The 57671-nt window shown below is 73.0% G+C and carries 47 protein-coding genes (1 of these 47 running past the window's edge); 22 read left to right on the top strand and 25 right to left on the bottom strand.

The genetic code is table 11. The features are described from left to right. From AAW13_RS04750 to AAW13_RS04770, 5 genes are all read right to left on the bottom strand, one after another. The coding region (locus AAW13_RS04750) for a serine/threonine-protein kinase (RefSeq protein WP_143144979.1) at positions 1-1070 on the bottom strand (1070 nt) is incomplete at its 3' end. A 109-nt stretch (positions 1071-1179) separates the two neighbouring features. Further along, positions 1180-2025: an oxygenase MpaB family protein gene (locus AAW13_RS04755; RefSeq protein ID WP_046733061.1), complete on the bottom strand. Its 846-nt coding sequence runs from the start codon at positions 2023-2025 to the stop codon at positions 1180-1182. Between the two features lie 9 nt (positions 2026-2034). Then, complete coding sequence (locus AAW13_RS04760) at positions 2035-3213, bottom strand: acyl-CoA dehydrogenase family protein (RefSeq protein WP_046733062.1); 1179 nt, start codon at positions 3211-3213, stop codon at positions 2035-2037. A 147-nt stretch (positions 3214-3360) separates the two neighbouring features. Further along, positions 3361-3885, bottom strand: a complete 525-nt coding sequence (locus AAW13_RS04765) for a cupin domain-containing protein (RefSeq protein ID WP_052768712.1) — start codon at positions 3883-3885, stop codon at positions 3361-3363. A gap of 119 nt (positions 3886-4004) precedes the next feature. Continuing rightward, a complete protein-coding gene (locus AAW13_RS04770) occupies positions 4005-4379 on the bottom strand; it encodes a four-helix bundle copper-binding protein (RefSeq protein WP_046733095.1) in 375 nt (124 codons plus the stop codon). A 172-nt stretch (positions 4380-4551) separates the two neighbouring features. On the opposite strand from AAW13_RS04770, the gene AAW13_RS04775 reads away from it, so the two are divergent. Further along, positions 4552-4920: a DUF6479 family protein gene (locus tag AAW13_RS04775; protein WP_046733063.1), complete on the top strand. Its 369-nt coding sequence runs from the start codon at positions 4552-4554 to the stop codon at positions 4918-4920. A 9-nt stretch (positions 4921-4929) separates the two neighbouring features. On the opposite strand, the gene AAW13_RS04780 is transcribed toward AAW13_RS04775, so the two are convergent. Together AAW13_RS04780 and AAW13_RS04785 are read right to left on the bottom strand one after the other, a co-directional pair. Continuing rightward, positions 4930-5385 (bottom strand): RpiB/LacA/LacB family sugar-phosphate isomerase, encoded by a 456-nt coding sequence (locus tag AAW13_RS04780; RefSeq protein WP_046733064.1) that lies wholly within the window; start codon positions 5383-5385, stop codon positions 4930-4932. Between the two features lie 9 nt (positions 5386-5394). After that, positions 5395-6303: an NAD(P)-dependent oxidoreductase gene (locus AAW13_RS04785; protein WP_046733065.1), complete on the bottom strand. Its 909-nt coding sequence runs from the start codon at positions 6301-6303 to the stop codon at positions 5395-5397. Between the two features lie 283 nt (positions 6304-6586). On the opposite strand from AAW13_RS04785, the gene AAW13_RS04790 reads away from it, so the two are divergent. Further along, a complete protein-coding gene (locus tag AAW13_RS04790) occupies positions 6587-7393 on the top strand; it encodes a class I SAM-dependent methyltransferase (RefSeq protein ID WP_046733096.1) in 807 nt (268 codons plus the stop codon). Positions 7394-7531: 138 nt separating this feature from the next. Here the strand turns inward: AAW13_RS04790 and AAW13_RS04795 are convergent, their stop codons facing one another. The 3 genes from AAW13_RS04795 to AAW13_RS04805 form a co-directional block, all read right to left on the bottom strand. After that, entirely contained in the window at positions 7532-8212 is a 681-nt protein-coding gene (locus tag AAW13_RS04795) for a response regulator transcription factor (protein WP_046733066.1), read from the bottom strand. Continuing rightward, positions 8209-9414, bottom strand: a complete 1206-nt coding sequence (locus AAW13_RS04800; RefSeq protein WP_046733067.1) for a sensor histidine kinase — start codon at positions 9412-9414, stop codon at positions 8209-8211. Before AAW13_RS04800 ends, AAW13_RS04795 begins: the two co-directional genes overlap by 4 nt. 101 nt (positions 9415-9515) lie before the next feature. Next, positions 9516-11750, bottom strand: coding sequence for an MMPL family transporter (locus AAW13_RS04805; protein ID WP_046733068.1), 2235 nt, complete (start codon positions 11748-11750; stop codon positions 9516-9518). 340 nt (positions 11751-12090) lie between these two features. Here AAW13_RS04805 and AAW13_RS04810 point away from each other — a divergent pair, with 340 nt between their 5' ends. From AAW13_RS04810 to AAW13_RS04835, 6 genes are all read left to right on the top strand, one after another. Next, positions 12091-13158 carry a LacI family DNA-binding transcriptional regulator gene (locus AAW13_RS04810; RefSeq protein WP_046733069.1) on the top strand — a complete coding sequence of 356 codons (1068 nt, stop codon included), beginning with the start codon at positions 12091-12093 and terminating at the stop codon, positions 13156-13158. Between the two features lie 469 nt (positions 13159-13627). Then, positions 13628-15019, top strand: coding sequence for an ABC transporter substrate-binding protein (locus AAW13_RS04815; protein WP_046733070.1), 1392 nt, complete (start codon positions 13628-13630; stop codon positions 15017-15019). Position 15020: 1 nt separating this feature from the next. Continuing rightward, entirely contained in the window at positions 15021-15905 is an 885-nt protein-coding gene (locus tag AAW13_RS04820; protein WP_046733071.1) for a carbohydrate ABC transporter permease, read from the top strand. Further along, positions 15902-16756, top strand: a complete 855-nt coding sequence (locus AAW13_RS04825; protein WP_046733072.1) for a carbohydrate ABC transporter permease — start codon at positions 15902-15904, stop codon at positions 16754-16756. Before AAW13_RS04820 ends, AAW13_RS04825 begins: the two co-directional genes overlap by 4 nt. A 29-nt stretch (positions 16757-16785) precedes the next feature. Further along, the gene (locus tag AAW13_RS04830; protein WP_046733073.1) at positions 16786-18930 is read left to right on the top strand and encodes a beta-galactosidase; all 2145 of its coding nucleotides are present in this window, start codon (positions 16786-16788) and stop codon (positions 18928-18930) included. Positions 18931-19093: 163 nt separating this feature from the next. Next, positions 19094-19912, top strand: a complete 819-nt coding sequence (locus tag AAW13_RS04835) for an SCO2400 family protein (protein ID WP_046733074.1) — start codon at positions 19094-19096, stop codon at positions 19910-19912. A gap of 19 nt (positions 19913-19931) precedes the next feature. Here the strand turns inward: AAW13_RS04835 and AAW13_RS04840 are convergent, their stop codons facing one another. Continuing rightward, on the bottom strand, positions 19932-21902 hold the full coding sequence (locus AAW13_RS04840; RefSeq protein WP_046733075.1) for a carbohydrate-binding protein: 1971 nt from the start codon (positions 21900-21902) through the stop codon (positions 19932-19934). Positions 21903-22170: 268 nt separating this feature from the next. Between AAW13_RS04840 and AAW13_RS04845 the strand changes: the two genes are divergently transcribed. After that, positions 22171-23169, top strand: coding sequence for a LacI family DNA-binding transcriptional regulator (locus AAW13_RS04845; RefSeq protein ID WP_046733076.1), 999 nt, complete (start codon positions 22171-22173; stop codon positions 23167-23169). Between the two features lie 33 nt (positions 23170-23202). Here AAW13_RS04845 and AAW13_RS04850 read toward each other — a convergent pair whose 3' ends face one another. The 4 genes from AAW13_RS04850 to AAW13_RS04865 are packed head-to-tail and all read right to left on the bottom strand — an operon-like array spanning position 23203 to position 27374. Then, positions 23203-24285, bottom strand: a complete 1083-nt coding sequence (locus AAW13_RS04850) for a TFIIB-type zinc ribbon-containing protein (protein WP_046733077.1) — start codon at positions 24283-24285, stop codon at positions 23203-23205. A gap of 46 nt (positions 24286-24331) precedes the next feature. Continuing rightward, positions 24332-25495 (bottom strand): SPFH domain-containing protein, encoded by a 1164-nt coding sequence (locus AAW13_RS04855; RefSeq protein ID WP_240528534.1) that lies wholly within the window; start codon positions 25493-25495, stop codon positions 24332-24334. A 52-nt stretch (positions 25496-25547) separates the two neighbouring features. Beyond that, on the bottom strand, positions 25548-26120 hold the full coding sequence (locus AAW13_RS04860) for a GNAT family N-acetyltransferase (protein WP_079178711.1): 573 nt from the start codon (positions 26118-26120) through the stop codon (positions 25548-25550). A gap of 45 nt (positions 26121-26165) precedes the next feature. Then, complete coding sequence (locus AAW13_RS04865; protein WP_046733079.1) at positions 26166-27374, bottom strand: PucR family transcriptional regulator; 1209 nt, start codon at positions 27372-27374, stop codon at positions 26166-26168. 421 nt (positions 27375-27795) lie between these two features. On the opposite strand from AAW13_RS04865, the gene AAW13_RS04870 reads away from it, so the two are divergent. From AAW13_RS04870 to AAW13_RS04895, 6 genes are all read left to right on the top strand, one after another. Beyond that, a complete protein-coding gene (locus AAW13_RS04870) occupies positions 27796-29301 on the top strand; it encodes an acyl-CoA carboxylase subunit beta (protein WP_046733098.1) in 1506 nt (501 codons plus the stop codon). A 292-nt stretch (positions 29302-29593) separates the two neighbouring features. Continuing rightward, positions 29594-31345, top strand: a complete 1752-nt coding sequence (locus AAW13_RS04875) for a fatty acyl-AMP ligase (RefSeq protein ID WP_046733080.1) — start codon at positions 29594-29596, stop codon at positions 31343-31345. Then, complete coding sequence (locus tag AAW13_RS04880) at positions 31342-35490, top strand: acyltransferase domain-containing protein (protein ID WP_046733081.1); 4149 nt, start codon at positions 31342-31344, stop codon at positions 35488-35490. The genes AAW13_RS04875 and AAW13_RS04880 overlap by 4 nt, the downstream gene beginning before the upstream one ends. Before the next feature lie 22 nt (positions 35491-35512). Beyond that, positions 35513-36457 carry an alpha/beta hydrolase gene (locus tag AAW13_RS04885; protein WP_046733082.1) on the top strand — a complete coding sequence of 315 codons (945 nt, stop codon included), beginning with the start codon at positions 35513-35515 and terminating at the stop codon, positions 36455-36457. A gap of 86 nt (positions 36458-36543) precedes the next feature. Further along, the gene (locus tag AAW13_RS04890) at positions 36544-37794 is read left to right on the top strand and encodes a PucR family transcriptional regulator (protein WP_046733083.1); all 1251 of its coding nucleotides are present in this window, start codon (positions 36544-36546) and stop codon (positions 37792-37794) included. Positions 37795-37889: 95 nt separating this feature from the next. Next, positions 37890-38531 carry a cutinase family protein gene (locus AAW13_RS04895; protein WP_046733084.1) on the top strand — a complete coding sequence of 214 codons (642 nt, stop codon included), beginning with the start codon at positions 37890-37892 and terminating at the stop codon, positions 38529-38531. Between the two features lie 64 nt (positions 38532-38595). On the opposite strand, the gene AAW13_RS04900 is transcribed toward AAW13_RS04895, so the two are convergent. From AAW13_RS04900 to AAW13_RS04910, 3 genes are all read right to left on the bottom strand, one after another. Continuing rightward, positions 38596-40320, bottom strand: a complete 1725-nt coding sequence (locus AAW13_RS04900) for a hypothetical protein (RefSeq protein WP_046733085.1) — start codon at positions 40318-40320, stop codon at positions 38596-38598. A gap of 121 nt (positions 40321-40441) precedes the next feature. Beyond that, positions 40442-41509 (bottom strand): oxidoreductase family protein, encoded by a 1068-nt coding sequence (locus AAW13_RS04905; RefSeq protein WP_143144980.1) that lies wholly within the window; start codon positions 41507-41509, stop codon positions 40442-40444. A gap of 217 nt (positions 41510-41726) precedes the next feature. After that, the gene (locus AAW13_RS04910) at positions 41727-42635 is read right to left on the bottom strand and encodes a LysR family transcriptional regulator (protein ID WP_046733086.1); all 909 of its coding nucleotides are present in this window, start codon (positions 42633-42635) and stop codon (positions 41727-41729) included. 101 nt (positions 42636-42736) lie between these two features. On the opposite strand from AAW13_RS04910, the gene AAW13_RS04915 reads away from it, so the two are divergent. Next, entirely contained in the window at positions 42737-43834 is a 1098-nt protein-coding gene (locus tag AAW13_RS04915; protein ID WP_079178712.1) for an NADP-dependent oxidoreductase, read from the top strand. On the opposite strand, the gene AAW13_RS04920 is transcribed toward AAW13_RS04915, so the two are convergent. The 5 genes from AAW13_RS04920 to AAW13_RS04940 form a co-directional block, all read right to left on the bottom strand. Continuing rightward, a complete protein-coding gene (locus AAW13_RS04920) occupies positions 43821-46298 on the bottom strand; it encodes a carbohydrate binding domain-containing protein (RefSeq protein WP_046733087.1) in 2478 nt (825 codons plus the stop codon). The two genes, AAW13_RS04915 and AAW13_RS04920, sit on opposite strands and share 14 nt — an antisense overlap. 129 nt (positions 46299-46427) lie before the next feature. Next, complete coding sequence (locus AAW13_RS04925; RefSeq protein WP_046733088.1) at positions 46428-47306, bottom strand: glycoside hydrolase family 43 protein; 879 nt, start codon at positions 47304-47306, stop codon at positions 46428-46430. A gap of 106 nt (positions 47307-47412) precedes the next feature. Beyond that, a complete protein-coding gene (locus AAW13_RS04930) occupies positions 47413-48339 on the bottom strand; it encodes a carbohydrate ABC transporter permease (protein WP_240528535.1) in 927 nt (308 codons plus the stop codon). 53 nt (positions 48340-48392) lie between these two features. After that, complete coding sequence (locus AAW13_RS04935; RefSeq protein ID WP_052768714.1) at positions 48393-49265, bottom strand: carbohydrate ABC transporter permease; 873 nt, start codon at positions 49263-49265, stop codon at positions 48393-48395. A 103-nt stretch (positions 49266-49368) separates the two neighbouring features. Continuing rightward, positions 49369-50637 (bottom strand): ABC transporter substrate-binding protein, encoded by a 1269-nt coding sequence (locus tag AAW13_RS04940; protein ID WP_046733089.1) that lies wholly within the window; start codon positions 50635-50637, stop codon positions 49369-49371. Positions 50638-51013: 376 nt separating this feature from the next. Between AAW13_RS04940 and AAW13_RS04945 the strand changes: the two genes are divergently transcribed. The 4 genes from AAW13_RS04945 to AAW13_RS04960 all read left to right on the top strand — a co-directional run bounded on the left by AAW13_RS04945 (position 51014) and on the right by AAW13_RS04960 (position 54263). Further along, complete coding sequence (locus AAW13_RS04945; protein WP_046733090.1) at positions 51014-52036, top strand: LacI family DNA-binding transcriptional regulator; 1023 nt, start codon at positions 51014-51016, stop codon at positions 52034-52036. 186 nt (positions 52037-52222) lie between these two features. Further along, positions 52223-53215 (top strand): dihydroxyacetone kinase subunit DhaK, encoded by a 993-nt coding sequence (gene dhaK / locus AAW13_RS04950; protein WP_046733091.1) that lies wholly within the window; start codon positions 52223-52225, stop codon positions 53213-53215. Between the two features lie 48 nt (positions 53216-53263). Next, positions 53264-53863, top strand: a complete 600-nt coding sequence (dhaL, locus tag AAW13_RS04955) for a dihydroxyacetone kinase subunit DhaL (RefSeq protein ID WP_046733092.1) — start codon at positions 53264-53266, stop codon at positions 53861-53863. After that, entirely contained in the window at positions 53856-54263 is a 408-nt protein-coding gene (locus AAW13_RS04960) for a PTS-dependent dihydroxyacetone kinase phosphotransferase subunit DhaM (RefSeq protein ID WP_046733093.1), read from the top strand. Before dhaL ends, AAW13_RS04960 begins: the two co-directional genes overlap by 8 nt. A gap of 281 nt (positions 54264-54544) precedes the next feature. Here the strand turns inward: AAW13_RS04960 and AAW13_RS04965 are convergent, their stop codons facing one another. Then, complete coding sequence (locus tag AAW13_RS04965; protein ID WP_046727743.1) at positions 54545-55231, bottom strand: glycoside hydrolase family 75 protein; 687 nt, start codon at positions 55229-55231, stop codon at positions 54545-54547. A 404-nt stretch (positions 55232-55635) separates the two neighbouring features. On the opposite strand from AAW13_RS04965, the gene AAW13_RS04970 reads away from it, so the two are divergent. Together AAW13_RS04970 and AAW13_RS04975 are read left to right on the top strand one after the other, a co-directional pair. Continuing rightward, positions 55636-56595, top strand: a complete 960-nt coding sequence (locus AAW13_RS04970; RefSeq protein ID WP_046727744.1) for a fibronectin type III domain-containing protein — start codon at positions 55636-55638, stop codon at positions 56593-56595. Positions 56596-56762: 167 nt separating this feature from the next. Beyond that, positions 56763-57323, top strand: coding sequence for a hypothetical protein (locus tag AAW13_RS04975; RefSeq protein ID WP_046727745.1), 561 nt, complete (start codon positions 56763-56765; stop codon positions 57321-57323). A gap of 6 nt (positions 57324-57329) precedes the next feature. Here AAW13_RS04975 and AAW13_RS04980 read toward each other — a convergent pair whose 3' ends face one another. Further along, positions 57330-57671, bottom strand: partial view of a PadR family transcriptional regulator gene (locus tag AAW13_RS04980; RefSeq protein ID WP_046727746.1) — the 3' portion only. 201 nt of this gene lie beyond the right edge of the window; only the last 342 of its 543 coding nucleotides appear in the window; the start codon falls outside the window, past its right edge — the gene reads right to left on this strand; its stop codon occupies positions 57330-57332.

Genomic DNA, 57671 nt, shown 5'->3' on the forward strand with positions numbered 1-57671 from the left:
GCCTGCGCGGGCTCGGGGGTTTGGAGGGCCGGGCGGGCGGTCCACTCGCCGGTGAGTCCGGCGCCGGGGTCGGGCGGGGTGCTGCTCAGGGTGGTGCCGGCCGCCTTGTGCCCGGTGGTCATTCCACGCGTCCAGGACGGCAGCCGGGCCTCCCGGGACGCCGGTCCGGAGGGCCGGAGCCGGGGCTGCGCGGTGACGACGGTGGGGACGTAGGTGGGGGTGGCACGCCCCGAGGTGATCCGGCGGCCCAGTTCCCGGGCGTCGTACGGCCGTTGCTCCGGGCGTTTGGCGAGCAGGTCGAGGACGACCTGCTCCAACCAGCCGGGCAGTTCGGGGCGGTGGGCGCGCGGCGGGGTGGGCCGGGTGTCGCGGTGGCCGATCAGGATCGCCCAGGCGTCGTCCAGGTCGAACGGCGGTGCCCCGGTGGCGATCTCGTACAGCACACAGCCCAGCGAGTACAGGTCGCTGCGCGGATCGACCTCGGTGCCGCCGATCTGTTCCGGTGACATGTAGTGCGGGGTGCCCATGGCGATGCCGGTGCCGGTCAGCCGGGAGGTGAAGCCGATGTCGTGGCCGAGCCTGGCGATGCCGAAGTCGCAGAGCTTCACCGTGCCGTCGGTCAGCCGCATGATGTTGGCGGGTTTGAGGTCCCGGTGCACGATGCCCTGCTGGTGGGTGTAGGCGAGGGCGGCGGCGACCTGTTCGGCGATGTCCACGACGTCGCCGACGGGCAGCGGATGGTGCTTGTTGTCCTCGAGCAGCCGGCTGAGGTCGCGGCCGTCGAGGAGTTCCATCACCAGGTAGAGGACGCCGTCGGACTCGCCGAAGTCGTGGACGACGGTGACTCCGCGGTGCGAGAGCGCGGCGGCCACTCTCGCCTCGCGGCGGAACCGCTCACGCAGTACGCGGGTGAACGCCTGGTCGTGGTGCGGGCCGAGCGGTTTGAGGCACTTCACTGCGACCAGCCGGCCGAGGGACTCGTCACGGGCCCGCCACACCTCGCCCATCCCGCCCCGCCCGATCAGATCGAGCAGCCGGTACCTTTCCTGGACCAGCCCGCTGTCAGCCATCGCGCGCCGTCGCCCCCCGTCGCCTCCAGCTCCGCCCGTTCCCGGCCGTAACGGTGCGACCGCGCCGAACCGGCCGAATCCGGGCCCCCTGGTCGACCAGTATGGCGGGCTAACACCCGACTTTGTACGGTGCCGGGCGCGCGGCCGGGCCGAGCCTCGCCATGGCCCGCAGAATGTGTTTGGGCGGGAGTTGCCAGCGCAGACGTGCGGGAACACAGCGCAGCGCGGTGCCGGTGGCACGCAGTCGCCGGGTGACGACGGCGGGTTCGGGGGCCGGAGTGCCGTACAACTCGTGGGCGTACGGCGGCAGGGCGGCGTACGCCAGGTGCGCCACGCGCCGCCACAGCGCCTCGCGCGCCGGGATCAGGAGGGGGTGCGTCGGCGGCCGGAGCAGGAAGTCGTACACGTCGCGTGCGTCGGCCCCGGCGGCGAGCCGCGGACGGGTCGTCTCGAAGTAGGCGGCCAGTTCCTCCCCGTCGGCGGGTACGGCGGCGGGGTCCAGGCCCACCAGGCGGGCGCTGACCCGGTGTTCGGCGAGGTAGCGGTCGGCCTGGGCGTCGGTGAGCGGGAAGCCGGAGCGGCGGACGACGTGCAGGTACGAGCCGATCTCCGCGCAGTGCACCCACAGCAGCAGTTCGGGATCGTCCACGCCGTACCGCTCGCCGGTCTCCGGGTCGGTCGCGCCGAGCACGCTGTGGATCTTCCGGACCCGGGCCCCGGCCCGCTCGGCGGCCTCGGTGGTGCCGTACGTCGTCGTGCCGACGAAGTTCGCGGTCCGCATCAGCCGCCCCCAGGCGTCCCGCCGGAAGTCGGAGTTGGCCATGACACCGCGCACCGCGCGCGGGTGCAGTGCCTGGAGGTAGAGCGCGCGGATGCCGGCGACCCACATCATGGGGTCGCCGTGCAGCTGCCAGGTCACGGAGGCCGGGGTGAACAGCCCGGGGTCGGCGCCCATGCGGGCAGGTTACCGCCGTACCCGGGGCATCCCCAGTCCGATCCAGGAGATGATCTCGCGCTGGATCTCGTTGTTGCCGCCGCCGAAGGTGAAGATGACCGCCGAGCGGTAGCCGCGTTCCAGGTCGCCGTGGAGGACCGCGCCGGCCGAGCCCTCCTTGAGGGGGCCCGCCGCCCCGGCGATCTCCATCAGCCAGGCGTAGGCGTCGCGGCGGGCCTCGGAGCCGTAGACCTTCACGGCGGAGGCGTCCTGCGGGGTCAGGGTGCCCGTCTGTACGGCGCTGACCATCCGCCAGTTGAGGAGCTTCATGGCGTCGAGGCGGGTGTGGGTCTGCGCGAGGCGGCGGCGCACCCAGGGCAGGTCGACGACCCGGCGGCCGTCGGCGAGCTTGGTCTCCATGGCCCAGCGCTGCACGTCGCGCAGGGCGCGGATCGCCATGGTGCCGTGGGCGGCGAGGGTGACGCGCTCGTGGTTGAGCTGGTTGGTGATCAGCCGCCAGCCCCGGTTCTCCTCGCCGACCCGGCGCGAGACGGGGACGCGGATGTCCTCGTAGTAGCTGGCGGTGGTGTCGTGGGAGGCGAGGGTGTTGATGAGGGTGCAGGAGTAGCCGGGGTCGGTGGTCGGCACCAGCAGCATGGTGATGCCCTTGTGGGGCGGGGCCCCGGGGTCGGTGCGGGTGGCGAGCCAGACCCAGTCGGCGGTGTCGCCGTTGGTCGTCCAGATCTTCTGTCCGTTGACCACGTACTCGTCGCCGTCGCGTACGGCCCGGGTCTTCAGGGCGGCCAGGTCGGTGCCCGCGTCGGGCTCGCTGTAGCCGATGGCGAAGTCGATCTCGCCGGAGAGGATGCGGGGCAGGAAGTACGACTTCTGCTCGTCGGTGCCGTACTGCATGATCGTCGGGCCGACGGTGTTGAGCGCCATCAGCGGGAGCGGGACGCCCGCCTGGGCGGCCTCGTCGAAGAAGATGAACTGTTCCATCGCGGTCAGGCCGCGTCCGCCGTACTCCTTCGGCCACCCCACGCCGAGCCAGCCGTCCGTGCCGAGCCGCCGCACGGCCTCCCGGTAGAAGCGTTTCTGCGCGGCCGGATCGGCGTAGCGGGCGTAGGCGTTGTCCGGCACCAGGCCGGCGAAGTAGGCGCGCAGTTCGGTGCGCAGCCGCTGCTGCTCGGGCGTGTGGTCGAGGTGCACGGCGCCTCCAGGCTCCCCAAGGGCGGTCCTGACGGCGCACACCGTAGAACGTGTTTCAGAAATAGGGAATGGCGGTGCGGGTGCGCGAGCGGGGCCACGCCCGGCGCGGTGCGCCGGCTCAGGCCTCGCGCCCGGCGCGGTGCCGGCTCAGGCCTCGCCTGCGGCCAGCGGGCTGCCGAGCAGGGAGCCGAGCACCTCGGTGCCGAGGAGCTTCAGCAGCGGCTCCGTGAAGACGCCGTCCACGAGCACGAACGCCATCCGGGCCGCCGCGTCCGTGCGGTTCTCCCAGCGGTGGTCGGTGCCGCGCTGGATCACCACGTCGCCCGCGCGCAGCACCCGCTCGGAGTCGTCGAGGACGAGGACGACCTCGCCGTCCAGGACGATGCCGTAGTCCACGGTCTGGGTGCGGTGCGTCGGGGAGACGCAGCCCGGCGGGAACTCGTTGACGCGGATCTTGGTGCCGCCGGGGGCCGGCGGCACGGTCAGGTCGCGCTCCGTGGGCTCGGGTTCGTCCGCCGCGAGGGGCGCGGGCACGGAGCCGGTGTTCCACATCTCGTAGAAGGCGGCACCGTCGGGGGCGGTACGGACGACCGGCGGCTCGCCGTCGGAGAGGAACACGGAGGTACCCGTCCCGTCGTGACCGGTGACGATCCGGCGCGGCGGCTGGCTCATGGGGGCGCTCCTTCGCTGGGACGCTGGGCGGGGCGGCACCCGTGTCACGCTAGGCAGCCCGGCGGCACGGCGGAAACGCGCGTTCGCGATGCCAGCCATCGGCCGCCGCGCTCCACCGGTCAGCGCAGCGCCACCATGAACTCCGCGCAGGCCGCGGCGCACGCCCGGCAGGCGTCCGCGCTCTTCTCGGCGCCCGGCTGGGTGTCGAAGGCCCGGGCGGACTCGAGGCAGATCGCCCGGCACCATTCCAGCTGGACCCGCAGGCCGGTCTCGTCCCGGTCGGTCTCCTCGGTGAGCGCCCGGCAGGTCGCGTCGCACACCTCGGCGCACATGATGCCCTTGCGGCGCACCTGTTCCACCAGGGCGGTTCCGCCCGGGTCGAGGACACCGGCACGCAGTGCGCACGCCCGGGCGCATTCCGTGCAGGCCTGCGCGCAGGCGAACCTGTCTTCCAGGAACCGGTACAGCTCCTGCTGGGAAGTCTGCTGTCTCACCCGGCTCGGGTAGCCGGGCGCGGGGTCCGGCAAACCCCTTGGCGGGCAGGGCTTCCGGCCACCCGGCGGCGCCCCGGGGTCGGCCCACGGAGTCCGCGACGTCACCGACCGTGCGCGATCGGCCACCGATTGCGGCCGGTTCGTCCGATTCTGACCGGGGTATCCCCTTGCTATGAGTACGGTATCGATGGAGCAGCTGGCCGCTCCCAGCGGCCTGATGAGTCTCGCGCTCTTCCTGGTGGCCGTGGCCGTGCTGGCGATGCTGGCCGGGGGTTTCTGGCTGGGCAACCGGGTCAAGTACCGCGAGTCGGACCGCCCGCGCCCGGAGGAACAGCCCAAGCTGCCACCGGAGGGCGCGGTGCACGAGATCCTGCAAAACCGGGAGTCGGAGGAGATTCCCAAGATGCCCGAGGGCGGTCGTCCGCTCACCCCGTACGAACTCGGCAACCAGCAGACCAGACCGAGCGCGTCCAAGGACCGGCCGCGCTGGAGCAAGGGCTCCAGCGGCTCGTTCGGCGGCGGCGGGCTCGGCGCCCACTGACCCGGCCCGCTAGGCGGTCCCCCGGCCCGCGTCGAGACGTCCGACGTGGGCCACGTTCCCGAGATCCTCGGCGTCCTGGCTCGGCGTGGCCGAGAACCAGGCGTCGAGGATCTCCTTGAGCACCGGCTGCGAGGTCAGCCGCAGGCTCAGGGCGAGGACGTTGGCGTCGTTCCAGCGCCGGGCCCCGTCGGCCGTGACGGCGTCGGCGCACAGGGCCGCGCGCACGCCGGGGACCTTGTTCGCGGCGATCGAGGCACCGGTGCCGGTCCAGCAGCAGACGACGGCCTGGTCCGCGGCCGCCGCGGCGACGTCCCGGGCGGCCGCCTCGGAGCAGACCGCCCATCGCGAATCGGCCCCGGGCTCCAGCGCGCCGTACGTGCGCACGTCGTGGCCACGGCGCCGCAACTCCGCCACGAGGAGGCGGGCGACGGGCTCGTCCATGTCGGAGGAGACGGAGATCCGCATGGCGCGAGCCTAGTCGGTGGCGTCCGTGCGGGCCTCGATGGCGGTGAGGACCGAGGACATGTCGAGGCGGCCGTTGCCCAGCCGTACGCTCTCGCCGTACAGGTCACCGCTCAGGTCGAGCAGCGGTGTGGCGAGGCCGGCCGCGCGGGCGGCGGCGGCGATGAGCCGGGTGCTGGCGTAGGCGTCGGAGGTGGCCGCCTGCACGGTGAAGTCGTGGGCGGCGAGCATCGGCACCTTGACCCGGGTCACCCCGCTGCCCAGCTGGCCGGAGTCGACCACGGCCCGGAAGGTCTCCAGGTCCAGCCCCTGCCGCTGGGCGAAGTGCACGGACTCGGCCAGCGCCGCGATCGTCGTGGTCAGGTACAGGTTGACGGCCAGCTTCATCAGGACCCCGGACCCGGCCGGGCCGCAGTGCACGGTCTCCCGGCACACCGGGGCGAGCAGCGGCCGTACCTCCGCCACCGTGTCGGGGTCGCCGCCGAGCATCGCGACCAGTTCGCCGGCCTCGGCCGGCTTGCGCGAGCCGGACACCGGCGCCTCCACGAACCGGCCGCCCGCGGCCCGGACGTCGGCGGCGAGGCCGCGGGCGTACTCCGGGGACGTCGACCCCGTCGACACGACGACCCGGTCGGCGACCAGTTTCCCGAACCCAGGTCCGCCCCGGCCCAGGACGGCGTCCGTCACCGCCTCGTCGAGGAGCATCACGATCACGACGCGCGCGCGGGCGAAGACCTCCGCGGCGCTCGCCGCGACCTGGGCCCCGGCCGTCCGCAGCGGCTCGGCCCGCTCCGGCGTCCGGTTCCACACGACGAGCGGGGTACCGGCGCGGGCGAGGTTCAGCGCCATGGGCTGCCCCATCACACCGAGTCCGACGAAGCCGTACAGCGGGCCGTCCGGGCCGCCGGAGGTGTGCGTCATCGCCGTAACTCCTGCTCGTCGTGCGGAGGATGAGGACCATCGGCACTGTACGGCGCGGTGCCGTACCCGAAGCTCCCGGGTGTGGTCGGGCGCCGCCCGCGCGACGGGCCGTTGCCCCGATCGGCTCAGGCGCGGCGCGCCTCAGCCGGGTGGGAGGCCGCCGGTGCAGGATCCAGGGGACGGGTCCCGCCCGGCACCGCCCCACCGAGTGAAGAGGTCCGGTCATGAGACGCTTCGACGCCCCGCTCCTCCCCCTCCGGCACGGCGTCGCGCCGGCCGCGGCGTGACCGGCGCACCGGACGGCCGCTACGGCGAGGCCGTCTTCCGGCCCGACCAGGCCGGCGAGGGCGAGCGGATCGACTTCGGCGCGCTCGCCTACGACGACATCACCGTGGCGCGGCTGCGGGCGCTCGGAGCCGGCCCGGGCTGGCACTGCCTCGACGTGGGCGCCGGCACCGGCACGGTCCCCCGTCGGCTGCTGGACGAGGCCGGGGTGGACAGCGTGCTCGCCGTGGACCGAGACGTACGGTTCCTCGCCCGGCGGCCCGGCCTCGACGTGCTGGAGACCGACATCACCGCCCCGCACGCCGTCCGCGGCCGGTTCCGGCTCGTGCACGCGAGGTTCGTGCTGATGCACCTGCCCGCGCACGAACAACTGATCGAGACGCTGGCCGGACTCGTCGAGCCCGGCGGGGTGCTGGTGCTCAGCGACGCCGTCGACCTGACCACCGACCGCACGCCCGGCACGCCGTACGCGGCCGCGATGCGGGCGATGTGGCGGGGGCTGCGGGCGACCATCGGCACCGACGTCTCCTGGGTGCCGGCGTACCCGCGACTGCTGCGCGGGGCCGGGCTGGTGCCGGTCGCCGCCGAACTGCACGTGCCGCCGCTGCTGCCGGGCAGTCCGCTGAGCCGTTTCTGGGCGGACACCTGGGAGCGGAGCCGGGCGGCGATGGTCGCCACCGGCCTGGTCGACGACGCGGCCGTGGACGCGGCGATCGACTACCTGGCCTCCGACGAGTGCGCCGCGCTGTCCGCGGGCATGCTGACCGCCTGGGGCTGGAAACCCCCGGCACAGACCGCGCCCTGACCCGCCCGCGAGTGCGCCGGCCGTCTCGGGACGCGGACCGCGGGGCCCGCTCTCCGGGTCACGGCCCACGCGGCGCAGGTGGCCGGGGGGCGCCTTCGTGGGTTCACCCGTCCCGACCGGCCCGGGACCCTGCCCTCCTCACCCCTGGCGGGGTTCGGGGCGGACCAGGCCGGTCTGGTAGGCGATGACGACGAGTTGGGCGCGGTCGCGGGCGCCGAGTTTGGTCAGGGCGCGCTGGATGTGGCTGCGTACGGTGAGCACGCTCAGCACGAGCTCCTCCGCGATGTCGTCGTTGGACTTGCCGCGCGCGGCCAGTGCGGTGATCTCCCGTTCGCGCGGGGTGAGGTCGTTCAGGCGTTCCGGGGGCGCCAGCAGGACGCCGGGGGCCGGGCCGGAGAGGAAGCGGGTGATCAGGGCGCGGGTGGCGCCGGGTGAGAGCAGCGCCTCGCCTGCGGCGACGGTGCGGATGCCGGCCAGCAGCGTGTCGGTGGTGACGTACTTGCCGAGGAAGCCGCTGGCACCGACGCGCAGGGCCTGGGCGACGTACTCGTCGGTCTCGTACATGGTGAGGACGAGGACCCGGGTGCCGGACAGTCCGGGGTCGGCGCAGATGGCGGCGGTGGCGGCGAGGCCGTCCGTGCCGGGCATGCGGATGTCCATCAGCACGATGTCGGGGCGGTGCACGCGGGCGAGGTCCACCGCCTGCTGCCCGTCGGCGGCCTCGGCGACCACCTCCAGGTCCGCGCAGGAGTCGATCAGCAGCCGGAACGTGCCGCGCAGCAGGGCCTGGTCGTCGGCGAGCAGGACACGGATACTCACGGGGTCTCGAATTCCTCCGGTGCGAGGGAGTGGAGCGGCAGGGCGGTGCTGACCTCGAAGCCGCCGTCCGGGCGCGGTCCGGCCCGCAGGTCGCCGCCGACCGAGTGGGCGCGTTCCCGCATCCCCATCAGGCCGTAGCCCCCGCCCTCGGCGGGTTCCGGGGCGGCGGCGGTGCCGTCGTTGGTCACCGAGATGAGCAGCCGGGACCGGACGTAGGTGAGTCGGACGTCGGCGCCCTGCCCGGTGCCGTGCTTGGTGACGTTGGTGAGGGCTTCCTGGATGATCCGGTACGCCGTGAGGTCCACACCCGGTGACAGCGGGCGGGGTTCGCCCTCGGTGGTGAGGGTGACGTCGAGCCCGGCGCTCGCGTAGGTCGACACGAGCTCGGGCAGCAGGTCCAGGCCGGGGGCGGGCTCCAGGGACCCGGCATCCGGGTCTCCGGAGTGCCGTAGCACCCCGACGGTGGCCCGGAGCTCGATGAGCGCGGAGGACGTGGTCGCCGTCAGTTCGCCGAGCAGTTGCTCCGCCTGGGCGGGCCGGGTGAGTACCAGGTGGCGGGCGGTGCCCGCCTGGGCGTTGGCGACGGCCATGTGGTGGGCGACGACGTCGTGCAGTTCCCGGGCGATCCGCATGCGTTCCTCCGCCACCCGCAGCCGCGCCTCCTCCTCACGGGTGCGCTCGGCGTGCGTCGCGCGGGCGTGCACGGACTCCATGTAGGCCACCCGCAGCCGGGCGTTCGTACCGCCGACCAGGGGCAGCAGCAGCCACAGCACGGGGCCGACCGTGCGCAGGAGCAGCAGGTTGGTGCTCGGGTTGTCGAGCAGGGCGCCGACCACGACCAGGGTCATGGCCGCCAGGCCGATCACCCGGGTGGTGCGCCCGTCGGTGTGGGCGGCCACCCGGTACAGGGCCAGCATGAGCGGCGCCAGCATGAGGGGGGTGGGCAGGTAGCCCTGGGCGAAGGTGGCCACCGAGCAGGCCATCACCACGGCGACGGCGGTGCGCGGACGGGCGCGTGCCTTGAGCAGGGCGAGGCAGGCGACGGTGGCGAGCAGGACGGCCGGCCACTGCTCGTCCGGCTGGCTGATGCCGGGGAAGCGGAGCAGCGCGCCCAGGGTCACACAGCCGAGCAGGGCCATGACCACGGTGGCGCTCATGACGCGGCGGTAGCGCTGTGCGTACCGCTCCAGGTTGGTGGTCATGTGTCTCTCCGGTCGGGTGCCAGGGTCCATGGTGACCGACATGCCGGTGCGGACCGCCCGTGAGCTGTGCCACGGGCGGTCCGCGGGGCGGCCGGGGACGGTCAGACGCGTGCCTCGGCGTTCTCTTCCGGGGCGGGACCGGTGACGCTCGCGGCGGCCGGCGCCGCCCCGGTGAGGGCCTCGCCCTCGATGTCCACCCGGGGCAGCAGGCGGTCCAGCCGTCCCGGCAGCCACCAGGCACGGTCCCCCAGCAGCGCGAGGACCGCGGGCACGAGCGCCATCCGTACCACGAAGGCGTCCAGGAGCACGGCGGTCGCCATGCCGAACCCGATCATCTTGATCATGGATTCGCTCTCCCCGACGAACCCGGCGAAGACCGCGATCATGATGAGGGCGGCGGCCACGACGACCCGGGCGCTGTGCCGGAACCCGGAGACCACCGCCTCCTTCGCGGGCTCGCCGTGGACGTACGACTCCCGCATCCGGGAGACGAGGAACACCTCGTAGTCCATGGCCAGGCCGAAGATGATGCCCACCAGGAAGATCGGCATCAGGCTCATGATCGGCCCGGTCTGCTCCACACCGAACAGGGCGGCGGCGTGGCCCTGCTGGAAGACCAGGACGACCGCGCCGAGGGCCGCGAGGACCGAGAGCAGGAAGCCGAGCGCCGCCTTGAGGGGGACCAGCAGGGACCGGAAGACCACCAGCAGCAGGACGACGGCGAGTCCGACGACGGTGACGAGGTAGGGCACCAGCGCGGACTGCACCTTGCCCGAGATGTCGATGTTCAGCGCGGTGGTGCCGGTGACCTCGTAGGAGGCGCCGGCCGCCGTCTCGACGGCCGGGCGTTCGCCGCGGATCGTCTTGACGAGGGCCTTGGTCCGCTCGTCGGCGGGACCGGTGGCGGGCGTGGCGGTGAACACCGCGGTGTCACCCGCCGTGTCGAAGTGGGCGGGGGTGACGGAGACGATTCCGGCCGTACCGGCGATCCTGTCGCCGACCGCGCCGGCCGCGGCCTTGGCGTCGGCCGCGCCACGGGCGTCCACGACGATGGTCAGCGGGCCGTTGAACCCGGGGCCGAAGCCCTCGGCGAGGTCGTCGTAGGCACGGCGTTCGGTGGTGGCGGTGGACTTGGCCTCGTCGCCCGGCATGCCGAGCTGGAGCTGGGTCATCGGGACCGCGAGGGCGCCGAGGCCCACGACGCCGAGCAGCAGGACGGGCAGCGGGTGGCGCAGTACGAAGCGGGCCCAGCGGGCGCCCCGGTTGTCGCCGCCGGTGGTGCTCCCGGCCTTCCGCGGGCGACGGCCGCCGCGCCCGCGTACGGCGCCCGCCAGCACGGCGTTCGGCCAGAACCCGAGCAGGGCCGGTACGGCGGTCAGCGCGACGCCGACGGCGACGACCACCGCGCCGGCGGCGGTCAGTCCCATCCTGGTCAGCATCGGGATGCCGACGACCGACAGCCCGGCCAGGGCGATGACCACGGTGAGGCCCGCGAAGACCACCGCCGAACCGGCCGTGCCGACCGCGAGTCCGGCCGCCTCCTCGGGGGCCCGGCCCCGGGCTCGCTCCTCCCGGTAGCGGGAGACCACGAACAGCGCGTAGTCGATGCCGACGGCGAGGCCCAGCATCATCGCCAGGGTGCCGGTGCTGCTGGACAGACCGAGGGCGCCGGCCAGCAGGGTCACGGTGAACATGCTGACGCCGACGCCGAGGATCGCGGTCAGCAGCGGGAGTCCGGCGGCGGCCAGCGAACCGAAGGTGACGAGGAGCACCAGGGCCGCGACGGAGATGCCGATGACCTCGGCGGCGCCGCCGGGTCCGCCCCCGCTGTCCATGGCGGAGCCGCCGGTCTCGACGGTGAGGCCCGCGTCCCGGGCCTTGCCGACGGCGTCCGCGAGCGCCGTGCGGGAGGCGTCGGTGATCGCGGAGGATGTGACCTTGTAGGTGACGGTCGCGTACGCCGTGCTGCCGTCCTCGCTGACCGCCTTCGCCGTGAAGGGGTCGGCGACGGAAGCCACCTGGGCGCCGTCACCGAGGGTGCCGACCGTTTCCTCGATCACCTCGCGGTGCGCGGTGGCGGTGACCTTCTGCCCGTGCGGGGCGACGAAGACGACCCGCGCGGTGGCGCCGTCGGCGGCCGCGCCCGGGAAGCGCTCCTGCATCAGGTCGAAGGCCTTCTGGGACTCGATGCCCGGTGCCGAGAACTCCTCGTCGGAGGCTCCCGGCGCCTGGAGCGCGCCCAGTCCCACGGCGGCCAGGACGGCCAGCCACAACAGGGCGACGGATCCACGCCGCCGGAAGGCCAGTCGGCCCAGTCGATAGAGATAAGCAGCCACGTCAGGGGACTCCGCATCGTTTCTGGCTCGGTGCACCAGGCTGTCCCGCCGACGGCCCCCGCGTCGTCGTACCGCTGCTGGCAGTACCGGCTACTGGATCCGCAGGACCGTCTACTGAATCCGCGGTAGGCGTCCGGGCCGCCGGCTCATGCCCCGGTACGACGGGACGGGCGCCGCGGTGCGCGGTACGGCCCGTATCCCGGAAGAACCGATGCCCCGCGGAGTCTTGACGTCCCCGCCATGACTGCGTAGACATGACTACGCAGACATGACAGCGCAGTCAGCAAGCGGCGGCGCATGACATGATTGCCCCTCGACCGAGCGGCCACCGGGAGACGCCATGACGCCAGAGACGGGACGCGGCAGGAGCAGCGCCGCACCCCGCAGTGTCGATGTGGCGCGGCTGGCCGGTGTCTCCCAGAAGACCGTCTCCCGGGTCTTCAACGACGAGCCGTACGTCTCCGAGGACGTGCGCCGCCGGGTGCTCCACGCCGCCGAACAACTCGGCTACCGGCGCAACAACGCCGCCCGGGCGCTGGCCTCCGGACGCACCCGCTCGATCGGCGTGGTGACGCTGGGCACCGCCCTGTACGGACCCGCCTCACTGCTCATGGGCGTGGAGCGGGTCGTGCGGGACACCGGGTACGCGCTGCGTGTGGTCAACACGGTGGAGGGCGATCCGGCGGGTCTCTCCGGTGCCGTGGACTCGCTCCTCGACCAGGGCGTGGACGGCATCGTCATCTCCGAACCCATCGACGAGACGGGGGACGGCGCGGACACCTCGCTGCGCGTCGACGTCCCGGTGCTCGTCATGGGCGCTCCGCCGCCGGTCACCGCGCCGGTCGTGCTGACCGCGGGCGACGGTGCCGACCTGATGGCCCACACCGCCACCGAACACCTGCTGTCCCTGGGGCACGCGACGGTCCACCACCTCGCCGGTCCGCAGCGCTGGTACGCCGCCCGGGACCGGCTGGCGGGCTGGCGGGCCGCCCTGACCGCACAGGGCAGGACGGTCCCCCCGGTCGCCGAGGGCGACTGGTCGGCCGGGTCCGGGTACGCGGCGGGCCGGAGGTTCGCCGCCGACGACACGGTCACCGCCGTCTTCTGCGCCAACGACGACATGGCGATCGGCCTGATCCGGGCCCTGACGGAGGCCGGCCGGCGGGTGCCGGAGGACGTCAGCGTGGTCGGCTTCGACGACATCCCGGTCGCCGCCTACGTGACTCCCCCGCTCACCACGGTGCGTCAGCCCTTCGACGCCGTGGCGCAGGAGGGCCTCAAACGCCTGGTGCACGCCGTCGAGAACCCGACGGCGGACCCCTTGCCGGCCGGCGGGCCCCCGGTCGACCTCATCGTGCGCGCCTCGACCGCGCCACCGCCGGACGGAGGTGCGCCCACCACTGACTGAGCCCTCGTCAGGCCGCCGGGACGACGGCTGACGCCCAGCGCCCGATCTCACCGCGGGCCGTACCGCACCACCGCCCACCGATCTCACCGCCCGGCCGTACCGCACCACCGCCCGACCCCACAGCCCCGCCCCACCGCCCGGTCCGCCGGACGAGGCGCCGTGCGTCGGCGCACCGACGCGGTCGACCGCGCGAGCCCACACCTCGCACGAGCACACGCCTCCCGCACGAGCACACGTCTCGCACGGCGCACCCCTCGCACGGCGCACCCCTCGCACGAGCACGCCTTTCACACGGACGCCGCCTGCGCACCAGCGGCGCCGCGGGGCCGCCCGTCGCCCGTGTCTCCATGGGCCCGAGTCCGGCATCCGCGCCTGTCTCCGCTTTCTCTCCTCATCACCCTCCCCTTTCCCTCCCCCTTTCCCTCCCCCCCCTTTCCTCGCTCTTCTTCGCCACCGGCGGGAGTTCACCATGCCCAGATTCGCCTCAGTACCCGGCCCGTCCCCCATGAGCCGACGGCTGTTCCTCACCGCGACCGGTGCCGTGTCGCTCGGCGCCGCGCTCACCGCCTGCGGCGGCGGGGACTCCGGCGGTTCCTCCGCCGCCGCCAAGCCCGTCAGCCAGGCCGACATCGACAAGGCCATGAAGACACCGACCGAGCTGACGTTCTGGACCTGGGTCCCGAACATCGCCAAGGAGGTCGCCCTCTTCGAGAAGAAGTACCCGGCCGTCAAGGTCAAGATCGTCAACGCCGGTCAGGGAACGCCCCAGTACACCAAGCTGCGTACGGCGCTGAAGGCCGGCAGCGGCGCTCCGGACCTGGTCCAGATCGAGTACCAGGCCATCCCGACCTTCACCATCACCGACAGCCTGCTGGACCTGCGGCCGTACGGCGCGTCGGCGCTGAAGTCCACGTTCGTGGACTGGACCTGGGGCCAGGTCAGCGGCGGCGACGGCGAGATCTGGGCGATACCCCAGGACACCGGCCCCATGGGCATGCTGTACCGGCACGACATCTTCCAGAAGCACGGCATCGAGGTCCCGGGCACCTGGGACGAGTTCGCCGCCGCCGCACGCAGACTGCACAAGGCCGACCCGGACGTCTACCTGACCAACCTCGCGGCCAACCAGGTCGCCGCCTGGCACGGGCTGCTCTGGCAGGCCGGCGCCAAGCCGTACGTCACCTCGGGGAAGAGCGACATCGCCATCAGCGTCGACGACCCTGTCTCGCGCAAGCTCGGAGCGTACTGGGGCGGGCTCGCGAAGGACGGCGTCATCGGCGTCGAGCCCGACTTCACCGACTCCTGGTACGCGGCCCTCGACAAGGGCAGGTACGCGACCTGGATCACCGCCGCCTGGGGGCCGGTGTTCCTGTCCGGCTCGGCGAAGTCCACGGCGGGCAAGTGGCGGGCGGCCCCGCTGCCGCAGTGGGACGCCGCCAAGCCCAGCTCGGGCAACTGGGGCGGGTCCACCACCGCGGTCGTCCGTTCCACCAGCAACCCCGTCGCCGCGGCCGTGTTCGCCCAGTTCCTCAACAGCGACCCGGCCAGCGCACGGATGTTCGCCACCGAGCAGTTCTTCTTCCCCGCCACCAAGGCCCTGCTCACGGACGCCTCGTTCACCGGTGACGCCCCGTCCTTCTACGGCGGCCAGAAAGTCAACCAGGTCTTCGCCGACATCAGCTCCACCGTCAACTCCTCTTTCCAGTGGCCCCCGTTCCTCGACCAGGCGGCGACCGACTGGACGGAGACCGTCGGCAAGTCCCTCGCGGACCACACCGACACCGTGCGTGCGCTCGGCAGCTGGCAGTCCCGGCTGACGACGTACGCGAAGGACCAGGGCTTCACCGTCAAGGGAGGCTGAGATGGCGGGCATCCGCCGGCACCGGGCGGCCGGGCCGCTGTTCGTCGCGCCGTTCCTGACGCTGTTCCTGCTGCTCTTCCTCGCACCCCTCGGCTACGCCGCCTACCTCAGCCTGTTCCAGAGCCGGCTCATCGGCGGCACCGTCTTCGTCGGCATCGACAACTACACGCGGGCCCTGGGCGACCCCCGGCTCCTGCACGGTGTGGGCCGGGTGGCGCTGTTCTTCGTCATCCAGGTCCCGGTGATGCTGCTCCTCGCGCTGCTGTTCGCCCTCGCGCTCGACAGCGGTCTGCTGCGGCTGGCCCGGGTGATCCGGCTCGGCATCTTCGTGCCGTACGCCGTGCCGAGCGTGGTCGCCGCGCTGATGTGGGGGTACCTGTACGGGCCGGACTTCGGCCCGTTCGCCCAGCTGAGCCGGAAACTGGACCTGCCCGCCCCGCACTTCCTCACCGACGGCTGGATGCTGGGCAGCCTGGCGAACATCGTGACCTGGGAGTTCGTCGGCTACAACATGATCATCCTGTACGCGGCCCTGCGCACCATCCCGCAGGAGCTGTACGAGGCGGCCGCGGTGGACGGGGCCGGCGCCTGGCGCGTCGCCCGGTCCGTGAAGCTGCCGGCGCTGCGCCCGGCGCTGCTGCTCACCCTCCTCTTCTCCGTGATCGGCAGCTTCCAGCTGTTCAACGAACCCAACCTGCTGATGAAGATCGCCCCGGACGTCATCAGCAGCTCCTACACCGCCAACCTGTACGCCTACTCCCTGGCCTTCACCGGCCAGCAGGTCAACTACGCGGCCACGGTGTCCTTCCTGCTCGGCCTCGTCATCGTGGTCGCCTCCTACGCCGTCCTGCTCACCGCGAACCGCGGCACCAGGAGGGCCGCATGACGGGCCGCCGCAGTACCCCGCTGACGATCGCCATGCTGGCGGCCCTCGCCTACTTCCTGCTCCCCCTGTGCTGGCTGCTGATCGCCTCCACCAAGAACACCCAGGACCTGTTCAACAGCTTCGGCCTGTGGTTCTCGCACTCCCCGCAGCTGCTCGCGAACATCAGGGCGACCCTCACCCAGGACGACGGCGTCTTCGTGCACTGGCTGCTCAACACGGTCCTGTACGCGGGCGTCAGCGCGGTCGGCGCGGCCCTGCTCGCGGCTGCGGGCGGCTACGGGTTCGCCAAGTTCCGCTTCCGCGGCGACCGGCTGGCCTTCAACCTGGTCCTCGGCGCCGTGATGGTGCCGGCCACCGCGCTGGCGATCCCGACCTACCTGCTGTTCGCCAAGGCCGGCCTGGTCAACACCCCGTGGGCGGTCATCCTGCCGTCCCTGGTCAACCCGTTCGGTCTCTACCTGATGCGCGTCTACGCGGCCGACGCCGTCCCGGACAGCCTGCTGGAGGCCGCCCGCATCGACGGTGCCGGCGAGTCGCGGATCTTCCTCAGGATCGCCCTGCGGCTGCTCGGCCCCGGCCTGGTGACCGTCCTGCTGTTCACCCTCGTGGCGACCTGGAACAACTACTTCCTGCCGCTGATCATGCTCAACGACCCGAACCTGTACCCGATCACGGTCGGTCTCGCCCGATGGGCCGATCAGGCCCAGAACGGCGGGGCGGGAGCGAGCAGCGACATGCTCGCGCTCGTCGTGACCGGCTCGATGATCTCCGTCGTCCCGCTCGTCGTGGCCTTCCTGCTGCTCCAGCGCTACTGGCAGAGCGGCCTGGCGGCCGGCGGCGTCAAGCAGTGACTCCCCACCCTTCCCAGGAGGTTTCCTTCATGGCGGCTCTGCCTGCCCGTGTCCTGTTCGGTGCCGCGTACTACCACGAGTACCAGCCGTACGAGCGTCCCGCCGAGCGTCTCAAGACCGACCTGGACCTGATGGCCGACGCCCGGGTCACCGTGATCCGGGTCGGCGAGTCGGTCTGGTCGACCTGGGAACCGGAGAACGGCCGCTTCGACCTCGACTGGCTGAAGCCGGTGCTCGACGGCGCCCACGAGCGGGGTATCTCGGTCGTCCTCGGGACCCCGACGTATGCCGTCCCGCCGTGGCTGGCCCGGCAGTACCCGGAGATCACCGGTGAGCGGCGCACCGGCGAGCGGATCGGCTGGGGCGCCCGGCAGGAGGTGGACTTCACGCACCCGGCGTTCCGGTTCCACGCCGAGCGGGTGGTGCGCCGTATCGCCGCGCGCCACGCGGGCCACCCGGCGGTCATCGGCTTCCAGGTCGACAACGAGCCCGGCAACGAACTCCTGCACAACCGGGGCGTGTTCGAGCGCTTCGTCGACCACCTGCGGGAGAAGTACGGCGATGTCGAGACCCTGAACCGCGAGTGGGGGCTGGTGTACTGGTCGCACCGGCTGTCCACCTGGGCCGACCTGTGGACCCCGGACGGCAACGCGCAGCCCCAGTACGACGTCGCCTGGCGGGAGTTCCAGGCCCGGCAGGTCACCGAGTTCATCGGCTGGCAGGCGGACATCGTCCGTGAGTACGCGCGTCCCGGGCAGTTCGTGACCACCTGCGTCTCCTACACCCGGCCCGCGGTGGCGGACGACGAGCTGACCGGCCGCCTCGACATCGCGGCCGGCAACCCGTACTACGACATGCAGGACGGCCTCCTGCTGCCCGATCCCACCCCGGACGGCCACGAGCAGCAGTGGAAGACCACCGGCGTGTGGGCGCTGTACCGGACCGCGGACTGGATGTTCTCGTCCCGGCAGGCGCCGTTCCTGGTCACCGAGACCAACGCCGGTTCCATCGGCTTCCCCTGGGACAACCGGCCCGCCTACGACGGCCAGTGGCGGCAGGCCGCCTGGGCGCTCGTCGGGCGCGGGGCCCGCATGATCGAGTACTGGCACTGGCACACGCTGCACTTCGGCGCGGAGACCTACTGGGGCGGGATCCTCCCGCACACCGGCCGGCCGGGCCGCGCGTACGCCGAACTCGCCCGGCTGGGAGCGGAGTTCGAGACCGCCGGAGCCCTGGTCGCCGGGCTGGAGCCGGACGCGGACCTGACGTTGCTGTACTCGACGCCCAGCAAGTGGCTGATGCAGAAGTACCCGCCGCTGGCGGGTCCCGACGGACAGCCCGACCCGGCCGCCTACCACCGCATCCTCGACCCGTTCTACCGGGGCGCGTTCGACGCCGGACGGCAGGTGCGGCTGGTCCACGCCCGGCAGTTGCACGACCCCACCGGGGAACGGGACGGGGTGAGCCCCGAGGAGGGGGTCCGCCGGCACCCCGTCCTCGTCGTACCGGCGCTGTACCTGGCCGCCGACACGACCCTCGACTGGCTCGCCTCCTACGCCCGTGCCGGCGGTCATCTGGTCCTCGGCCCGCGCACCGGCTACGCCGACGAGGAGGCCCGCGCCCGCGCCGAACCGGCGCCCGGCCGTCTCACGGACGCGGCGGGGGTGTCGTACGACGAGTTCAGCAACCTGGTGCGGGAGGTGCCCGTGCGGTCCGACACGCTCGGCCTTCCCGAGGGCGCCACGGCGACCCACTGGGCGGACGGTCTGACGGTCACCGACGCCGAGGTGCTCGTGACGTACGACCATCCGCACTTCGGGCGCTGGCCCGCGGTCACCAGCCGCCGGCACGGCGCGGGCCGGGTCACCTGTGTCGGTACGGTCCCCGGCCGGGACCTCGCCCGGACGCTGGCCGAATGGCTGGCGCCGGTTCCCGTGCACGGCTGGCGGGACCTGCCGGCCACGGTCACCGCGACCACCGGCACCTCGCCCGACGGGCGCCGTGTGCACATCGTCCACAACTGGAGCTGGGAGTCCGCGAGCGTTCCCGTGCCGGTGCACCTCACCGACGTCCTCGACGGCACGACCCGCACCGCCGGCACGGCGCTGGACCTCGGCCCGTGGGACGTACGCGTGCTCGTCGGCGACGGCGACGGCGACGGCGGCCGGGAGTGACCTGTGCGCGAGGTCCGGACGGCATCTGCGCAGAAGCACCACACAGGCTGCACACTGCCCGTCCAAAGGCTCGCTAGCGTTCTGGCCGTTCGATCCCACGTGCGAACGAGACCAGGCCACGGCCCGTCGGGCCGTCGGCGCAGTCGAGTCAGGAAGACCGCGGATGGACTACTGCACCTCGTGCCGTCGGCACCTCAACGGCGCCCTGGTGTGCCCCGGATGCGGCGCCTACGCCCCGGACATCGCTCCCCGCGGTGACGTGGCGGCTCCCGTGACGGCCGGGACGGCGGCCTGGCAGGCACCCGCCGCCGACACCTGGCGCGACGGCCCGGACGCGTACGCCGAGGACAGCACCGAGAGCCCGGACGAGGGCCCGGGTGCCGCTCCGGTCGCGCCGCTCGGCCGGGCGGCGCGGCGCCGGCAGCGCGCCCGCTGGAAGAAGAACCAGCGCCGGGCCGTCGTCGCCACCGCGGTCGCCCTGGTCGGCGGCGGTCTGACCGTCGCCTCCATGGACCGGCACTCCGCGGACCGGGCGCAGGCGGCCGCCGCACCGGACACCGCGCCCATGGGAGCGGTGGACGGACAGGCCACGGAGCCCACCCCGGGCGCGTCGGCGCCGACCGGCCGGCACCGGGCTCCGGACGCCACGCCCGCCGCCCGCCCGGTCACGTCGAACGCCCCGCACGAGCAGAGTGCGGGCGTACCGAAGGCCACGCCGGCACACGGCACGACCGCCGCCACGCCGGAATCCGTGGCGACGGCGGCCGCGCGGGCGCAGTCCGGCACGTCGACCGGCACGACGGCCGGCACATCGACCGGCACGTCGACCGGGTCCGGCGCCTCCGCCGCACCGACGCAGCCGGCCGCCGCACCGACGCCCACCGCGACCGCCACCGGCGGCACACCGGCGTCGACGGCGAGCCCGGAGCCCACCGCGACCTCGCCCGCGCACCTCTGCCTGCTCGTCCTCTGCATCGACTGACGGCGGACCGCGGACCGGGTCAGTCGCCGACCTGGACCACCGCGGTCGCCCCAGCCCGGACCGTCGGCGTGGCGTACGTGTACGTCACGCCGTGGACCTTCTTGGTGCGCGCCCGCTGCCGCACGCCGTCGACGGTGATCCACTCGTGGGCGCCGCGGAACCGGGCCTCCCAACTGTAGGAGCTGTGCCGGGCGTTGTTCGTCAGTGTGGTCCTGGTGGCGCCGTCGTGCCGGACGGTGATCGTGTCCTTGCCGAGGGGGACGTCCGCGACGCGGAGCCACTTCATGCCCGACGGCAGCCGCGACTCGGTGGTCACCTGGTGCGCCGCCGCGTCCGGCGTGATGCCCATCAGGCCCTCGACGGTCTGGCTGACCAGGGTGAACGACACCTCGGGATAGTCGCCGTCGGGGCCCTGGCCGGAGTTGACGTGCTGCTGTTCCCGCTCCCCGTAGATCTTCTTCATCCACCACCAGGCGGTGTCTGCGCGGTTGTTCCTGAAGAACATGTCCGGCAGGTACGTCGTCGCCTCGATGTTGGCAGAGCCCTGCGGCCCCAGCTCCTGTGCCTGGATGTAGTCGAGGTAGGCGTCGTTGCGGGGGCCGGGGTCGATGATCTGCTTCATCGGCATGAAGACGCTGTTCTCCTTGCCCCAGCCGGTGACCGGGGTGCCGGAGGTGGTGTAGGCGCGGACCGTGCCGGCGCCGCTGCCGGTGCCGCTCCACGTGTCGTTGAAGTACTTCCTCAGGTCGGCGGCCTTGCGGTCGTACTTCTTGGCCAGCGCGGTGTCGCCCTTGCCCTGCGCGAGCACGGCCATCGCCAGGTACGCCTGGTACTCCGAGGCGATGGTGTCGCCGGCCTCCGCGAGGTGGTCGCCGTCCTGCTCGTTGTAGCTGGCGGCACCGGAGAAGATGCCGTTGCCCGTGCCCTCGGCGACCTTGACGTCGCCGTTGGGTACGGCGTTGTCGTGCAGGTCGATGAACTGCTCGGTGGCGTGCCGGTAGAAGTTCCACAGCACCGGGTCGTCGACGTAGCGGCGGTCACCGGTCCACAGGTACGCCTGGGCCGCCTTCTCGACGAGTTCGAAGACGGCCGGCACCTCGCGGACGAAGTCGTCCGGGTTCCTGTAGTCGATGCTCAGGTACGTCCTGGCGTCGAAGTTCAGGGACCACACCGGGAAGTACTGCTGCTCGGCGGTGGCCGAGGCCGCGTAGGAGCGCAGCATCGTCTCGTTCTCGGTGTCGAGGCCGATGAGATGGGCGCCCGCCAGTTGGTGCGTCATGTCCCGGGAGTAGTAGGCGCTGCGGTTGGCGTATCCGGCCCAGTAGGTGGGACCGTACGTCGCGGTGCCGGTACCGCTGGTGTGGTGCTCGTCGGCGTCGACCGGGCCGACCGTGCCGGGCAGTTGGACCCAGCTGTTGGCCTTCCGCTTGGCCCAGTCGAACATCTCGACGACCTCGGGGTCGGACGAGGAGATCTGCGGGTCGGCGGGGGCGGCCGGGGAGATCATCAGGTCGTCGGCGTTGACCCAGGCGGTGCCGGAGCCGAAGACGATCTCCAGCCGGTCGCCCGCCTTCAGGGCGACTCGGCTGACGGTGTAGCGGGCGTAGGTGGGGCGTCGGGGCAGCTCGACGGTGCCGACGGTCTCGCCGTTGCGCCGGATCGTGTACGTGCCGCCGGTGCCGGCGCTCGCCACCCAGGCGGAGAAGTCGTACCTGCCGTCGCGGGGCGCGACCAGCAGCTGCCTGGCGGTCTTGCCGGCGCCCGCGTCGAGGTAGAGGAAGCGGGAACCGCTGTGGACGTTCCCTTCGCCGACCCCGGTGCCCGGGTCGAAGCTCCAGCCGGTACCGCCGTTCTCGAATCCCGGGTCGGGCAGCGCGAGTTGGGGCCGGGTGTCGGCGGCGGTGCGGGGCGCCGCGACGGCGGACGTGACGGGGGCGAGCGGGGTCAACAGGGCAACGGCGGTGAGCAGCACGAGCCTTGAGGGCGTCATCGGGTCTCCCGGTCTTCGGTCACGACAGGGCTGGGCGGGGCGGGTCGTGGCGGAAAGCTAACAGGGGCGCAAGAAGCCGTTCAATGGTCTTGCACAGGAAAGATGCAAGGCCTTTGATGTGGATGCGAGAAACCATGTCTGATCCCGCTGAAAGTTTTCACTCATGGATTGCAAGTTGAACTGGGTGAGGCAAACTTGGTAACCGGATCCAGACACGAGGCATTTGAGGGGTCACACCGGTGACACCACGGGGGACGGAGGGAACCGTATGAAGGTCGGCATCACCGAGGTCGCGGTCCGGGCGCAGGTCAGTGAGGCCACCGTCAGCCGGGTCATCAACCGGCGCCAGGGAGTGGCCCGCAAGACCCGCGAGGCGGTCGAACGGGCGATGGCCGATCTGGGCTACGAGCGGCAGACCCAGGGCCAGCTCGTCGCCGTCGTCACCGAACTGGTGTCCAACCCGTTCTTCGCCGACGTCTGCGAACGCATCGAGGCCACCCTCGCCCCGCACGGCCTCAAGACGATCCTGTGCCCGTCCTTCCCGGGCGGCGTACAGGAACTGGACTACGTCACCTCCCTCGCCGACCGGGGCGTGGCCGCGGTCGTCTTCCTCTCCGCCAGCAACACGATCGAGGGCGCGGATCCGCAGGCGTACGAACTGCTGCGCTCACGCCGGATCCCGTTCGTCGGCGTCAACGGCCAGTTCGAGGGCGGCTGCGACGCCCCGGTCTTCTCCACCGACGACCTGCTCGCCGCCGAACTGGCCGTCGACCACCTGTACCGGTTGGGCCACCGCCGCATCGGCATGGCATCCGGCCCGGTCGGCAACCGTCCCGCCGACCGCCGCGTCAGCGGGTTCGTCGCCTCGCTGGCCCGGCGCGGGATCACCGACCCCGAGCAGTGGGTGGTCCGCCAGTCGTACACCGTCGAGGGCGGTCAGTCCGCCGCGCTCGCACTGCTCGGCCGCGGCGCCACGGCCGTCGTCGCCGCCAGCGACTACATGGCCCTGGGCGCGATCCGCGGCGCGCGCAGGCAGGGCCACGACGTCCCCGGCGACGTGTCCGTGGTGGGCTACGACGGCTCCATGATCATGGATTTCGTCGACCCCCCGCTGACCACCGTCCGCCAGCCCGCCGACCGGCTCGCGCCCGAGGTGGCCCGCAGCGTCCTCGCCCTCCTCGCCAACCGGGACGTCCCCGCCGGCGAACTCCTCTTCGACCCCGAACTGGTCGTCCGCGCGAGCACCGCCCCACCGAAGAAGGAGTGAGGCGGCCGTGCCGACGCGGATCCGGTGCGGGCTTCAGTTGCGCTGCGTCAGCACGAGCAGGACCGTCAGGGCGATCAGCAGCGCGCCGCCCACCGACGCCAGGGCGATCTTCACCGCGCTGTACGGCCGCTTGCCGATGACCTCCCCGGTGCGGGCGTTGACCATCACCGGCCAAGCCTTCCCGGCGTGCAGGTAGGTCAGGAACCAGACGGGCAGCAGCACCAGTTTGAAGGTGAGGCCGCTGTACAGGGTGGACATCGAGTGCACCCGCTGCTCGTCGCCGCCGATGTCCCGCTTGCAGTCGGCGCGGATCACCGGCGCCATCCGCGCCTTCGCCGACTCAAGGCCGGCCTCCGGCTCGACGTCGTACCTGACGGTGCGGAAGCCGGCCAGGTACTCCTCCTGGTAGGGAACCGTCTCCTCCAGCGGCCAGGGGGCCAGCTTGTCCAGCTCCTCCTCCGGCACCTGGCCGCTGCCGGGCACCAGTACGTCGTCGAAGAACCTGCCGACCGTTCCGGACGTGTGGTGCCAGCGGGTGTGCCGTACCTGGCGCTTGCGGCCCTCGGAGTCCTCCTCCTCCACCCAGTAGTGCTCGCCGCGTTCGCCGGTGTACCGGGTGGCGGTCTGCGCGTCGTACGTCCAGTGCGGCAGGTAGCTGCCCCGGAAGGTCTCCGCCTCGGTGACCTTCTTCAGTTCGCCGGGCGCGAACCAGCGGGACGCGGCCCACTTCGCGAGCGCGTCACGGGCCTGCTCACGGCCCACCCCGAAGGGCAGCACCGCCTCCGGCACCACCCGCTCGGTGCCGGAGGCGTCGGTGACCAGCGGGGTGGCGCAGAACGGGCACCTGTCGCTGAGCGTGTCGCTCTCGGTGACGGCGTGGCAGCCGGGGCAGGCGAACACCTTCACCCCGCCCGGTGCGGCCGCCCTGGGGGGCAGCTCGGCCAGCTCCTCGATCGGGTGCTCGGTGACCTGCCGCGGTATCGGCGTGATGTCCTGCTCGTGTCGGCAGTACGGGCAGCGCAGCGCGTACGTCCCGGGCGCGTACTCGCTGACCCCGCCGCACGCCTCGCACTGGAACGCCCGGCCGGGTGCCGGTGCCACGTCCTGATCCGTCAACTCAACTCTCCTTGCGACCTGTTGCCGGGAGCTTCCGGGGGCGGACTCAGCCCTGCGGGGGCAGCGGCGGGGGGACGTCGGCGAGCAGCGGTGCCAGTTCCGGGACCTGGTCCGCGGGCTGCCAGGAGGCCTGCCCGCTGCGCCAGACCAGCGTGGTACGGGTGAGGTTGCCGGCCGCCACCTGCCCGGCCAGCGCGCTCTCGTCGTACGGGCCCTGCTGCCGGCCGTCCACGGCGAGGAACCAGCGCGGCGCGGCGGGCAGCGGCGGCGGGACGTCGGCGGCGGCGGGGGCGGGCTGCGCCGGGGCTGCGGGTGTCGGGGCTGCGGGTGTCGGGGCTGCGGGTGCCTGGGGCGCCGGAGCGGGCGCACCGGACGTGCTCTGCACGATCTGCCGGCCCAGCGCCATGCCCACGCCCAGCCCGAGCGCGTCGCCGCCGGTGCCGGGGTTGGCGGCGGCGGTCTGGATCGCGTCGGCCGCCCGGAGCTTGGCGTAGTCGTCCAGGTCGCCGGCGATCGCCATCCGGGAGCGGGTGTCGATCGCCGCCTCCACCTCCGGCGGGACGCTGATGTTCTCGATGTGGAACCGCGGGACGGCGATGCCGGTGGCGGCCAGCTCCAGGGTCAGCGCCTCGGCCAGCTGCCGTCCGATGCCGTCCTGCCGGGCGGCGAGGTCCAGCAGCGGCACACCGGACGCGCCCAGCGCGGAACCCAGCTTGGAGACGATCAGCTGCCGCAGGTGCTCGCCGACCTCCTCGGTGCGGAACTGCGGGTCCGTGCCGACCAGTTCGCGCAGCAGCGCGGCGGCGTCCACCACCTTGGCGGCGAAGGTTCCGAAGGCCCGGACCCGGATCGTGCCGAAGTCGGCGTCCCGCAGGATCACCGGGTTCTGGGTGCCCCACTTGAAGTCGGTGAACTGCCGGGTGGTGACGAAGTAGACCTCGGCCTTGAACGGCGACTCGAAGCCGTGTTTCCAGCCCTTCAGGGTGGACAGGACCGGCATGTTCCGGGTCGAGAGGGTGTACGTGCCCGGCTGGTGGACGTCGGCGAGCCGGCCCTCGTTGACGAAGACGGCCACCTGCGACTCGCGCACCACGAGCCGGGCGCCCATCTTGATCTCGTTGCCGTGGCGCGGGAAGCGCCACACGATGGTGTCCCGGCCGTCGTCGGTCCACTCGACGATGTCGATGAACTCACCGCGGATACGGTCCATCAGCCCCACGACAATCCCCCACTCCCCGCGTCACCGCACGACGGTCAAACGATCAGCCGACAGTATGCCCATGCTGGTCCGCGGGCCGTGCGTCCCGGTCGCCGTTTCCGCCGGCGCGGCCCGAGGGGACCTCGCGCCGCATGCAGACCAGCTGAGGGCGCTCGTCCCACGAGTCGGTGACGGTGAACCCGAGCCGTTCGTACAGGGCGACGGCACCGGTCCGCCAGGTCCACACCGACAGCCGCACGCCGCTCACGCCGCTCCCGGCGGCATGCGTCAGCGCGGCACCGATCAGGCGGGACGCGATGCCCCTGCCCCGGAAGCCGGGGTCCGTCCAGAGCCTCTTGATCTCCGACCAGCCGTCGACGGGCGCGGTCACCACCAGGCATCCCACGGGGGTGTCCCCGCTCAGGGCCGTCAGCACGACGTCGTCGGCGAACGCGGTCCGCGGGTCCGAGATCTCTGCCCGGTAGCGGTCGGGCAGCCCGGCCACGTCGGTGACGGCCGCGCCCTTCTCGGCCTCCGTCCGCAGGTGGTAGGCGGCCAGCAGCCCGGCCAGGCCGTCCTCGGCGGACAGGGTCCGGCCCGGCCGGCGGACGACGCGGACCTCGCGGTGATCAGTCATGCCGTCAGCATCACACGGCGGTGCGGGACGGGGGTCGGCCAGGGGTCAGGGGGAGGCCGGGGCCTGGAGGGCGAGGATGAGTTCCAGTCGCGTGGCGGGGTCGTACAGCCGGTCGCCGAAGAGCCTGTCCAGTTGTCGCAGCCGGTAGCGGACCGTCTGCGCGTGGACGTTCAGCCGGTCGGCGGTGCCGGGGACGCTGCCGCCGCACAGCAGCCAGGCCAGCAGGGTCTCGCGAAGCCGTGCGCGGGGTGTCCGCGCCACCGTCTCCAGCGGAGCGAGAGCGCGTGACCGCAGGTGGGCGAGGAGCGGTTCGTCGCCGTGCAGGAGCAGGGTCGACAGGTGGTCGGCGCACCGCAGCAGCCCCTGCCGGGGCAGGATCCCGCGTTCCATCAGCCGCAGCGCACGAGTCGCCCAGCGCAGCGAGTGCGCCGCCTCGGCCGGTGGCACCGCGGGTCCGATCGCCGCCGGACGCCCGCGCAGCGTCAGGGCGAGCCTTCGGCCTTCGAGGCTCCCGGAGGAGTCGGGGTCGGGAAGCAGCAGCCGCGGTGGCCGCGCGCGCACGTCGGTCAGGGCACCCGCGGGCGACGGTGGCGGCTCCTCGTCGAGATCGCCGGAATCCGCCGCGAAGACCACGACGGCGACCCTCTCGGGTACGGTCCACCGGGCACCCCGCGCGAGTTCCTGAACGGCGTTCGGCGCCGCGGGCCGCTCACCGAGCAGCAGGTCGAGCAGCCGCCGCCTGCGGCGCTCCAGTTCACCCAGGTCGTCGAGGGTCGCCGCCGCGTATCCGGCCGCGGCCGCCTCCGCGACCTCGTGGACCGTGCGGAAGGCGAGTTCGCCCAGGGCCGACACGACCGCCGAGTCGACCCCCAGGTCCTCCGCGGTACGGCCCAGCAGACGCCACGCGTGCATACCGCCGACCCGCAGCGCGGACTGCAAGGCCTCCAGGCTCCGGCCGGCCCGGGCCGTGTCCCCGCCGAGTTGGTGGTAGGTCGCCGTGATCGTGTCGCCGCCGTCCTCGCCCGAACCGGTGACGTGGTCGACGAACAGGGTGAGCGCCTCGACCACGCCGGTGCGCAGTCTGCCGCCGACGGCGCCCTCGGACCGCGCGTACTCGGGAACCTGCTTGCGGACCTCCTCCTCCACCTCGGCGGCGACGGCGGCCAGTCCGTCGCGCAGCCTGCGGGCGAGACCGGCGGGGATCGGGGTCGCCGGACGGTCTCCCGGTCCGTCGTGGGGCGTGGGGACGGTCATCGGGTGCGCCTCTCGTTCGCGTGGGTTCCATGGAGCTCCGGTCACCCCCGCGGGTGCGCGCCGGCCGGGACGGCGCACACCTCCGAGGGTCTTCCGCGTGCCGGCAACCCTCTCGCACGGCCCGGCCCGGGCGACAGACCGCCGCCCCTGGGTGGCCACCGGCGCCGGAGAGGCTGCCGGGCCCGGACCGCGCACACGGCCGCCCCCTTGTCACGTCCGCACCAATCCCACCCCCCTCAGGACTCATGTCCCGCAAAGACGGCGGCGATCCTCTCGAACCCCTCCTCCCCCGCTGCCATATTCGAAAGCCCCTTCGGAGGTGGCAGTGACCCGAGAGGCAACGACACCCGGCGCACAGCAGGCTCCGCCGCGCACGTCCGACCGCACGTCCGACCGTACGTCCGACCGTACGGCCGGACGCATCGCCGACCTGGACGCCCGCCGGGCGCTGGCGACGGCTCCCGGCGGGCCGGGACGACGCGGCCTGTTCGGCGCGCGTGAACGCGTCGAACGGCTTCTGGACCGGGGCTCCTTCACCGAGACCGGCCTGTTCGTCCGCAGCAGGTCCACCGCGGACGACGCCCGCCGGCCCTACGGGGACGGGGTGGTCACCGGACACGGCACGGTCGACGGCCGCCCGGTCTGTGTCTTCGCCCAGGACTCCACGGTCTTCGGCGGCAGCATGGGCGAGGCCTTCGGGGAGAAGACGGTCGCGCTGATGGACCTGGCCCTGAAGACCGGTTGCCCGGTCATCGGGCTCAACGACGGCGGTGGAGCGCGTATCCAGGAGGGCGTCGCCTCGCTCGCCCTCTACGCCGAACTGGTCCGCCGCAACGTACAGGCGTCCGGCGTGATCCCGCAGCTCTCCGTGGTCCTCGGACCCTGCGCGGGCGGGGCCGCCTACTCCCCCGCCATCACCGACTTCACCGTGATGGTGGACGGCGCCTCGCACATGTTCGTCACCGGGCCCGACGTCATCGAGGCGGTGACCGGCGAGCGCACCACCGCCGAGGAACTGGGCGGCGCCCGCGCCAGCAACACCGTCAACGGCAACGCCCACTTCCTCGCCGCCGACGAGGAGGACGCCCTGGAGACGGTCCGCGACCTCCTGTCGTACCTGCCCGCCAACAACCTGGAACGGCCCCCGCGGTACGCCCCGCCGGCGGCCGTTCCCGACGGCGCACGGCTCGACCACGTCGTCCCCGACCGGCTCGGACAGGCCTACGACATGCGTGACATCCTGCGTCTGGTCGTCGACGACGGGGAACTGCTCGAGATCCAGGAGCTGTTCGCGCCGAACATCATCTGCGCGCTGGCCCGCGTCGAGGGCTGCTCCGTGGGTGTCGTCGCCAACCAGCCGCTGTGCGCCGCCGGTGTCCTCGACATCGACGCCTCCGAGAAGGCGGCGCGCTTCGTACGGTTCTGCGACGCCTTCGGCATCCCGCTGCTCACCTTCGCCGACGTCCCCGGCTACCTGTCCGGCGTCCGCCAGGAGCAGGCCGGGATCATCCGGCGCGGCGCGAAGCTGCTGTACGCGTACGCCGAGGCGACCGTCCCGAAGGTCACGGTGGTGGTGCGCAAGGCGTACGGGGGCGGGTACGCCGTGATGGGTTCCAAGCACCTGGGCGCCGACCTCAACCTCGCCTGGCCCACCGCCCGTATCGCCGTCATGGGCGCCGAGGGCGCGGTGGGGGTGCTGCACCGGCGGGAACTCGCGGCCGCCGCCGACCCGGTGGAGCTGCGCGCCCGCCTGGTCCGCGCGTACGAGACCACCCACGGCACCCCCTATCCCGCCGCCGAACGCGGGTACGTGGACGCGGTCATCGCCCCGCGCGACACCCGCGACCACCTCTGCCGTGCCCTGCGCGCGCTGCGCGGCAAGCGCGCCCCGATGCCGGAACGCCGGCACGGCAACATCCCGCTCTGATCCGGGCGGCGCCGGAGAACCCGCACAGCCCGCCCCGGTCCGCACAGCCCGCCCGGCCCGACCGGACCGACCAGACCGACCGGCCCAGTCAGTCGACCGGTCCGACCAGTCCAACCGGCCCAACCAGTCGACCGGTCCGACCAGTCCAACCGGCCCACCCAGTCGATCGGTCCGACCGGCCCAACCGGCCCAACCAGTCGACCGGTCCGACCGGTCCGACCGGGCGCGGACGTCCCGACGGTACGACCGCCCCGCCCGCCAGCCGACTCCGTGACATGAGGAGCCCCGCCCGATGGACAGCCACCGCCGCCCGCCCACGCCCTCGTTCCGCACCCTGCCGGAGTACGTGCGGCACTGGGCCCGGATCGCCCCCGACCACCGGGCGTTCACGTTCGTCGACCATCCGGCGCCGCACTCGCGCGGCGTGCACCGCGGCCTCACCTGGCGGCGTCTGGACCACCGGGTGCGGGCGCTGGCGGCCCGGCTCGCCGAGGAGGCCGGGCCCGGGGAGCGGGTCGCGCTGCTCTGCCCGCAGGGGCTGGAGTACGTCACCGCGTTCCTCGCGGCACCGGCCGCCGGACTGGTCGCCGTACCGCTGTATCCGCCCGGCCTGCCCGGGCACGACGGCCGGCTGTCGGCCGTCCTCGCCGACGCCCGGCCGGCGGTCGTCGTGACGACGGGCGGCGCGCTGCGCGAGGTGCGGGCCCTGTGCGCGGAGAGCTCCGTACGGATCGTCGTCGCGGACGAGGTGCCCGAGGCCGACGGTGACGGGCCGTCCGCCGCCGACGGGACGGAGACCGCCTACCTCCAGTACACCTCCGGTTCCACCCGCACCCCGGCGGGCGTGGAGATCACCCACGCCAACGTCGTCGCCAACGCCCGCCAGGCGCTCGGCGCGTACGGCGCGGACACCACTCCGGTGACCTGCGTCGGCTGGCTGCCGCTCTACCACGACATGGGGCTCGTGCTGAGCGTCGCCGCTCCGGTCGTACGGGGTCTGCACTCGGTGCTCATGGACCCGGTGGCGTTCCTGCAAGCGCCCGTGCGCTGGCTGCGGCTGCTCGCGGCACATCCGCGCGCGCTGAGTGCCGCGCCCAACTTCGCCTACGACTACTGCGCCTCGGCCGTCACCGACGCCGAGAAGGCGGATCTGCGGCTGGACGGCGTCGCCGCCCTGATCAACGGCAGCGAGCCGGTCCGCCCGGCCACAGCCGACCGATTCCACGCGGCCTTCGCCGAGCAGGGGCTCGCCCCGGAGACCCACTGTCCGTCGTACGGGCTCGCGGAGGCCACCGTCTTCGTCAGCGCCGCCCGGCCCGGCGGGCCGTTGCGCCGGTTCGCGCTCGACCGTGACGCCCTCGCGACCGGCAAGGCGCTGCCCGCGCGTCCGGGCGACGCCGGGGCCGTGCCGCTGGCCGGCTGCGGTGCCCCGGCGGGGCAGCGGGTGCGGATCGCCGACCCCGTCTCCCACGGTGTGCTGTCCGAGGGGGAGATCGGTGAGATCTGGGTGCAGGGCCCCAACGTGGGGCGCGGCTACTGGAACCAGGAGGAGCAATCCCGCCGTGTCTTCCGGGCCGGGGCCGCCGACACCGGGGACGCCTCGGGGGGCTGGCTGCGCACGGGGGACCTGGGGACCGTGCTGGAAGGCGAGCTGGTCGTCACCGGCCGGCTGAAGGACCTGATCGTGGTCGACGGCCGCAACCACTATCCGCAGGACGTGGAGGCCACGGCCCAGGACGCGCATCCGGCCGTGCGCCGCGACCGGCTCGCGGCCTTCGGTGTGCCGGGCACGCCGGACGGCTCCGGTGAGCAGGTGGTCGTGGTGGCGGAGCACCGGCGGGCCATGAGCCTGGCCGAGATCGACGTACCGGAGCTCGGGCGGGCCGTGCGCGCGGCCGTCTCCTCCCGGCACGGCCTCGGGCTCGCCGACGTGGTCCTGGTCCCGCCGGGCGCCGTGCCCCGCACCTCCAGTGGCAAGGTGTCGCGGGCCCGGACCCGGGAGCGGTATCTGGCGGGCGGCTACGCGGCGGAGGACGCGCGATGACGGGGGCCGGTGCGGGCGCGCTGCGCCGACTGGTCGCCGAACGGGTGGCCCGGTGGAGCGGCACGGCCGCCGAGGACGCCCCGATGGACCGGCCGCTGGCGGACCTCGGCATGTCCTCGCGGGACGCGGTCGTCCTGGCCGGGGAGCTGTCCCGGGCGCTGGGCCGGGAGCTGCCGGTGACGCTGCTGTGGGAGGCGTCCACCGGTGACGCCCTGGTGGCACGACTCTGCGCGGCGCCTGCCGAGGCGGCCCCGTCCCCGCCGGCGACACCGCCCGAGGCATCGCCCACGGCGGCGGCACAGCCCGAGGCGTCGCCACCGCCGGCGGCACAGCCCGAGCCATCGCCCACGGCGGCGGCACAGCCGGAGACATCGCGGCCGGCCGCGGCACAGCCCGAGGCATCGCGGTCGCCGGACGAGCCCGGCGCGGCGGGACGGTGGCCGGCGGACGAGCCGGTCGCGGTCGTCGGTGTGGGCTGCCGGCTGCCCGGGGGCGTACGCGGACCGGACGACTACTGGCGGCTGCTGAGCGACGGCGTCGACGCCGTCCGGCGGGTGCCCGAGGACCGGTGGCGCGACTTCACCCCCTTCCCGCCCGCCGACGCGCCCCCGTACGGCGGCTACCTCGACGACATCGCCGGGTTCGACGCGGACTTCTTCCACATCACGCCACGGGAGGCCGCGGTCATGGACCCGCAGCAGCGGATGCTGCTGGAGGTCGTCCACGAGGCACTGGACCACGCCGCCGTGCCGGCCGCGTCCCTCGCCGGGACGGCGACCGGCGTCTTCGTCGGTGTCTCCGCGCCCGAGTACGGCCGGCTCACCGGCGCCGACGCGGCCGCCGTCGACCCCTGGGCCCCGGCGGGCGCGGCGCTCGGTGTCACCGCGGGCCGCCTGGCCTACGTGCTGGACACCCGTGGGCCGAGCATGGCCGTCGACACCGCGTGTTCGTCCTCGCTGGTCGCCGTGCACCACGCCTGCGTCAGCCTGCGTACCGGCGAGAGCGACACGGCGATCGCCGCCGGGGTCAACCTGCTGCTCTCCCCCGCCGTCACCGTCGCGTTCCAACGGGCCGGCGCCCTCGCGCCGGACGGCCGGTGCAAGCCGTTCTCGCCGGCCGCGGACGGCATCGGGCGCGGCGAGGGATGCGCGGCCGTACTCCTGAAGCGGCTGTCCGACGCCGAGCGGGACGGCGACCGGATCCTCGCCGTCGTCCGTGCCACGGCCGTCAACTCCGACGGCCGCTCCAACGGCCTCCTGGCGCCCAACCCGGCTGCCCAGCAGGCCCTGTTGGCAGCCGCCTACGCTCGGGCCGGGCTCTCGCCGGCGCTGGTCGACTACGTCGAGGCGCACGGCACCGGCACCCCACTCGGCGACCCGATCGAGGCGGGCGCGCTCGGTGCGGTGCTCGGGCCGGGCCGCGATCCCGACCAGCCGTTGCTCCTCGGCTCGGTGAAAGGCAACCTCGGCCACCTGGAGAGCGCGGCGGGCATCGCGGGTCTGGTGAAGACGGTGCTGGCCCTGCACCGCGACACCGTCCCGCCGTCCCTGCACTGCGCCGGGGGCAGCGCCCTGGAGGACGTACGGCTGCGGGTGGTCACCGAGCCGGAACCGTGGCCGCGCTACAGCGGCACGGCCACGGCGGGGGTCTCCGGCTTCGGTTTCGGCGGCACCAACGCCCATGCGGTGCTGGAGGAACGGCGCCCCCGGTCCCCGTCGTCGCTCCCGGCCGGCGAGCCGGCCGCCCGCCTCCATCTCCTCTCCGACGCCGACGGCGAACGCCTGCGGGACACCGCGGGCCGGCTCGCCGCGTGGCTGCGCACGCCGCAGGGGGGCGCCGCGGACGGTGCCGACGTGGCACGCACCCTCGCCGGCCGGGCCGGCCGTGGGCCCGTGCGCGCCGCCGTCGTCGCCCGCGATCACGGCGAACTCGCCGACGCGCTGGACGCGTTGGCTCAGGGCCTCGACCACGCACGGGTCGTGACCGGCGAGCGCGACCGGGTCGGGCGCGGCCCGGTCTGGGTCTTCTCCGGGTACGGCACCCAGTGGGCCGGGATGGGGCGCCGGCTGCTGGCCGAGGAGCCCGCCTTCGCCGCCGCCGTCGAGAAGGCCGACGCGCACCTGGCCACGGAGTGCGGCTTCTCCCTGTACGACCACCTGGCCTCCGGGGCCGGTCTCGATCGCCTGGAGGTCGCCCAGCCCGTCCTGTTCGGCTTCCAGGTCGCGCTCGCCGAGCTGTGGCGGTCGCACGGTGTCGAACCCGCCGCCGTCATCGGCCACTCGGTGGGCGAGGTGGCCGCCGCGGTGTGCGCGGGCGCCCTGGACCTCTCCGACGCGGCGCGGGTCGTCGCCGTACGGGCCCGGCTGCTCGGTCGGCTGCGCGGCGGCGCCATGGCCGTGGTGGACCTGGCGGAGGACGAACTCGACGCGCTGCGCGAGCAGTTCCCCGGCGTGCAGGTCGCCGTGCACTCGTCGCCCGGACAGCGGGTGGTCACCGGCGAGGAGCGGGAGGTGGCCCGGCTGGTGCGACGGCTCGAAGAGGAGGGCCGGACCGCCCGGGCGATGCGGGTCGTGGGCGCCGGTCACTCCTCCCAGGTCGATCCGCTGCTGCCGGAGCTGACCGAAGCCCTGTCCGATGTGCGGGGCGGGCGGCCGCGGGTGCCCTTCTACTCGACGGTCCTGGACGACCCGCGCGGCGAGGGCGTCTTCGACGCCGCCCACTGGGCCGCGAACCTGCGGCGGCCCGTGCGCCTGGACCGGGCCGTCGCCTCGGCCGCCGCCGACGGGTACACCGCCTTCGTCGAGATCTCGCCGCATCCCGTGCTGTCCCGTGCCGTCACCGACACCGCGCCCGGCGCGCTCGCGCTCGGCACGCTGCGCCGCGACGCCGACGACGCCACCACGTTCCTGACCCAGGTGGGCACCCTCTACGCAGGGGGCCGGCGGATGCCGGTACCGGCCGGTCGCGTCATCGACCTGCCCGCACCGCGCTGGCGGCACCGCCGCCACTGGTGGACGGACCGGCGCGAACCCGCCGTGGCCGCACCGGGGGCGCCCGCGTCCCGGTACGGTACGGCCGGGGCCGCCCCGGCCGGCACCTCGCTCGTGACCCGCCTGTGCCACCACATCGCCACCGTCACCGGCCACCCGCGCGACCGCGTCACCCCTGCCACCGCGATCGCCGGTCTGGGCCTGGACTCGCTGATGGCGGTCCGGGTCCGCACCGCCCTCCAGACCGAGCTGGGCACCGAGGTGGCGCTGCGCGACCTGCTCGGCGCGGCCACCGTGCAGGACGCGGCCGACCGCGTCCGGCAGGCGCTGCCCACGAGCGACGGCTCCGCGCTGCGGCCGCTGCGCGGCACCGGCTCGCTGGCCCCGCTCTTCCTCGTGCACGCGGCCGGCGGTACGACCGACGTCTACCGCGCCCTCGTCGAACGGCTCGGTCACGAACGCCCGGTGTACGGACTCGAACGGCTCGAAGAGGCCCGCACGGTACCGGAGAAGGCGCGCCGCTACGCCGACCTCGTCACCGCCGCCCACCCGGACGGGCCCTGCCTTCTGGGCGGTTGGTCCTTCGGCGGTTTCGTCGCCCAGGAGACGGCCCGTCAACTCGCGGCCGCCGGACGGGAGGTGGAACTGGTGGTGCTCATCGACTCGGTACGGCCCCGGCTGCTGCCCGGTGTCACTCCGGCCGACCGGATCCGCGCCCACCTCACGGGCTTCGCCCGGCACGTCGCCGACACCTACGGCGCCCGGCTGGACCTGCCGTACGACGAACTCGCCGCCCTGGCGGACGACGCCGCGCGCATCGACGTCGTCCTGGGGAGCCTGCGCGCGGCCGCCGGCGTACCGCCGGCCGCGCTGGCCCACCAGCGCTCCTCCTACCTGGACATGCGGACCGGTGAGGCCCACGAGCCGGGCCGCTACGAGGGCCGGGTGGTCCTGTTCCGGGCCACCGAGCCGGCACCGCACACCGTGCCCGACCCGGCGTACGAACGGGACGACGAGGCGCTGGGCTGGGACGAGGTGTGCCCGCGCCTGACGGTCGTCCCGGTCGGCGGCCACCATCTGGCACTGCTCGACCCGCCGCACGTCGACACGATCGCCACCCGGCTGCGGCGGGAGACCGCCGAGCACGACCACTGAACCCGCAGGACGAGGAGCCGCCATGCACCCCCGCACCCCCGCAGTGTCCCGCCGCGCCGTCACCAGGGCCGCGGCGGCCGCGTCGCTGGCCGTCCTGTTCGGCGCCACGGCCGCCACCACCCGGGCCCGGGCGGCGACCTGGCTCGGACCGCGCACCCTGGACGTGTCGGTGGCGTCCGCCGCCCTGGGCCGCAGCGCGCCGGTACGACTGATCCTGCCGTCGTCCTTCGACGACCGGCCCGGTCCGACCTACCCGGTCCTCTACCTGCTGCACGGCGCGCACGACGACTACACCTCCTGGACCCGGGAGACGGACATCGAGGCCTTCACCGCGGACCGGGACCTGATCGTGGCGATGCCGGACGCGGGCCCCACCGGCATCCCGACCGTGTGGCGCGACGGCACCGACTACGAGGCCTTCCAGCTCCAGGAGGTCCCGGCTCTGCTCGCCCGCGACTACCGGGCCTCCGGCGTCCGGGCCGTCGCCGGGGTCTCCACCGGCGGCTACGGCGCCATGGCGCACGCGGCACGCCACCCGGGGGCGTTCACCGCGGCGGCCTCCTACAGCGGCATCCTGGACACCACCGCTCCCGGTGTTCCGCCGGTCTTCGACGCCATCCTGGCCCGCGAGAACCTGGCGTTCCTCTCCGTCTGGGGCAACCCGGTGCTCGACCTCCCCACCTGGCGCGACTTCGACCCGCAGGCCCGCGCCGCCGGGCTGCGCGGCACCGGCCTGTACGTCTCCAACGGCAGCGGGGTGATCGGCGGCAGCGGCGACCTGTACCCGGAGGCGCTGGAGAGCGCCCTGTGGCCCTCGGCGCACAGCTTCACCGCCACCCTGGCCCTGCTCGGCATTCCCGTCACCACCCACTACTACTCCGGCGGAGCACACAGCTGGGACTATTGGCGCCGGGAGTTCACCTCGTCCTGGCCCCTGCTCGCCGGCGCACTGGGACTGCCGGAGTGATGCCGGTGCCGTCGGTGCGCGGAACGGAACGCGGCAGCCGTCCGTCCACCGGGGTGAGCCGGTTCCGGGTGAAAGGAGTGTCCGCGATGGCCGTCCCCACCCCCCACGACGAGCCCACCGGCACGGCGGTCCCCCAGGTCCCCGCCGATCTGGCCGAGTTGCTGCGCGCCCAGCTCGAGGAGATCGCCGACGAGGTGGAGGAGGAGGTCCGCAGTCAGGTCCCGGAGTACGAGGGGCCGGCCGACGGGGTCCATCGCCGCAACCTGAGAGCCGGCGTGGTGACGGCGCTGACCCTGTTCGTCGACCACATCGCCGACGCCCGCGGCGGGGCGGACGCCATCGCGGCGACGTACTACGAACTGGGGCGGGTCGTGGCCCTGGAGGGCCGCAGTCTGGAGGCGCTCCAGTCCGCGGTACGCATCGGCGGACTGCACGCCTGGCGGCTGGTGGGCCGTACGGCGGAGGAACTCGGTCTGGACTCCCCGGTCGTGGCCGCGCTGGGCGAGCTGGCGTTCCGCACCGTGCACGAGGTGGCCGAGGCGGCGGCGGCCGGATACGCGGAGGGGCAGCTGCGCAGCGCGAACGAGCTGGAGCGGCGGCGCGGGCGGCTGCTGGACCTGCTGCTGCGCGACCAGCCGGTCTCCGCGCGGGCCGTGCAGGACCTCGCGCACGGCGCCCGGTGGCCGGTGCCGCGGCGGGTGGCCGTGGTCGCGCTCGCCGCCGCGCCGGACCGGCGGGACGAGGACCGGCTCCTGATGGGCGCCGACGCGCTCGTGGACATGGAGTCACGGCCGCCACGGGTGCTGTTGCCCGACCCGGAGAGCTCCGGGCGCCTCGGCGGACGGGCGTTCGCGGTCGCCCTGCGGGGCCGTCCGGCGGCGATCGGTCCGGTGGTCCCCCTCACCGAGGCCGCGCACTCGCTGCGCTGGGCCGTCCGTGCGCTGGGGCTGATGGGGCGTGGCGTGCTGCCCCGGCAGGGCGTGCTGCGGTGCGCCGACCACCTGTCGACCCTGCTGCTGCACAGCGACGAACCGCTCCTCGCGCAGTTACGGTCACGTGCTCTCGCGCCGCTCGCCGCGGTCCCCGAGGGGCAGCGCGCACGGCTCGCCGAGACCCTGCTCGCCTGGCTGCTCAGCGGCAGCAACGTGCCCGAGGCAGCCGCCCGGCTGCACATCCACCCGCAGACGGTCCGCTACCGCCTGCGCCAGCTGGAGAAGCTCTTCGGGGACGCCCTCCAGGACCCCGGCACCCGTCTCGACCTCACGCTGGCCCTGCGGACGGACGCGCCGCCCGTCATCCCCGACTCACCTCGGCAACAAAACCCGGAGAACTTCTGAATCACCGCCGATAACACCCGGCCGGGAAACGCGAATACGTTCGGGAGCGTCCTTTTCCGCAGGCGCTTCACGCGCCCGAACCGCAAAGGATCCCCATGCGTATCCGATTGGGCCTGGCCGCTCTCTCCCTGGTCGGCGGGTTCGGACTGGCCTCTTTCTCGACCTCCGCGGCAACTGCCGCCACCTGCACGGACATCGACGTCGTCGCCGCCCGCGGCACCTTCGAGCCGGGCACGCTCGGCGCGATCGTCGGCGACCCGGTGTATTCCGCGCTGCAAAAGAAACTGGCGGGCAGAACACTGTCGAGCTACAAGGTGGACTATCCCGCGGACCTTTCTCTCACCTCGGCCGCGCAGGGCAATGCGGACCTGGTGAACCACGTGACGAGCCAGGCGTCGGCGTGTCCGGCCCAGCGGTTCGTCCTCGTCGGTTATTCGCAGGGCGCGAACGTCGTCGACAACTCCATCGGGATCAGCAGTGCCGGCGCGCTCGTGGGCAGCCCCATCGTGGCCACGATTCCGGGCGCGCTGGAACCGAGGGTCGCGGCGGTGCTGCTGTTCGGCAATCCGATCCGGGCCCTCGGCAAGAGCGTCACCGGCACCTACCAGAGCCGCACCGTCGACTTCTGCGCCGACGGCGACCCCGTCTGCCAGAGCGGCGGCGACGACGTCCTGGCGCACCTCGGCTACACCGCCGACGCCGACGCGGCGGCGGTGTTCGCGGCGGGCAGGGTCTGAGTACGGCAGGCCACGCACGAAGGGCCCGGGAGGAGTCCTCCCGGGCCCGTCCGCTGTGCGGCCACTACGACTCGGGCTCGCCGGCGAAGCGCGCGAGGTTGCTGGAGACGGGCTCGGGCCGGCCGTCGTTCTGCACGGGCGCTGCGGTGAGCACGTCGAGGTGCTGGTAGCCGTCGGCGACCACCGGGTGCAGGTCGGCCGGGACACGGCCGGCCAGCAGACCGTCGCCGGCGAGGACCGTGAGCGTGGGGTCGGCGGTCAGTCCGTCGGGGTGCGCGACCAGCTTTCGCACCTGCGGGGAGGTGGCCAGTTCGAGGTCGGTGATCAGCTTGGTGGGGAAGTACTGCTCGGTGAAGTCCAGCGGCTGCTCGGCGAGGCTGCGGGCCAGCTCGTGGATGTCGGTGACCTCCTTGCCCGCGTCGGTGAAGGGCGTACCGTCGGCCGACCGGTAGCCGGGGTCGTCGGCGGCGCCGACCCGGTCGTAGTCGCGCCAGGTGTACAGCGGGCCGTGCGGCTGGGCCGGGATGGCCTTGTACTCGACGCCGAACAGCTCGGGCGTCCGCGAACTCCCGTTGGCGGAGGGGAAGTTCTTGTCGGTGATCGGTCCGCCGTCGAAGAAGCCGACGCTGCTCTGGAGGAACGCCAGCGGTTGGGAGTTGTCGTCCATCAGGGCGCCGAGCACGGCCGCGTTGGTGAGCCGGAAGTCCTTCACCGCGGGCGAGCCGGTGAGGAAGGTGGCGGCGTCCTTGGAGAAGAGGAAGCGGTTGGTGGCCTCGATGTCGGTGTTGGAGGGCAGGTAACCGGGCAGGTCGGCCTCGGCGTCCGGGTTCCGTAGGGCGCCGAGCCCGGCGATGGCCAGCAGGTTCATGGTCTCGGGGTTGAGCAGGACGGGGGCGGACAGCGTGCGCGGGAGCACTCCGCTGTCGAGCCCGGCCTGCACGGCACCGTAACCGAGGCCGACGTCCGGCAGGTCGGTGTCGTCCGGCATGCTGCCGCTCAGGTCGCCGAGCGAGGTGGAGACGGTGGTGTCGAGGGCGAAGTACCCGGCGCACTGGCGGTATCCGGCGTCGGCCGTGGTGGTGGGGTCGCCGTCGAAGTCCGCGGTGGCGAAGTAGCCGGTGATCACCCCGCCGAGCGAGTGCCCGCCGCACAGCACCTTCCGCTCGCGCAGTCCCTGGTCGGGCAACTCGGCGGTGAGCAGGTCGTACTGGTCCCGGACGGTCTGCCCGATGCCGAGTCCCGCCATCCACCCCAGCCGGTCGTTGCCGACGTATCCGGCGAAGGTACGGCCCTCGACCCGCTTGCCCCGGTAGTAGTAGTCGACGGCGGTGTGCTGGTCGCCGGAGGCGATCCCGGTGTGGTCCTCCAGGCAGTTCGAGCGCCGGTCCAGCGCCCAGAACTCGATGTGCCGGCCCTGCTCGGCGGCGCGTGCCACGGTGTCGCGGGCGACGCTGTCGAACGCTCCGGCTCCTTCCAGGATGCCCGGCTGGGCGACGAGGATCCGGTCGGCGTCGGCAGCCGCCGCGGGTCCGTCGGTGGCACGGTAGCGCAGGTAGGACAGCCAGTCGCAGGCCTCGGGCCGGGCTCCGAAGGAGGCCGGCAGCGGCACCTTGACCCGCACCACCGACTCGCTCACCCCGGCGACCGGACCCGACGACGCCACGGCCGTCTCGGTGCGCGTGACCGTCCCCTGGGCCTGCGGCGCGCCCGCGGTGAGCGCCCCGCCGGCCAGCAGCACCGCCGTAGCGGCGCCGTACCACGTTCTTCCTCTGCTGCGGCTCGTGTTCATAGCCGGACCGTAGGTCCGCGAGGGCCGCGCGACCGGGCCGTGCTCACAAGAACGCAGCAACCGGCGGGCCTCTTGTCACCGGTCGCGGAACCACGCCGGGCCGGGTGCCGGTGTGCCCGGTTCACAGCAGCCGGGCGGCGTCCCAGTCGTCGACGGCCGTCAGGCAGCGTTCGAGGATCGGCAGGGCGGCGGGCCACGGCCGGCCCTCGGTGGTGACGGCCATGACGTGCAGCGCCACCGGAGTGGTGAGGTTCCACAGCAGTGCGGCCCGGAGGTCCGCCACACAGGCGTCGAACCCGTACCCCGTCACTCCGTGCGCGGCCAGGCACGCCAGGTACTCCGTCAGGAGCTCCCGCTCGGCCGCCCTGCGCACCTCGGTGGTCAGGCTGGTGGCCAGGAAGCGGCCGACGTCCAGGAGACCGGTCGCGCGCTGCACGAACTGGAAGTCGACGAGCCGGGCCGGGCCGTCGGCGCGCTCCCCGGCGAAGGACACGTTCTGGCTGTGGAAGTCGCCGTGCACGAGGGTGGCGGGCCCCGCGGCCAGCGCGGCGGCGATGTTCTCGTACCGCGCGGCGAGCCGTGGCACGACCGGTTCCAGCAGGTCGGGCCAGTCGCCGTGGTGAGCGTGGATCCAGCCGCGGCAGAACTCGCCCACGAGCGACTCGCCCGGGGGCCGCACCCACTCGGCGGAGCCGGGCAGCTCACGACCCCACCAGCGGGCGTGCAGCGGGGCGACGGCCCGCAGTGCGCGGGACGCCTGGTCGGGGGTGCAGCCGTCGGACTGCCGGACGAACCCCGCGTCGCCCAGGTCTTCCAGCAGCAGGCAGACGGATCCGTCGCCGCGCCCGGCGCAGTAGTAGACCTCCGCGGTCCGCGCGTCGGGGACGAGCAGCGCGCGCTGGAGGTAGAGCCGTGCCTCCAGGGCGCTGAAGGCACGGCTCTCGGCGAACGCCGCGGAGGGCAGCTTCGCCATCACCGACCGGGGGCCCTGGGCCTGCGGGTCGGCGTACTCCACGCGCAGCCTGCTCACGCTGCCGACCAGCCCGGCCTGCCGCCCGCCGACGACGGTGACCGAGGTGACCTGTCCGGTCGCCGCGCGCCCGCCGCGGCGGAGTGCCCGGGTCAGGAAGCCCGGTGTGATGTCCTGCGGTGCGGCGGGGACGTCCAACGGGCCAAGGGGATCCGGCAAGTCGGCACACCTTCGTGTTCGGTCGTGGTTTCCGGAACGTGTTTCCGGAACGTGTTTCCGGAACGTGTGCCCGGAACGTGTTTCCGGGAGCTGTTCCGGAGACCGGTCCCGGGACCCGTTCCCCGGACCTGTTCCCCGGACCTGTTTTCCGGGACCCGTTCCCGGGAGCTGGGAGATTACCGCAGCCGTGCCGGCGACCGGGGGTCGTGCGGAGCGGTCAGCGGGGCGGCAGGCAACCGGCGGGGAGCGTCGCCCGCAGTTCTCTCACCAGGGCACGCACCGCGGCGGATCCGGCCGGCTCGGCGGCGGTGACGTAGCCGACCCGACGGGTCGGACGCCCGGGGCCGAGGTCGACGGTCGCCACCGAGTCCGGTGCTCCGGTCAGCGCGAGCGCGGGCATGATCGCCATTCCGTGGCCCGCGCCCACCAGGGAGAGGACCGCCCCGTCGTCCTCGGCCTCGACGGTCGCCTTGGGTATCCAGTCCTGCGCGGCCCACCATGCGCGGGTGTACGAGCCGCAGTTCTCGGCCCAGTCGACCAGCGGCAGCGTGCCCGGGGCGGTGTGCCCGGCCGCGTGCACCAGGGCGTAGGGCTCCTCGAAGAGGGCGCTCGCGACCAGCCCCGCAGGCAGCGGCGCGGTGCCGCCGAGCGTGGCGACGGCGATGTCCGCCTTGCCGTCGGCGACCTCGCCCGCGGTGCCGCGCCCCACCTCACGGACGATCCGCACCCGCGGGTCGAGCCCCGGGTACCGGTCCCGCAGCCGCTGGAGGACCGGCGGGAGCAGGTGCAGGGCCGCGCTGCGGAAGGCCGCGATCCGCAGTGGTCCCGCCACGCTGCCGGAGCGGGCCGCGGCCCGTGCCTCGGCGCCCAGGACGTCCAGCAGGCGCAGGACACGGCGGGCGTGGGCCACCGCCCGCTCGCCGGCCGGGGTGGGGCGGGCACCGGCGCGACCGCGCCGGAAGAGGACGGCACCGATCTTGCGTTCGCTGCCGCGGACCGAGTGCGACACCGCGGACTGGGTCAGACCGAGGGTGCCGGCCGCGGCCGAGAAGCCGCCTTCGTCCGCGACCGCGACCAGGACGCGCAGTTCGTGCGGAGCGAGGTCGGAGTCGGTCGTACGGGCCACGGGGCGCTCACCTCGACGTATGAGTACGGCTCATGGAACGGGACGTGCCATGAGCCCAACCGGCTGCCCGGCGGGCGCATTCCCGCCCTACGGTCCCGCTCATGAACGAGAGCGCGCTCACCGTCCACCAGACCGCCCGCCCGTACGGGCATCCCACAGCCGGGCACTTCGCCTTCGTCGAGTCCCCGCTTCCCGAACCCGCCGCCGGCGGCGTGCTGGTGGAGAACCTCTACTGGTCCGTCGACCCCTATCACCGCGAGCTGATGGACGACGTACCCGGCGGCTTCGCCCTCGACGCCCCGCTCGAGGGCCGGACCATCGGGCGCGTCGTCGCCTCTCGCACGCCCCGGCTGGCGGAGGGCGAGATCGTGTTCCACCGGCGGGGCTGGCGCACCCACTCGGTGGTCACCCCCGAGGAGATCCGGCGGTTGCCGCGCTTCGACGGCGTCCCCCTGACCGCGTACCTGAGCATTCTCGGCGGCACCGGGCTGACCGCCTACGTGGGCCTGACCCGGATCGCGCGGCTCAGGGAGGGCGAGGACCTGTTCGTGTCGGCCGCGGCGGGCGGGGTCGGCACGGCGACCGGGCGGTTCGCCCGGCTGCTCGGAGTGCGGCGGCTGGTGGGCAGCACGGGCTCGGCGGCGAAGGCCGGCCATCTGACCCGCGAGGTCGGTTACGACGCCGCCTTCGACTACCACGACGGCGACGCCGGCGACCTGCTGCACGAGGCCGCGCCGGGCGGCATCGACGTGTGCGTCGACAACGTCGGCGGCGAGCAACTGGCCGCCGCGGTGCGGGCGCTGCGCCACCACGGACGCATCGTGCGCGTCGGCACGATCAGCCAGTACAACACCCCCGACGCGCCGCCGCCGCGCTTCGACCACGCGGACGTCGTGGAGAAGAGCCTGCGCATCGAGGGCTTCCACATCCGCGATCACCACCGCCTTCAGGAGGAGCTGTACGAGTTCGCCGTGCCGCACCTGCGGAGCGGCCGGCTCACCGCGGACGAGACGGTGGTGGACGGGTTCGAGCACATCGTGGACGCGTTCCTGGGCATGCTGCGCGGCCACAACACCGGCAAGATCATCGTCCGGGACCACACCGTCCGCGCCGGGGCGGAGGCGGGCCGGGGCGACCCGGACCACCTCCGCGATGCGGAACCGCGCTCAGCGGGACCGGTGACCGTCAGGAGAGCTTGATCAGCGCGTAGTCGTCGCAGTACCCGGCCGCCGAACCGGAGTTCTTGTAGCAGTACACGCCGGCCGAGGTGGCGGAGACGCCCGTGGTGAAGAAGACGGGCTGCTGGGTGTAGGTCGTGGTCGAGGTCCGCAGGTATGTCTCCGTACCGCCGAAGCCCTTCACGCCCACCGCGACCTCCTCACCGGCCGTGGCCGCCCTGGCCCAGCCGACCAGCAGATAGGTGCCGCTGGAGGTGAGACCGCTCACGGTCTGGATGGCGCCGCTGGCACTGGCCCCGGTCTGGAGCGCGTAGGTGCCGGAGCGGGCGTTGGCGGCGACCACACTCGACGCCGTACCGGTCGACTGGGCCCACGGGGTCAGCGCGCCGGTCTCGTAGCCGGGGTTGGTGACGGCGTTGCCGGCGGAGGACAGCGGCTCCACCGCGAGGTCGTCGCAGTAACCGGCGCCGCCGCCACCGGCGTTCTTCCAGCAGTAGACCGTCGCCGTGGTGCTCGACGAGCCGGTGGTGAACAGCACCGCCGCCTGGCTGTACGACGTGGTCGCGATGTTGGTGTACGTCTCCGTGCCGCCGAAGTTCTTCACACCGATCGCGAGGGTCTCGCCCGCGGTGGCGACCTTGGCCCAGCCGGTCAGCAGGTAGGTGGTGCCGGGGCTGAGGCCGGTGAGGGCCTGGTTGGCACCGCTGCTGCTCGCCGCGGTGGTCAGGGCGTCGCCGCCGGTACGGGCGTTGGCGGCCGTCACGGACGACGCGCTGCCGCTCGCCTGTGTCCAGGGGGACAACGCGCCGGTCTCGAAGCCCGCGTTGGAGAGCAGGTTGCCGCCGGTGCCGTTGTACGCGCCGATGTCGGGGGCGGCCGTCGCGGAGACGGCGTTGCCGAAGGCGTCGAGGCCGCCGTTGGAGCTGATCACCGTGCCGGCCCGGATCGCCGGGGAGGACGCGTGCACCTGGTAGGCGTTCTTGCCGGTGTACGACGACGAGGTGCCGGCGTTGCCCGGGTTGCGGAACTCGGGGTCGGAGGTCACCTTCGCGGCGTCGGCGGGCTCGCGGGAGGGGTGGTTGCCGTAGAAGAGGTTGTTGGAGTACGTCGACGTGCCGGTGGTGGTGAAGTAGTTGCCGGAGCCGTAGTTGAAGACGGCGTTGTTCTGGAAGGACAGGGCACCGCTGATGGACGATCCGGAGCGCGAGTACAGGATCGGGGTGCTCAGGCCGTCCCGTACGTAGAAGGTGTTGTTGTAGAACAGCGGGACCGCCGCGGTGCTGCCGCTCTGGTTCGGGACGCCGCCCACGAAGTGCAGGACGCCGGCGCCGTGGGTCTGGGTGCCGGAGGCCGGGCAGCCGGAGTTGCTGCCGTCGTTCTCGCTGATGTTGTAGCGGACCACCGTGCCGTCGCTGGGGACGGTGGAGGTGGGCTCGTTGGCGATGGTGAACGGGGGCATCACCAGGAGGAAGCCGCCGAGGTTCTGGTGGCTGTAGTTGTACTGGAACGTGGTGTTGTGGTTGCCCCAGTCCACGTCGAAGCCGGTGCCGTCGGCGCCGTTGACGTGGCAGTAGACCTCGTTGTTCTGGACGACGGTGTTGTTGCTGCCGGACATCCAGATACCGGCGGAGGCGCCGTTGCAGTACTGGCCGGACGGCGGACAGGTGGACTTGGCGCCGCCGTAGCCGGCCTTGTTGCCGTCGATGAGGGCGCCGTCGTTCTTCACGACGAGGATGTCGTCGGCGCCGTCGTAGGTCATCGTGTTGTTGCGGATGACGGTGTTCGTGGTGAGGCCGGTGCCCTGGCCGTCCCCGTCGGGGGTGACGGCTACGGCGATGCGGTCGACGTGGTCGAAGGTGTTGTTCTCGACCACCACGTCGTCCCAGGTGGAGACCGGGGTGGTGTGGTCGGTCTGGACGCCGACGCCCGCGTTGGTGGAGTACCAGCCGCCGCCGTAGCCGGCGATGTTGTGGATGTACATGTCGTGCACGCGGATGTGGTGCAGGACGCCGCCGGAGCTGTTCTCGGCGAGGACGCCGGAGCGGTAGGCGGGCGAGGAGGCGTTGTCGACCAGTTCCAGGCCGCCGATGTCCCAGTACTGCTGGTTGAGCAGCTTGACGACCGCGCCGGTGGCGCCGGCCGCGTCGATGACCGGTTTGGCGCCGGATCCGTAGGAGCTGATCGAGATGTTGTTGCCGGAGGCTCCCGAGCCACCCGGGGTGAGCTGGCCGGTGCAGGTGGTGCCGGCCTTGAAGAGGATGCTGTCGCCCGCGGCGAACGTGGTGCCGTTGACGCTGCCGACCGCGTTCCAGGGGCTGGCCTGGGTGCCGCTGCCGTTGCCGGCGGCCGAGCAGTCGACGTAGTAGGTGGTACCGGCCGCCGTGGCGGTCTGGGCCGGGAGCACGAGGGCTCCCGCCATCGTGGCTAGCAGGGCCAGAACGCGTGCTGCCCGGCGGACCGGGCGCGTCGGTCTGCGACTCTTCATCGCGACGCTCCTTGCTGGGTGATCGGGTCGTCCGCGCCACTGGTCGTGACGCGGATCTGTGCGCACCGGGCGCGCCGCCAGGGGGCTGGAGCCGCGTCCGGGATCCGTGGCCGCCGCGCTGCGGCACAGCTAGCGCGCGGCGAGCGTGTCCGCGGCGGAGTGCTCCAGGACCGAGGCCGACGTCTCCAGGACGGAGGCGTGCCGCATGCCCGGCGGCAGGGACAGGGCGACCGGCTCCCACGCCGCGCCGCCCCGGCTGCGGGCCGCCCCGTAGCGTCCCTCCAGGAAGTGGTCGAAGATCATGACCCATTCGTCGCCGCGGCGGAACAGCGACGGTCCCTCCACCAGGGACGGTGTCACCGGCCCGGTGGGCGCGGCGTACGGGCCGCCGGGGACGCCGAACGTGGTCAGGTGGATGTCCTTGTGTGCCGTGTCGAGGTCGTTGACCCCGCGCTCGTCCTTGAAGGCCATCAGGAAGCCGCCGCCGTCCAGTTCCCGTACGGTGGCGTCGATGACGGAGTGGCCGGGGTCGAAGAAGACGCCGGGTGCGGAGAAGGTGCGGAAGTCCTCGGTGGTGCAGTGCCAGATGCGGTGGTCCTGGCTGATGTGCTCGAAGTCGCGGCCCTCGGCCGTGTGGCCCGGTTCGACGACGGACGACCAGATGAGGTGGTACAGCCCGGTGGCGCTGTCCAGGAAGAACTCCGGCGCCCAGGCGTTGAGGGCGCCCGCCACCCGGGCCATCACCGGCACCAGCCGTTGCTCGGACCAGTTCAGCAGGTCGGCCGAGGTGGCGTGGACGATGTACGGGCTCGTCCAGCCGTCGGTGGCCAGCAGATGGAACAGGCCGTCGGGGCCGGCCCCGATGAACGGGTCCCGCAGCCGGCCGGTGCCGACGGTCCCGCGCAGGACGGGCCGGCCACCGTTCACCGCCGTGAACTCCTCGCCGTCGTGGCTGTAAGCGAGGTGCAGCGCCTCGTCTGCGTCGGTGAAGTAGGAGACCACGTACATCGGTGGGGGGTCCTTCCGGGATGTCGGGAGGTGGCGGCGGGGCAGGGCGGAGCGGCCGTACGGCGGTGCGGGGCACGGCGCCGGCGGGTGAACCGGTGTGCGCGGGTCAGGACTTGACGGCGCCGGCGGACATGCCGGCGACGACCTGGCGCTGGAAGAAGACGAAGATGACCAGCAGCGGGAGCACGCCGAGCAGGGCGGCCGGGAACAGCGTGGTCGGCTGCACGGTGTGCGGGTCGATGAACGAGTAGGCGTTCACCATGACGGTGCGCTTGCCCGGGTCCTGGAGGAACACCAGCGGCACCAGCAGGTCGTTCCAGATCTGGAGGGCCACGAAGGTCAGCAGGGTGCTGGTGACCGGTCGCAGCAGCGGCAGGATGACGACGAAGAAGGTGCGGAAGGCGCCGCAGCCGTCGAGCGCGGCGGCCTCCTCCAGGTCGGCGGGGACCGAGCGGATGAAGCTGGTGTAGAAGAACACCGCCAGTGGCAGGTTGATCGCGGTGTAGATGAGGACCACGCCCGCGTAGGTGTCGAGCAGGTTCATGTCCCGCATCAGCAGGTACAGCGGGGCCACCACCACGAAGACGGGGATGGAGGTGCCGAGGATGAACAGCCGGTACACGGCCGTCGACCAGCCCGCGGTGATTCGGGCCAGCGGATACCCGGCCAGCGCGCCCAGGACGGTGATGCACACGCACGAGAGTCCGGTGATCAGCAGGGTGTTGAGGGTGCTCGGCCCGTAGTGGATCTGGCTGAAGGCGTCGCTGAAGTTCTTCAGGGTGAAGGAGTGCGGGATGCCCAGCGGGGAGCGGGCGACGTCGGCGGCGGTGCGCAGCGAGGTGACGACCGTGAAGAGGAACGGCAGTACGAACAGCAGGGTGCCGAGGCCGAGCAGCGCGGTGCCGAGGCCGCCGGCGAGGCGGCGCGCGGGCCGGTGGCTCGTCCTGCGGGGCGGGCCGCCCCGGCCGTCGGCGTGGGTCGTCCGGGCGCGGTGGCCGGTGTCCTGTGCGGTCGCGGAGAGCTGAGAGGTCATGGTGGCGATCCGTCCGAATCGATCAGGTGCGTACGACGTGTCGGGCGCCGTCGTCAGACGCGCCGTTCGCGCAGCCTGAGCAGGGAGTTGGTCGCGCTGGACAGGACGACCACGGTCACCAGGAGCAGCACCGACAGCGCGACGCCGAGGGCGAACTTCCCGCCGCCGAAGATGTTCCGGTAGACCAGCAGGGTCAGGGTGTCGGTGGCGCCGGCCGGGCCGCCGTTGGTGAGGACGAGCGGGAACTCGAAGACCTTGAGCGAGCCGATGAGGCTGAGGGTGACGTTCACGGTGAGGGCGGGGGCGAGCAGCGGCCACTCGATGCTGCGGAACCGCCGCCATCCGCTCGCGCCGTCCAGCGCGGCCGCCTCCAGGAGTTCGGTCGGCAGGCTCATGTAGCCGGCGAGGAAGATCGCGCACGAGTAGCCGGTGAACATCCAGACGTTGACGGCGGCCACCGCGTACAGCGCGGTGTGCGGGTCGCCCAGCCAGACGTGCTGGAGGCTGCCGAGTCCGGCCGTGCCGAGCAGCGCGTTGAGCCCGCCGGTGGGCGCGAAGAGGTACGACCAGATGAACGCGGCCATCACCGGGGAGATCAGGGTCGGTGTCAGCAGGACGACGTTGAGCACCTTGCGGACCCGGGGCCGGCGGAACAGCATCGACGCGAAGAGCAGACCGAGGCCGTTCTGCGCGACGACGACCACCACGGCGTAGAGCACGGTGTGCCACAGGGCGGCGGAGACGGCCGGGTCGTCCGCCATGGCCTGGTACTGGTCGAGTCCGACGAAGTTCGCGACGGGCCCGCCGAGGCTGTCGGTGAAGCTCAGGTAGACGCCCCGGACCAGCGGATACAGCGTGAAGACGCTGTAGACGGCGATCGCCGGGAGCAGGAAGGCGGCCATGGTGGCGCGCCGGCGGTGGAACACGGGGATCGATCCTCCTTGGCCGGGGGCCGCGGTGAAGGCGGGCGGGAGGTGCGGGAGGCGGGCCGCACCCGCACCGCGGCGGTCCCGGGACGGTACGGCCGGTCTACTTGGCGGAGGCCGCCGTCTGGATGTCCTTCAGGGTCTGCGCCTCGGAGGCCTGGCCCAGCAGATAGGCCTGGATCTTGGAGCCGACGGTGGTCTCGGCGGTCGCGCCGTACCAGGAGTTGGACGGCAGGACCCGGTAACGTCCGTCGTTGAAGGCCGCGTTGAAGGACTTGGTCTCCGTGGCGTCCGGGGTCGTACCGCCGGTGAACGGGGACTCGGCGTGCTCGGCTTCCAGGTACTTGGCGAGGTTCTCGCTCCGGGACCAGAAGTCCACGTACTTCTTGGCCGCGTCGGCCTGCCGCGACTGGGAGTTGACGGCCCACATGGTGCCGGAGAAGAGCATCGCGTTGGGCTCGGTGCCGGCGGCGCCGCCCGGCCAGGGGGTGAACCGGACCGGGAACCCCGCCTTGGCGACGTTGGAGACCTGCCAGGCGCCCTGGTACCAGAAGGCGCTCTTGCCGGCGCTGAAGTCCTGCGGGCCCTGCGACCACTCGTCGACGCCGAGCTCGTTCTTCCAGTTGACGTAGCCCTTGTCCCCGAGGGTCCTGAGCTGCTCGAGCGAGGTCTTCCAGTCGGTGCCGAAGGAGGCCTTGCCGGCCAGGAAGTCGGCGTCCCACTGCTTGTTCTTCTGGTAGACGAGCGTGGAGCCGGCCGCCTGGAAGGTGGAGCTGCCGGTCCAGCCGGACTTGTCGGGCAGCGCGATCGGGGTGATGCCGGCCTTCTTCACCTTGGCCAGATCGGCGAGGAACGTCGGCCAGTCGGACGGGACCTCGGTGATGCCGGCCTTCTTCAGCAGGTCCATGTTGGCGTACAGGCCGATGCCTATCAGCTCCATCGGCATGGCCAGGACCTTGCCGCCGCTGGTCGCGAACGGCTTGGCGGAGTCGGAGATCCGGCTTGCCCAGGACTCCTGGGAGAGGTCGGCGAGGTAGCCGGAGGCACCCCACTTGTTCATCTTGTCCGAGTCGACCATGATCACGTCGCCGGCCTTGCCGCCCAGCAGCTCGGGCTGGAGCTTCTGGGTGTAGGTGTCGTTCGCGGTGATGTACTCGAAGTCGACCTTGATGCCGGGGTTGGCCTTCTCGAAGGCCTTGTTGATCTCCGCGACGTTCGCGGGCTCCGCGCCGCCGCCCTTCCACGCCTCGACCTTGATGTGGACCTTCCCGTCCGCGGAGGACGAGCCGGAGCCACCGCCACAGGCGGCGAGCGTGGTCGCCAGCGCGGCGACCGTGGTGGCGACCGCGAGCAGTCTCCCGGAGCGCTTCATTGCACACCTCACCCATTCGTCGGTACGGACCGACTTGTCATGTCTGAAGGGATTGATCCGGTCAGCCTGCATCCGTGTGGGTACAGCGCCGATACGGCGGACAGGGGGTCGGTGGACCCGAGTTGCGGCAGATGTTTCGTGCCGATGGCCGGGAACTGTAACGCAAAACTTAGTCGCCATCTATACGTAACTTTCCGTGACCCGCGCACGGAGCTTTGGCGCGTCGATCACCCCCAGCTCAGACAGGGTTCCACTCGCGACCCCCCTGCCTTATCGTTACAGTTTCCTGGAAGTTTCCCGCAGCATCGTGATTGAGTGAGCCAGCACGACAGGGCTTCGTTCAGGCCCAAGTGCTGTGCATGCAGAAGGAGTTGGAGTGGCAGAGCGGGTGACCATCGCGCGGGTGGCCGCGGAGGCCGGCGTCTCCGCGATGACCGTGTCCAACGTCATGAACGGCAAGCCCGGGGCCTCCGAGGAGACCCGGCGCCGTGTCATGGAGGTCGCGGGGCGCCTCGGCTACCGGCCCAACATCTCGGCACGCAACCTCAAGGCCGGCCGCACCGGACTCATCGGACTCATCGCCCTCGACCTGACCAGCCAGTACGGGCTGGAGATCCTGCGCGGTGTCGCCGACGAACTGGCCGACGCGGAACAGGAGTTGCTGGTCAACGCCTCCTACCACGACGCCGCACGCGAGAAGGACCGCATCGAGTTCCTGGGCCGCGGCCTCGTCGACGGCGTCCTGATGATCGCGCCGGTCCTGGAGGACGAGACGGTCGAGCTGCTGCGCCGCCAGATCCTGCCCTGCGTCATCATCGACCCACGCCGTCTGGACGTCCCCCTGCCCCGGCTGACCGTCGACAACTACCACGGCATGCGGCAGGGCACCCAGCACCTGATCGACCTGGGCCACACCCGGATCGCCTACCTCCGCGGCGAGGAGGACCTGGAGAGCACGTCCGTCCGCTTCCAGGGCTTCGAGGACGCGATGCGGCTGGCCGGACTGGACGTGGACGCCCGCATGGTCGCGTCCTGCGACTTCTCCTACGCCAGCGGATTCCGCACCGCCACCCGCCTGATCGCCGACCACGCCCCCACGGCGATCGTCGCCGGAGCCGACCTGATGGCACTCGGCGCCATCGACGCCGCCCGGGCCCGTGGCCTCAAGGTGCCCGACGAGTTCTCCGTCGTCGGCTTCGACGACCTCCCGCAGGCGGCGCAGACCTTCCCCGGCCTCACCACCGTGCGCCAGCCCCTGCACGACATGGGGCAGAAGGCGGCCCGCGCGCTGCTCTCCCTCGTCGAGGGACAGAAGCTGCTCATGGATCACATGGAGGTGGGCACCCATCTGGTGGTCCGCGACTCCACGGCCCCGCCCGCCACCACCGCCGCCTCCTGACCGGCCGGTAACGGCCCGACATGCTTCACGCAGCCGCCCAGGTGACCTCCGCGCCCGCAAGGCCGATACTGCGGTCAGGAGAACCACGCCACTCGTGATCCCACCCGACAGCCACACCTGACGAACCATCTGCTCTGCAAAGACGCAGGTCAGAGACTAGTCTGCTAATGTCATCAGGAGGCCCCCATGAAGATGCTCATCAACGTTCCTGAGACCGTGGTGGCGGATGCGCTGCGGGGTATCGCGGCCGCGCATCCCGATCTCGCCGTGGACGTGGAGAACCGGGTGATCGTACGACGTGACGCCCCCGTCTCCGGGCAGGTGGCGCTCGTCTCGGGCGGCGGTTCGGGGCACGAGCCGTTGCACGGCGGATTCGTCGGTCCCGGGATGCTGTCGGCGGCCTGCCCCGGTGAGGTCTTCACCTCCCCCGTGCCGGACCAGATGGCCCGGGCCGCCGCGGCCGTGGACAGCGGGGCCGGCGTGCTGTTCATCGTGAAGAACTACACCGGTGACGTGCTCAACTTCGACATGGCGGCCGAACTCGCCGAGGACGAGGGCATCCAGGTGGCGAAGGTGCTCGTCAACGACGACGTGGCGGTCACCGACAGCCTCTACACCGCCGGCCGGCGCGGCACCGGCGCCACCCTGTTCGTGGAGAAGATCGCCGGCGCCGCCGCGGCCGAGGGGCAGCCGCTGGAGCGGGTGGAGTCCATCGGGCGTCAGGTGAACGAGAACTCCCGCAGCTTCGGGGTCGCGCTGAGCGCCTGCACCACCCCGGCCAAGGGCACCCCGACCTTCGATCTGCCGCCCGGTGAGCTGGAGTTGGGCATCGGCATCCACGGCGAGCCGGGCCGGGAGCGGCGGGCCATGATGACCTCGGGCGAGATCGCCGACTTCTCGGTCAACGCGATCCTGGAGGACATGACCCCGCGCAACCCGGTGCTGGTGCTGGTCAACGGCATGGGCGCGACCCCGCTCCTGGAACTGTACGGCTTCAACGCCGAGGTCCAGCGGGTGCTCACCGAGCGCGGGGTGACCGTGGCCCACACCCTGGTCGGCAACTACGTCACCTCCCTGGACATGGCGGGCGCCTCGGTCACCCTCTGCCAGGTCGACGAGGACCTGCTGCGGCTGTGGGAGGCGCCGGTGAAGACCCCGGCCCTGCGCTGGGGGATGTGAGCGAGCAGCAGAACCGACCCGCATCCGTACCGCACGCAAGGAGTTCCAGTGCTCGACGCCGAATTCTTCCGCCGCTGGATGGCGGCGACGGCCGCGTCCGTGGACCGGGAGGCGGAGCGGCTCACCGCCCTCGACTCCCCCATCGGGGACGCCGACCACGGCAGCAACCTCCAACGCGGCTTCAAGGCGGTCACGGCCGCGCTGGAGAAGGACGCCCCCGACACCCCGGGTGCCGTGCTGGCACTCGCCGGACGCACACTGATCTCCACGGTGGGCGGTGCCTCCGGACCGCTGTACGGCACGCTGTTGCGCAGTACCGGCAAGGCGCTCGGCGATGCCGCCGAGGTCGGTGAGGCGCAGTTCGCCGAGGCGCTGCGGGCCGGGGTGGACAAGGTGATGGCCCTGGGCGGGGCCGCGCCCGGGGACAAGACGATGATCGACGCCCTGGTGCCGGCCGTGGACGCGCTCGGCGAGGGTTTCGGCGCGGCGCGGGCCGCCGCCGAGGAAGGGGCCGTGGCGACGACACCGCTTCAGGCCCGCAAGGGCCGGGCGAGCTATCTCGGGGAGCGCAGCATCGGCCACCAGGACCCGGGCGCCACCTCGTCGGCGCTGCTCGTCGCGGGGCTCGAGGAGGCGGCCGGTGAGTGACGACAAGCTGGTGGGGATCGTGCTGGTGTCGCACAGCGCCGAGGTGGCGGCCTCGGTGGCGGACCTGGCGAAGGGGCTGGCGGGCGGCGTCTCGGTGCCGGTTGCCCCGGCGGGCGGCACCGAGGGCGGCGGGCTCGGCACCAGCGCCGAGCTGATCGCCGCCGCGGCCGTGTCCGTGGACCGGGGCGCGGGGGTCGCCGTCCTCACCGACCTGGGCAGCGCGGTGCTCACCGTGAAGGCGCTGCTGGCGGAGGGCGACGAACTGCCGGACGGCGCCCGCCTGGTGGACGCCCCGTTCGTGGAGGGCGCGGTCGCGGCGGTCGTCACGGCGGCCACCGGGGCCGACCTCGACGCCGTGGTGGCCGCGGCCGCCGAGGCTTACACCTACCGCAAGGTCTGACAGCGGTCGTCGTCGGCCCGTCCACGCCCCGGCGCGGGCGTCGTCGGCCCGTCCGCGCCCCGGTGCGGTCGTCGTCGGCCCGTCCGCGCCCCGGTGCGGTCGTCGTCGGCCCGTCCGCGCCCCGGTGCGGTCGTCGTCGGTCCGTCCGCGCCCCGGCGCGGGCGGGCGGCGTGGCCTCCGTGGGCCCGGCCCGCACCCTGAGCCGCGGTTGGGCGGGCGGCCGGTGCCGACTCGGCCCGCACCCTGGGCGTCGGCCGGGCGGGCGGCCGGTGCCGGCGGTCTCAGTTCACGCCGGTGAACAGGGCCGCCAGGCGCTCGCCCTCCGCCTCCGCCGTCTCACGGTCCTCGATGGGTCTGATCGCCGAGTCCCGGAAGACGATGTAGGTCACGCCGGAGGCCACCCCGCCGACCCGTGGGTCGGGGTTCACGTCCAGCCCCTTCGCGGTGGCGTAGGACGCCTCGCCGATGATGTCGCGGGGCCCGGTGTCGCCGACGACGGCGTACTGGACCCGGCCCTTGTAGATCACCGCGGCGACCGCCCCGCCCCGGACGCCGTACGCCCGGTGGTTCCAGCGGCGGCTGGAACCGGGTACGACGACATAGGGCAGCTTCTCCGCGTCGAGATGGCGGCCGTCGGACTGCTGGAAGGCGGTGGCGGCGGAGAACGCCGGATCGGCGGCCCGGTTGCAGTGGGCGGTGACCCGGCCGTCGCAGTCGATGTCGAGGTCGGCCTTCCAGAAGACGGCCTGGTCGGTGCCGCACACGGGGACGGTGGCGGCGGTACCGGCGTCGGTGCGGAAGCGGCCCTTGGACACCTGCTTGCAGTCGTGCACCCGGGCCAGCAGATCGGTGGCGGTGATCCGGTGCCGGTCACTGTGGGCCGTGAGCGACGCGGCGGGGGTGGGCAGCGTGGTCGGGGTGAGCAGGGCGGCGCCGGCCGCGGCCAGCGTCAGCGTCTGGACACGCACGATGAGGGACCCTCTTTCGTGGGGGACACGGAGTCAACCGGTCCAATCTGAGGGGGCCCCGGCGCCCGGGCCAGCAGGTGAGGGCCTTACAGGGCCGTACGGAGCAACGAACTGACACCCTGTGAGATCCCGTCAGGGGCCGGGGCCGCCCGAGCCGGTGTCGGCCCGGACGGCCCCGGCCGCCCGCGTCGGCGCGGGATCAGCGACGACAGCGTTCCGCGCCACAGGCGCGAACTCCCCTGTTCTCCGGGGAAGTTCGGCCGCAGTGCGGTCAGCATACGTAACTCCTCCCCGTCGTCTCCAATACGGGCCTCTTGATGTCCGCATCCCGGGCAGGTCATATTGGTCCGGAGAACGATTGGTCCGGACCATTGCCGTACTGCCGTCCCCGGGGAGGCGGAACCGTGCGCCGTGTCGTCGTCCTGGTCTGTGCGCTGCTGTTCCTGACGTCGTGCGGCCCGCGTGGCGCCGACGGGGACAGCGGCAGGCTGCCCGGTGCCCCGGCCGGGGTCACCGCGGCGGCCGGCAGCGCCACCAGCGTGCACGTCATGTGGAACGCGCTGCCGGACAGTGCGGGGGTACGCGGCTACGAGGTGTATCGCGGCACCACGAAGGTCGAAGAGGTACCGGGGTCCCAGCACATGGTGGACGTCGTCAGGCTCAGGCCGTCCACCGCGTACGCGTTCTCCGTGCGGGCCCGGGGCGGCGACGGCAGCCTCGGGCCGCGCAGCCGCGAGGTGCGGGCGACCACACCGGCGTTGGTCGCGGCGGACCGGTCGGCGCCGACGCGCCCGGTACGACCGGGCGGACGCGCCGTGGGCAGCCGCGCGGTGCAGCTGTCCTGGGGCGCCGCCACCGACGACCGGGCGGTGTTGTCGTACGACGTCTACCAGGGCGACGCGAAGATCCACAGTGTGGGCGGGAACCAGACAGCCACCGTGGTGACGGGACTGCGTCCGGGGACGCGCTATGTGTTCACCGTCCGGGCCCGGGACGCGGCCGGGAACCTCTCGCCCGCGAGCGCGGCGGTGCGCCTGACCACACCGGGCACCGACGACGGCCGGGCCACCGCGCCCACCGGGTTCACCGCGAGGAGCCACGAGAAGAGCGGGGCATACTACCTGGATCTGGCCTGGGATCCGCCGCGGGTGGACGGGGTGATCACGGAGTACCAGATCCGGCTCGACGCGGCGACGACCACCTCACTGGTATGGGGCGGGACCCCGCCCACGGGCCGCTCGGCCTACAGCTTCTATGTGGGGCGGGACCATGGAGTCGGGCACCATGTGCGGCTGCGGGCGCGGTTGCCGGACGGGACGTGGGGCGGGTGGTCGGCGGTGCGGTCGGTGACGACGGGGGCCTGAGGCGCATCCCGGCCTGGGCCGGACGGATGAAGAGATCACCTGACCGGGCGCCTGCGCGTGCGCGGCGGTCCGCGGCCGCTTTCGCTGAACCTGAGGCAGCACGGGGCTTCCCCGATCCTCGGCGGCGCAAGGGACGTTCCGCCAACCGTGCCGCCGGAGGGCAGCCCATGCGCACTACCCGACGTCTCGTCCGCTCCGGCCTGACCCTGGCGGCCGCCGCCGCGCTCCCGGCCTGGCTCGCGGGCCCGTCCGCCGCGGTCTCGGGCATCTCGGTGAGCACCACCGGCACCACGGTCTCGGTGGTCACCAGCGCCTGTACCCAGAACAACGGCAGCTGGGGCAACGCCTCGCTGCTCAACAGCGCTCAGAGCTCGTTCGCCCAGGGGCGGCAGGCGGCGCTGGCGGGCACCACGGTGAGCCAGTCGGCCGCCTGGTCCGGCGTGTCACCTGGCACCTACACGGTGGTCGTCGTCTGCTCCAACGGCGGTACGGCCGGCAACCAGTCGGTGATCGTCTCGGCCGCGGCCGCGCCGCCCGCCCCGACCGTCCCGACCACTTCCTCCACCAGCAGGTCCGCCGCGCCCTCCCGGGGCGTGATGGGCGGTCTGGGCGGCGCCGCCCGCGACTACGGCCCGCTGACGCTCGGCATCGGAGCGGCGCTGGTCGGCTCGGGTGTCATCGCCGCGGGCTGGTACCTGCGCAAGCGCTCGAAGCCGTACCGGCTCTGACCCGGCTCAGCGGTCGGGGAGTTCACCGAGCTCCCCGATGGCGTGGGTGAGCCACCGCGTCCAGAACGTCTCCAGGTCGATGCCGGCCCGTAGCACCAGGTGCCGCAGGCGGTCCTCGGGGGTGTCCTTGCCGGGCGGGAAGTCGCGGCGCTGGATCTCCTCGTACTCGGCCAACTGCACCTGGTGCAACTCCAGATGGCGGCGCAGGTCGGCTTCCAGGCCGGCCGTGCCGACCACCGCGGCGGCGCGCAGCCGCAGCAGCATGACGTCCCGGAGGGGCTTGGGTTCCTGGGCGGTGGCGGTCCAGCGGGCCAGCTCGGCGCGGCCCGCGGGCAGGACCTCGTAGCT

Origin of the sequence: Streptomyces humi (genome assembly GCF_001005085.2) — a bacterium.
GTDB lineage: Bacteria > Actinomycetota > Actinomycetes > Streptomycetales > Streptomycetaceae > Streptomyces > Streptomyces humi.

Bases quoted from the DNA above. Each gene is read 5' to 3' on its own strand.
- AAW13_RS04785 (WP_046733065.1), bottom strand. From the start codon at position 6,303: ATGACGCACACCTCCGGCGGCCCGGACGGCCCGCTGTACGGCTTCGTC.
- AAW13_RS04920 (WP_046733087.1), bottom strand. From the start codon at position 46,298: ATGAAGAGTCGCAGACCGACGCGCCCGGTCCGCCGGGCAGCACGCGTT.
- AAW13_RS04885 (WP_046733082.1), top strand. From the start codon at position 35,513: ATGCACCCCCGCACCCCCGCAGTGTCCCGCCGCGCCGTCACCAGGGCC.
- AAW13_RS04925 (WP_046733088.1), bottom strand. From the start codon at position 47,306: ATGTACGTGGTCTCCTACTTCACCGACGCAGACGAGGCGCTGCACCTC.
- AAW13_RS04855 (WP_240528534.1), bottom strand. From the start codon at position 25,495: ATGGACCGTATCCGCGGTGAGTTCATCGACATCGTCGAGTGGACCGAC.
- AAW13_RS04975 (WP_046727745.1), top strand. From the start codon at position 56,763: ATGCGCACTACCCGACGTCTCGTCCGCTCCGGCCTGACCCTGGCGGCC.
- AAW13_RS04845 (WP_046733076.1), top strand. From the start codon at position 22,171: ATGAAGGTCGGCATCACCGAGGTCGCGGTCCGGGCGCAGGTCAGTGAG.
- AAW13_RS04800 (WP_046733067.1), bottom strand. From the start codon at position 9,414: ATGACCACCAACCTGGAGCGGTACGCACAGCGCTACCGCCGCGTCATG.
- AAW13_RS04940 (WP_046733089.1), bottom strand. From the start codon at position 50,637: ATGAAGCGCTCCGGGAGACTGCTCGCGGTCGCCACCACGGTCGCCGCG.
- AAW13_RS04860 (WP_079178711.1), bottom strand. From the start codon at position 26,120: ATGACTGATCACCGCGAGGTCCGCGTCGTCCGCCGGCCGGGCCGGACC.
- AAW13_RS04820 (WP_046733071.1), top strand. From the start codon at position 15,021: ATGGCGGGCATCCGCCGGCACCGGGCGGCCGGGCCGCTGTTCGTCGCG.
- AAW13_RS04755 (WP_046733061.1), bottom strand. From the start codon at position 2,025: ATGGGCGCCGACCCCGGGCTGTTCACCCCGGCCTCCGTGACCTGGCAG.
- AAW13_RS04865 (WP_046733079.1), bottom strand. From the start codon at position 27,374: ATGACCGTCCCCACGCCCCACGACGGACCGGGAGACCGTCCGGCGACC.
- AAW13_RS04835 (WP_046733074.1), top strand. From the start codon at position 19,094: ATGGACTACTGCACCTCGTGCCGTCGGCACCTCAACGGCGCCCTGGTG.
- AAW13_RS04895 (WP_046733084.1), top strand. From the start codon at position 37,890: ATGCGTATCCGATTGGGCCTGGCCGCTCTCTCCCTGGTCGGCGGGTTC.
- AAW13_RS04840 (WP_046733075.1), bottom strand. From the start codon at position 21,902: ATGACGCCCTCAAGGCTCGTGCTGCTCACCGCCGTTGCCCTGTTGACC.
- AAW13_RS04890 (WP_046733083.1), top strand. From the start codon at position 36,544: ATGGCCGTCCCCACCCCCCACGACGAGCCCACCGGCACGGCGGTCCCC.
- AAW13_RS04810 (WP_046733069.1), top strand. From the start codon at position 12,091: ATGACGCCAGAGACGGGACGCGGCAGGAGCAGCGCCGCACCCCGCAGT.
- AAW13_RS04880 (WP_046733081.1), top strand. From the start codon at position 31,342: ATGACGGGGGCCGGTGCGGGCGCGCTGCGCCGACTGGTCGCCGAACGG.
- AAW13_RS04930 (WP_240528535.1), bottom strand. From the start codon at position 48,339: ATGACCTCTCAGCTCTCCGCGACCGCACAGGACACCGGCCACCGCGCC.
- AAW13_RS04815 (WP_046733070.1), top strand. From the start codon at position 13,628: ATGCCCAGATTCGCCTCAGTACCCGGCCCGTCCCCCATGAGCCGACGG.
- AAW13_RS04775 (WP_046733063.1), top strand. From the start codon at position 4,552: ATGAGTACGGTATCGATGGAGCAGCTGGCCGCTCCCAGCGGCCTGATG.
- AAW13_RS04900 (WP_046733085.1), bottom strand. From the start codon at position 40,320: ATGAACACGAGCCGCAGCAGAGGAAGAACGTGGTACGGCGCCGCTACG.
- AAW13_RS04765 (WP_052768712.1), bottom strand. From the start codon at position 3,885: ATGAGCCAGCCGCCGCGCCGGATCGTCACCGGTCACGACGGGACGGGT.
- AAW13_RS04825 (WP_046733072.1), top strand. From the start codon at position 15,902: ATGACGGGCCGCCGCAGTACCCCGCTGACGATCGCCATGCTGGCGGCC.
- AAW13_RS04780 (WP_046733064.1), bottom strand. From the start codon at position 5,385: ATGCGGATCTCCGTCTCCTCCGACATGGACGAGCCCGTCGCCCGCCTC.
- AAW13_RS04830 (WP_046733073.1), top strand. From the start codon at position 16,786: ATGGCGGCTCTGCCTGCCCGTGTCCTGTTCGGTGCCGCGTACTACCAC.
- dhaK (WP_046733091.1), top strand. From the start codon at position 52,223: ATGAAGATGCTCATCAACGTTCCTGAGACCGTGGTGGCGGATGCGCTG.
- AAW13_RS04875 (WP_046733080.1), top strand. From the start codon at position 29,594: ATGGACAGCCACCGCCGCCCGCCCACGCCCTCGTTCCGCACCCTGCCG.
- AAW13_RS04915 (WP_079178712.1), top strand. From the start codon at position 42,737: ATGAACGAGAGCGCGCTCACCGTCCACCAGACCGCCCGCCCGTACGGG.